Below are 56,030 nucleotides of genomic sequence, written 5' to 3'. Positions count from 1 at the left end.
TGCCGATTTCATGGCGCTCGGCACCAATGACCTGACGATGTACACGCTTGCCGTGGACCGTTCGGATTCCATGGTGGCGGACCGCTACAGCCCGCTTCATCCGGGTGTGCTGCGGCTGATCGAGGCGGCGGCGGATTCGGCCCTGAAAGCGCGCCGTCCGATTTCGGTCTGCGGGGAAATGGCGTCTGATCCGCGCGTGGTGGCGCTGCTGATCGGTCTGGGTCTGCGCTCCTTTTCCATGAACTCCGCCTCCCTGCCGCGTGTGAAGCGCCTGATCCGGACCCTGACGCTCGAAGGCTGCGACCAGCTTCGCCGCCAGGTCATGCTGGAAAGCGATCCGGCGGTGATCCAGGATCTGGTGCGGCAGTTCGCAACCTGACACTGTTTGTGCGTGGGTCTCTCGGCAAAGCGGGGCGGGGATGCCATATTGACGTTTATGCCGGATTCTTCTGCCACTGCTGATACGCTCGTCTTTTCGCCCGAGGTCACACAGCGCCTCGACCTCACGGCCGAGTGGTGCCAGCGCAACGGGCAGCGCCTGACCGAGACGCGTCGTCAGGTGCTGGGGCTGATCCTGTCCAGCGAGAAGCCGTCCGGGGCTTATGATCTTCTGGCCAGACTGCGCCCCGCCCACCCGAAAGCCGCCCCGCCCACCGTGTACCGGGCGCTGGATTTCCTGCTGGAAAACAGCCTGATCCACCGTCTGGAGCGGTTGAGCGCCTTCGTGGGCTGTTCGCATGCCGTGGAGTGTCCGCATGGCTGCAACCACCACGACGAAGGCGGAATGCACCGGGCGCAGTTTCTGATCTGCCGGGGCTGTGACCGGGCGTGGGAGCTGGAGCAGGAATCCATTGCTCCGGTCCTGACCCGTGCGGCGCAAAGCATGGGCTTCAGGGCCGAGGCGGCGACCGTCGAGATTGAAGGCCTGTGCGTGGCCTGCCAGAAAGCCGGTATCCAGCCGGTACGCCGCCCGAAAACCGCTGCAGGCTGAGACGCATGGGCCGCCGTCGTTCCCCGTCGTCGGCGCCACTGTTTGAAACGCTGCCCCAGTCCCGCCGCCCGCGCGCGCAGAACACGCCGCCTCGCGTTTCTTCCACCCCGACCGACCAGCCGGATCTTCTGGGCTGGACGCCACCGCTGACGCATCTGGACGCAAATGAGGTCGAGGCCTGTCTGCTGAACCCTGTCGGGTTCCGTGCTCCGTCGGGGGAGGCGTTTGTGTATCATCTGACGGATATCGTCAGCGCCAGGAGGTTCGCGGAAAATGGCCTGCCTCTGACGGAAAGCCTCATGTTCCGCACGGCCGCGCATCTGGCGCAGGATCTTGCGGATGCTCCGGTTGCGGAAGATCTGGGCATCGTGCGTGTCCGGCGGCGTCTGATCCAGCCCTGGCTGACGGCGGATCGTCAGGACGGCCGTCCGTGCTATGTGCTCGGTCCGGAAACATCATGAGAGGCAGGGAGAGTATCATATGGCAGCACAGTCGGGCCTTCTGGCCGAGGTTACGCGCGGCGGACGCGTCGAATCCCATCATCTGGGCCGGGCGGTCGTCGTGGATGCCGATGGTGGCGTGGTCTGGTCGTGTGGGGATGTGGACGCAGCGGTGTTTCCGCGGTCGACCGTCAAATCCCTGCTGGCGATCGAACTGGTGGAAAGCGGTGCGGCGGACCGTCTTGGTCTGAGCAGCGATGCCCTGGCGCTTGCCTGCGCCTCGCATGGTGGCGAGAAAGCCCATGCCGAAATGGCTGCCACGATGCTGGCGTCGGTCGGCCGCGATGTCGGGTCTCTGGAATGTGGAACGCACTGGCCGACCTATGAACCGGCTGGCCGAGCGCTGGCGGCCGCGCATCAGGAGGTCTGTCCGCTGCATAACAACTGTTCGGGCAAACATGCGGGCATGGTGTGCCTCTCCTGCGATCAGGGCGTCGATCCGACCGGCTATATCGACCCGTCCCACGAGATCCAGCGCCGCGTGACGGATGTGCTGGCCGCCATGATGGACACGCCGCATGATGACGCCAACCGGGGCATGGATGGCTGTTCCATGCCGACCTATGCTGTTCCGCTGAAAGCGCTTGCGAAAGGTTTTGCAAGATTTGGCGCGGGAACCGGATTGTCCGAAGGGCGTTTCCGTGCGGCCACACGTCTTCGTGAGGCCGTGGCGGCCCATCCGTTCATGGTCGCCGGGACGGGGCGTTATGACACGAAAATCATGGACCGGTTCGGCACGCGGGCTTTTGTGAAGATGGGCGCGGAAGGCGTGATGATCGCGTCCCTGCCGGAGCTGGGACTGGGTCTGGCCATCAAGACCGATGATGGCGCCAACCGCGCGGCGGAAGTCGCCCTGTCTGCCCTGCTGCGTCGCTTCGGCGGCGAGACGCTGTGCCGGGACGCCGCAGACCGCGACATTCTGGACGCAACTGCTGTGCAGACCATGCGGAACTGGAACGGGTTCACCGTCGGCGAACTCCGCAGTGCGCTCACGCTGTAAACGGTTTTGTGTTATAGGTTACGGATATGACATCCGCCTGAAAGATTGATGTCATTTTATGACTGAACAAGAGGAACGCACTGCCCTATGAACGATCAGCCCGGAATGACAGAGACCATTTCGCCGCAGGATGACAACAGTACATCCATTTTCGACGCAACGCGCTTCAAGATCATTGCCATCGGTGTGATCGCCGCGCTGGCGGGTCTCATGTCCGGGCTTGATATCGGTGTGGTGGCAGGGGCGCTGGACCTGTTCGGCAAGGAATACAACGCCTCCACCATCGCACTGGAATGGGTTGTCAGTTCCATGATGGCCGGGGCGGCGGCAGGGGCTCTGAGTGCGGGCTGGATGTCCAAGACGCTCGGACGCAAACACTCACTGATTGTGGGCGGCACGATTTTCGTGATCGGCACGATCGGCTGCGCCATGAGCTGGTCGGTCGCGTCCATGATTTCCTTTCGGGTTGTCATGGGCATCGCGGTCGGGATTTCCGCTTTCACCGCCCCGCTGTACCTGTCCGAAATTGCCAGCGAGGATACGCGCGGGGCGATGGTCTCGACCTATCAGCTCATGGTGACGGTCGGCATTTTCATCGCCTTCCTGTCCGACACGTATTTTTCCTATAGCGGCAACTGGCGCTGGATGTTTGGCGTGGCGGGCATTCCGGCCATTCTGTTCCTGATCGGCGTGCTGTTCCTGCCCTACAGCCCGCGCTGGCTGATGGCGCAGGGACGTCACAAGGAAGCGCGGCAGATCCTGCTCGACCTGCGGGATGACCCGCTGACGGCCGCGAAGGAAATCCGCGCCATCCGCGAGCAACTCGAGACGAAGCAGGAGGGTTTCAAGCTCTTCCGCACCAATCCCAACTTCCGCCGCTCCGTAGCGCTGGGCGTGATGCTCCAGATGATGCAGCAGCTCGCGGGCATCAACATCGTCATGTATTACGCGCCTAACATTCTCGCGGCGGCGCATTTCGATCCGCAGTCCCAGATGTGGTGCACGGCCATCATCGGTCTGGTGAACATGCTGGCGACCTTCGTGGCCGTAGGGCTGGTCGATCGCTGGGGTCGCAAGCCGATCCTGTATGCGGGTTTTACCGTCATGGCGTTTGGCATGGGCATTCTGGCGCTCCTGCTCCAGACCGGCATGACCACGCAGTCCTCCCAGATCGCGGCCGTGTTCCTGCTGATGATTTTCTGTGCAGGGTTCGCCATGTCGGCCGGACCGCTGATGTGGGTGCTGTGTTCCGAAATCCAGCCGCTCGGCGGTCGTGACTTCGGGATCGCCATTTCGACCTTCACCAACTGGATGACCAATCTTCTGGTCGGGGTGAGCTTCCTTACCCTCATGCAGACCCTCGGTACGGCCGGCACGTTCTGGCTGTTTGCCGGACTGAATGCCCTGTTCCTGCTGCTGACAATCCTGTTCGTCCCAGAGACGCGGGGGATGTCCCTTGCCGTCATTGAAAAGCGGCTCATGTCGGGCGTGAAACTCCGCAAACTGGGCCGCTGACATCTGCGGGTCATCACCATCGCGTGATCTTGCGCCCGGCCTCTCTGGTCGGGCGTTTTCATTTGAACCTTCCATCAGGAGACGCGCTTGAGCGAATTTTCCAGATCCTCCCAAGGCTCCAGCCCGGTCATCGGCAGAAGTGGCGTCCTGCTCGTCTATGCGCTGTACATCGCCCGTTTCTTCACGGGGATCAGCCTTCTGGCGGGTGTGATTGTGGCCTATCTTTTGCGCAGATCAAGCGTCGGGGTTGAGCGGATGCATCTGAACTGGCTGGTACGCCTGTTCTGGTATGACGTCGCTTTCATCATTGGTTCCGCCGCCCTGTTTCTGGCGTGCTTCCTGACGGAACCGCCCGGAAGTTCCGGTCCCGGCCAGCTTCTGTTCCTGCTGCCGATCGGCATTTTCGCGATCTGGAACATTGTTCTGCTGGTCTCGCTGGTTGTGGGCGTACGGGGGATTCTCGCAGGAAGCGGGCCGCTTCCCGAACGTTTCCGGGGATTGGCGGAATAGGTCTGCCGGGAACTGGCGTAATCCGCCATTTTCCAAAACGGCCAGACGGACTCCATTTGTCAGAATGGCTGGAATCCGGATCTGGCACGGTTCCTGCATCAGGGTTGCTGTCGAGTTTTTCTCAGAGGAATATCTCCCTCATGTACGCATCCTACGCCCCTTACGAACCCGCAGGCCGCTATGGCCGCGGCGATGACGCCCGGAGTGGCCGCGATCTGGTCCTGCTGATCTACGCGCTGTATGTCGCCGGATTTTTCACGGGCGTGACGGCCCTGATTGGCGTGATGATCGCGCATAAAAGCCGTCGTTCCGCCACGGGCCTGACGCGCACGCAGCTCGACTGGCAGGTGCGGATGTTCTGGTACGGTTTGCTCGCCCTGACTGTGATCGGGACCATCCATTTCATGGTCGCGGGTCTGGGCGCCATCACGGGCGGCCTTGGACTGGTGTTCATGGTGGTGCCCTGGGGGCTGACGCTGGCCTGGGGCATTCTGACGGCCTGGGCGATTGCCCGTGGTGTGCACGCCGCCCTGCTGAACCGCTCTGTTGCAGGCTGCTGAAGTCCGAAAGGTCCTGACCATGAACCGCTTTGCGCTTTCCCTCCCTGTCCTCGCGCTTGGCACCGCACTGGCCTTTCCGGTCTGCGCCGCGCCTCTGAGCCAGTCCTCGACTTCGGACGACATTTCCCTGTCTGCCCTGCCAGAGGGCGGAAAAATTTCCAGCATCAGCGGAGATGTCAGCATCGGGACGTCAGATGGCGCACTGTCCGTGAGGACCGTCAGCGGCGACATCCATATCAGGCAGTCCAGAGGGCCGCTCGACGTTCATACGGTCAACGGTACGCTTGATGTGGATCATGCGACGACTGCCGTCGAAATTCGCAGCGCCAGCGGCGATGTCACGCTTGATCACTCTGACGGCGCGACTTCGATCCGCACCATGAACGGTGACAGCACGCTCAACCATGCCACCCGTGATGTCATGCTCCGCAGCGTCAGTGGGGATACGACCCTCACGCTTGATGCCGCGCCGCAGATGCGCACGATTGATATCGGCACGGTCAGCGGCGACATGACGCTCAACCTGCCTCATGGCTTTGGCGGGACCTTTGACATCCACCTGAGACAGCGCCGCTCGGACAAGACGCTGCCGCTTGAGCAGTCGCTCGGTTTGACGGTGCAGACAGGGAACTGGGAAAAGGAATCTGGCAGGTCAGAAGAGGTCCGTACGATCACGGCCACTGGCAAGGTCGGGGATGGCCGCGATCACGTCATTATCCACAGCGTGCTCGGAACCCTCAAGCTCGTTCAGGACTGAGCCGCTCCCTCGCAGCCCATCCGTCGCAGCGTCTCCGCCATGAAATCCGGCGGGGATGCTTCCGCAGCGAGCGTGTCGGACGGCAGGTTCAGTTCCAGACTACGGGCAAGAAGATGCAGCCCCGGTGAAGAAGATCCTGCCCGAGCACCGTAAACCGCATCGCCAAGGATCGGCGTTCCCAGTTCCGCGCAATGGATGCGCGCCTGATGGGTCCGCCCCGTCAGCAGCTCCAGCTCCACCCAGCACAGATTTTTGCCACGTCCCAGCACACGCCAGCGCGTTCGGGCCTCATCGCCCTTCGCGTCCACAACCATGCGCCAGCCCGAGGGACCGGACTTACGCAGAAGCGGCGCGTCGATCTCGCCGCTGTCCTGCGACAGATTTCCTACCACAACCGCCCAGTAGAGCTTGCGAACCTGCCGTTGCTGAAACGCCGCCTGCGCCTCGATCAGCGCTGTCTTGCGTCGTGCAACCAGCAGGCAGCCGGACGTGTCCGTGTCCAGCCGGTGCGCCAGCCACGGTCCTCCACGCGGATGTGGGAGCAGCCGCGTTTCAACAGAATCCTGCGTGGAGGGGCCGGGGTGGACGGCCAGACCGGCGGGTTTGTCCAGGATCAGGAAGCGCGGGGTTTCCAGCAGGATGGGGAGGTCTGCTCCCGGATGAAACGGGGTGCGCGGGCCTTCCGGAGCGTCGGGGGCGGTCTGTTCCGGCAGACGGCGGGGTTTGTGTGAGTTGCGCGCGGCTTTTGCGCGTCGGATCCGGTCTTTCCGGTCAGTCTTCATGGTCTTCCTTGCGGCGGACAAGGATTTCGCGTTTGCCCACATGGTTTGCGGCACCGATGATGCCTTCCTTTTCCATCTGGTCGATCAGCTTGGCCGCGCGGTTATATCCGATGGAGAGGTGGCGCTGGATGAAGCTTGTGGACGCGCGGCCTTCGCGCATGACGATGTCCACGGCCTGGTCGAAGAGGGTGCCTTCACCGTCACCGCCCGAGCCACTTCCTGCCGTCAGGCCGCCCGCGCTGTCGTCGTCCTGTCCGGACACCACGTCGTCGTTGTAGATCGGGTCGCCCTTGGAGCGCAGATCGGCCACGACGGCTTCGACTTCATCATCGGCCACAAACGGGCCGTGGACACGCGTGATGCGGCCACCGCCCTGCATGAACAGCATGTCACCCTGGCCCAGAAGCTGTTCGGCGCCCTGTTCCTGAAGGATTGTGCGGCTGTCGAACTTGCTGATGACCTGAAAGGAAATGCGGGTCGGGAAGTTCGCCTTGATGGTGCCGGTGATGACGTCAACGGACGGGCGCTGCGTGGCCATGATGACGTGGATGCCGGCGGCACGGGCCTTCTGGGCCAGACGCTGCACGGCCGTTTCGATTTCCTTGCCCGCGACCATCATCAGGTCGGCCATTTCGTCGATGACGACGACGATATAGGGCAGGTTTTCTGTGGCGACCTGCTGTTCGTCGAACACCGGGCGGCCCGTTTCAGGGTCAAAGCCGGTCTGGACGCGCTTGGTGACCATCTCGCCCGAAGAGCGGAGCTGGTTCACGCGTTCGTTGTAGCCGTTGATGTTGCGGACCTGAAGCTGCGCCATCAGGCGGTAGCGGCGGTCCATTTCCTGCACGGTCCATTTGAGCGCGCTGACGGCTTTGGTCGGTTCCGTCACGACGGGGGTCAGGAGATGCGGAATTCCGTCATAGATCGACAGTTCGAGGATTTTGGGGTCGATCATGATCAGGCGGCACTCTTCCGGGCTGAGCCGGTAGAGAAGCGACAGGATCATGGCATTCACGCCGACCGACTTACCCGAACCCGTCGTACCTGCGACGAGCAGATGCGGCATTTTCGCAAGGTCGGTATAGACGGGAACGCCGGCGATGTCCTTGCCGAGCGCGATCTGCAGGCGGCCGTTTCCGTTCTGCCATTCCGGCGTGCGGAGCAGTTCGGAGAAATAGACCGTCTCGCGCTTGGCGTTGGGCACCTCGATGCCGATGACGTTGCGTCCCGGCACGGTGGCGATACGCACGCTCAGAACCGAAAGCGAACGTGCCACGTCATCGGCGAGCCCGATCACGCGGGACGAGCGGATGCCTGGTGCGGGTTCGAGTTCATACAGCGTGACGACCGGACCGGCATGGATGTCGCCAATCGTGCCCTGCACGCCGTAATCGGCCAGAACGCTCTCCAGCAGGCGGGCGTTGGATTGCAGCGTTTCCTGCGAAGGGCCCGTCACGGCATGCGGTGGCGGCGGGTTCAGCAGGGCGAGCGGGGGTAGTTCCCAGCCCGTCGCCACGGCATTGCGCGGCGCGGCGGGGCGGGGGGCAACAGGTTCGGGCGGACGTTCCGGACGGCGCATTCCGAACAGGCCGCGCTTCTGCGGTTCGGGTTCGGGCGGCGTGTCGATGCTGCTCTGGGGCAGTTCCTCGTCCATTTCGTCGTCGATCTGACGGCGCACGGCTGGCAGCGGCGTGTCGCGCTGGCGGGCGATCTGGGCCAGACGTTCGGCATAGGGATTGGACGGCGCGTCTTCTTCTTCCGCAGGCGTGATCTGGCGGGCGCGGGCGGCTGCGGCTTCCGTCCGGCTGACCGGGCGCGTCTCCGCGGCGGGCTGGCTATAGGGATCGTCCTGCGTGTCCATGGGGGGCTGCATCCAGCCGGTGTTCTGCGGCACGAATGGCGCCGGACGCGACTGCGGATCGCTTTTGCCGAAGCTGCGGCGCAGGAAGGACAGGGGCGCTGCATCCGCGGCGGGAGCGCCACCGGCGGGGCCTGGCTGGAATTCGTACAGGCGCGGGTCGGGCGCGGGGCGATCGGATGTCTGCGGGCCGTTCATGCGTTTTGCGATTGCAAAAGGCTGGCGGCCCAGAACCATGGCCGTCTTGCCCAGAGCGCGCCATTCGCGGGCTTCGAGACCCATTGCCAGCGGCAGAAGCAGGCCCATCAGCAGCAGGACGAGAAGAACGGCAATCGCATTTCCTGCGGCCCCGGCTTCGGCATGGGCGGCATCAAGCAGGCGATGGGCAAAGGAGACGCCCATTTCCCCGCCCAGACCGCTGGCGGTCGGCCAGCCGACCTGCAGGCCGGGGATGAGAAGCTGGAGCGTGCCGATGAAGGTCGCGGCGGCGGGCAGCAGGGCGAGGGCGGCCACGATCCGCAGGATCGGAAGGCTCATGCCGTGATGGCGGACCATGCGCCAGGCCCAGGCCAGCAGGATGACGATCGGCATGCCGCTGCCGAGGCCGAGCCACTGGATCAGACCATCCGAAATGGTCGCGCCCGTGCGCCCCAGAAGGTTCGTCGGCTGCGTTCCTGTCGAGGTGTTGAAGGACGGATCGTGCGGATTGAAGCTCCACAGCGCGATCCCGACCGCTACGGCGAAGATCAGCAGGACCAGCCCGAGAAGCTCCATGCAGCGGGCGCGCAGGGCGCTACGCAGTTTTGGTGTCATGTGCCGGTCATGCGCGTCGCGGACGATGTTGCGCACTGTACTGGTCGATCGGCTGAACGCGGCCAAGTCTCGTCACCCCGTCGGTTTTCTGGATTGCGGCTTGTAAAATTCACTCTGAACTATAGCCGACAGGGTACTGAATACAGAGGGAAAATTAAGGAAAAGTGGAGGAATGCTTCCAGATCGTCACCTTTGCCGCGCCAAAACGGCGTTCACAGAGGATTTCTGGCGTGAGTGTGGGCATAAAGTGTTCGGAAGGTGGCATGATGGGCGTAAATTCTTCCGTGGCGCCCGTTTCGGCCACGATCAGCGCGCCCTGCGCCAGCCAGCCGTTCCGCGCAAGCGCCCGCAGACCCGATTCGACAAGTCCCTTGCCATAGGGCGGGTCAAGGAAAACCAGCGTGTAGGGTTCCTGCGCCTTGGGCGGATGCGTGACGCTGCAACTCAGCACACGGGAACGGTCCCGGGCTTTGCAGATGTCCAGATTGATCCGCAGGGCCGCGAGTGCGCTGCGGTCGCGTTCGATGAACGCGGCTTTTTCCGCGCCGCGGGAGAGGGCTTCGAGCCCCAGTGCGCCCGTTCCGGCGTAGCAGTCCAGCACGAGGGCCTTTTCCAGCTCCTCCTGCCCGTACCACGGCGCATGGGCGAGCATGTCGAAAATCGCCTGCCGCGTGCGGTCCGATGTGGGGCGTGTGCTGGTTCCAGACGGCGCGGTCAGGGCGCGGCCCTTGTTGTCTCCTCCAACGATCCGCATGAATCAGCGTGTCCGCTGACGCTTCGGGGCGGGGAGGTCCGGCATCTGTTCGCGCAGGGTCTTGCCGGGGACTTCTTCCAGTTCGCGCGCCTTGAGTGAGCCGAGCTGGAACGGGCCGTAGGACAGGCGGATCAGGCGGCTGACATGCAGGTTCAGACCTTCCATGACGCGCCGGATTTCGCGGTTCTTGCCTTCGCGCAGACTGACCGTGAGCCAGGCGTTGTCGCCTTTTTTCGAGTCCAGCGCCGCTTCGATGGAGCCGTAGCGGACGCCCTCATACTCGAAACCGTTGACCAGCGAGGCCAGACGCTTTTCGTCCACGACGCCGAACACGCGCACGCGGTAGCGGCGGACCCAGGCATTGCCCGGAAGTTCGAGGCGGCGGGCCAGTTCGCCGTCATTGGTCAGCAGCAGCAGACCTTCGGAATTGATGTCGAGGCGCCCGACACTGATGACGCGCGGCAGGCCTTCGGGCAGCGTGTCGAACACGGTTTTGCGGCCTTCCGGATCCTTGTGGGTCGTCATCAGGCCGTCGGGCTTGTGATACCGCCACAGGCGCGTGCGCTCGGGGGAGTCCACGGGTTTGCCGTCCACCAGCATGATGTCGCCCGGCTGCACGAAAGTCGCCGGATGCGTGACGATCTGCCCGCCCAGCTTGATGCGTCCGTCTTCGATCATGCGCTCGATATCGCGGCGGCTCGCCACGCCGGCGCGGGCCAGCGCCTTGGCGATGCGTTCGCCTTTCGGGGCGGCCGTTTCCGGTTCGGAGCCGGTGATCTCGTGCATCTCGGTCTCGGGCATCTCGGGGGCGGTGTTTTCGGTGTTGTCGTCGGTCATCGTGCAGTCTCCACAAGCGCCGCATACAGGCGACGGTCGCCGGGGTCGAGGGAGAATTCGGGGTGCCACTGTACGCCAAGGGCGAAACCGGGGCCATCAAGCTCGATCGCCTCGATGGTGCCATCCGGCGCATAAGCGCAGATTTTGGCCCGTCCGGGGTCGCGCACGGCCTGATGATGCGAGGAGTTCACGCTCATGCGGTTCACCCCCACGATCTGCGCGAGTTTCGTGCCAGAGACGATGTCGATCGCATGGCCGGGTTCGTGGCGGGGGTTGGGCTGTTCGTGTTGCAGGCTTTCGGGCAGGTGCTGGATCAGCGTGCCGCCGGCTTCCACGGCCAGAAGCTGCATTCCGCCGCAGATGCCCAGAACCGGCTTGCCCTGTGCCAGTGCGGCCCGCAGCAGGGCCAGTTCGGCGGCGGTGCGGGAGGGGCGCGGGCTGGTCAGCGGATGGGGCGCCTCGCCATACAGCGCGGGATCGACGTCGAATGCGCCGCCCGTGACGATCAGGCCGTCCAGCCGCGCCATCAGGGCTTCGGCGTCGCAGCCGTAACCCAGACAGACCGGAATCCCACCCGCATCGCTGACGGCTGTCAGGTAGTTTTCCCGCAAGGCATGGAAGGGGTAGCGCGAGAACTGCCCTAGGCCGCCGGGTTCATGATCCAGCGTCAGACCGATCAGCGGCGCGCGATGCGAAGGGGATGGACGGGGGAGGGTCATGCGCCGCATCATCGCATCATGATTCAGGATCAGACAAGGATTCAGACGGATATCGGCCCGGCGATGCAGACCGCGTTGCAGGCTGCGCGGGAGGCGTCGTCGTGCGGGGAAGTGCCGGTGGGTGCGGTTGTGCTGGCACCTGACGGACGTGTTCTGGCGGTGGCGCGCAATCATGTGGAGGGCGCGCATGATGCGTCTGCCCATGCCGAGCTTCTGGCGATGCGCGAGGCGGCCGCGTGTCTGCAAAATCCGCGTCTGACGGATTGCACGCTGGTTGTGACGCTGGAGCCGTGTCCGATGTGTGCGGCGGCGATCGTGCATTTCCGGATCGGGCGGGTCGTGTTCGGGGCCTATGATCCCAAAGGCGGGGGCGTGGAGCATGGGCCGCGCATTTTCGAGCGCCCGTCCTGTCTGCACCGCCCCGAGGTCATCGGCGGCGTGTGTGAACGCGAGGCGTCCGGGCTTCTGAAAGACTTTTTCCGCAAACTCCGCAAACCCATCGCAGAATGATGCGGTGGAAGGCTGAATTCACAGTCCGTCACGAACTTACGGATGTTTCACCCTGCGGCCAGCTTGTGGAACGGGAACGGGGTTCATAGTTCAACGCTATAAGCCACGATGTTTTTGCAACAAGTCGGGATTGATATGACCACACGCTTTCGCACGTCCCTGTCCGCTCTCGCTGCAACCACCATGCTGGTCGCGGCCCCGTTCGCTTTCGCGGACACGGCACCCGCAGCCGTCGCACCCAGTGGCGCCATCAAGCCCCAGACGGGCGTTCAGGCGCTCCCCAATTTCGTCACGCTCGTCAAGCAGGTGAAGCCGGCTGTCGTGTCCATCACGTCCCACATCAAGGCGGACGTGGCGGAAGAAGAAGAAAATGGTCCGGGCGGCGGTGGCGGTGGCATGGGCCAGGGTTCGCCGTTCCCGTTTCCCTTCCCGTTCCAGATGATGCCGCAGCAGCAGCAGCCCAACCGCACGGTCGAAGCCCGCGGCTCGGGGTTCATCATCTCGTCTGACGGCTATGTCGTGACGAACAACCACGTCGTGAACGGCGCGACCAAGGTAACGGTCACGCTCGATGACGGCACGACGCTGCCGGCCAAGATCATCGGACGCGACCCGAAGACGGACGTTGCCCTTCTGCGCGTCAAGCCGACCGGCAAGCTGCCGTTCATCGAACTGGGGGATTCCGACGAGGTCCAGCCGGGTGAATGGGTCATTGCCGTGGGCAATCCCTATGGTCTGGGGGGTACGGTGACAGCGGGTATCGTCTCGGCACTGGGGCGTGACCTGCATTCGGGCGCCTATAACGACTTTATCCAGGTCGATGCGCCGATCAATCATGGCAACTCCGGTGGTCCGCTGTTCACGCAGGACGGCAAGGTCGTGGGCATCAATTCCATGATCATCTCGCCCAATGGGGGCGGTTCGATCGGTATTGGTTTCGCCATCCCGTCCGACACCGTCAGATCCGTCGTGAGCCAGCTTGAAAAGACCGGCCATGTCACGCGCGGCTATCTCGGCATCGAGGGGCAGGACATCTCGCCCACGATGGCGCAGGCGCTGAACCTCCAGTCCCCCGAGCCGGGTGCCCCGCCGCGCGGAACTCTGGTGGCGTCCGTCTCCAAGGGCAGCCCCGCCGAGAAGGCCGGCATCAAGAGCGGCGATGTCGTCACCACGCTGAACGGCAAACCGATCAAGAATGGCCATGATCTGGCGGTGAAGGTTGTGTCCATCGCGCCGGGTACCGCCGCGACGCTGGGCCTGCTGCGTGACAGCAAGCCGATGACGGTGAACTTCACGGTCGGTAACCTGTCCGCGCAGGATCATGCTTCCGGCGATGCCGCCGACAGCGCACAGGCGGGTGCGGGCAAGCTGGGCGTGTCGCTGGCCTCCCTGACGCCGCGCGCGCGTCAGGAACTGGGTCTGGATGACAGTGTGCAGGGTGCGGTCGTGGCTGATGTGGTGCAGGGCTCGCCTGCCGATCAGGCCGGGATCCGTCCGGGCGATATTGTCGTGGCGGTTGGCAATCACGTCACGCCGTCGCCCAAGGCTGTCGTGGCGCAGGTGCATGATGCTCTGGGTCGCAAGCAGCCGCCGCTTCTGCGGATCCTGCGCGACGGGCAGCAGCTTTTCGTGGCCGTCTCCCCGACCGGTTCGGATGACGACAGCTCCGACGACGCCCAGTAAGGGGCACGCCAAAACCAGAAAAGGCGGGAAGGGTCAGACCTTCCCGCCTTTTTTATGTTTGTTTTCGTATCGGATCCGAAATACTGTCGGGCTTTCACCCGTTCGGGACCGTGTTGTCGTGCACCTGATTACTGTCATGAAGTTTGTCGGTGGAGCGCTGGCTTTGCTGGCGCTGACTTTTCTCCCAACGATCATTGCCCTCTGTACCCGCAAGGTTCATTGGCGCGAGGCGTTTGTGGTAAATCTGGCGTTTGCCTTCACGTTTGCAGGCTGGTTTGCCGCCATTGCATGGGCCGCGACTGGAGACGATGCGAAGATCAAGACCCGTTTCAGAGGGCTTTCAACTCGCAAAAAGGTCCTGCTCGTTCTGGAGCTGGTCTTTGTGGAAATGGCGGTGACAGGGTATGCCGTGTTCCATCATTCTTCCTACGCCACACATCTTCTGCACTGATGCGGGGTCAGCGCTCCGCCTTGCCGATCCGATCGTAAAAGAACCAGACACCCAGCATCTGCGACAGCAGGATCGTCGCATTGCACGCCGCCGTCGACAGGCAGGCTCCTGCGAGACCAAAATGCCGCGTCAGAACATAGAGCGCCGGGAAATAGATCGCCATGACGGCGGTGCGGTTCTTCATGAGGAACTTCACATGCCCCACGACGATCAGCAGCGGCTCAAGCGGGATGACCAGCAGGCTGAACACCGCCGCCAGCAGCATGATGGAAATATAGAGCGACGTGTGATGCACATGGACATGCAGCAGGAAGCGGAAGATCGTCGATCCGAAGAAGGCGGACAGCAGCAGAAGGACGATTGAAAGGCCGCCCAGAACGCCGAACATTTTCCAGGTCACACGCTTGAGGCCGCGCCAGTCCTGCCGGTCCCGCATCCGGACCAGTTCGGGATAGAGGACGGGGGAGATGAGCTGCGCCGGGGTGACGATCCCGTCCGCGATCTGGCGGCAGACGCGGAAAACGGCCGCTTCCGCCGGTCCGAGGCCCGTTCCGACAACCAGCGTTGCCACATGGCCCGAGATGTTGCCCAGCGTCTGGTTGATGCTGGCCGCGCGTGTGAACTGCCACATGCCCGGGATCTGCCAGCGCCAGTGCCGGAACGCCCGGAAATACCGGAAGCGGAATTTCCGGTGCAGGATGTCCAGCGCATAATAAATGTAAAAGCCGTAGTCGATGACGATCGTCATGGCCCAGACGAACAGGAAATATCCGAGCTTCAGATGCAGGATATAGCCCAGCAGCACGCCGAATGTCTTGGCGATGGCGGCACAGCTGTCGATGATCGGGACGAGATGGAATTTCCCTGCCATCCGCAGGATTCCGTTCGCCCAGCCTGAATACATCAGCGGGCTGACGCAGACATACAGATCGGCCAGAAACCGCACATGCGCGGACCAGTTTGCGGTGTGGCCGTAGATCTGCACGCCCACGAGGCCGAAAGCGATGGCGAAGGCCGCCGAAAGCGTGTCGAGACGGATGCAGAAATGGACGACCCGGTGCAGGAGGTCCGTATCATTGCTGCTGAAGCTGTCGCTGCCGAAGCGGATCAGCGTCTGCCAGGACTGCATCCGCGACAGGACGGAGCCGGTCGAGGCCAGAGAATGGATCAGGATCAGCAGTCCGAAATCGGACAGTCCCAGAGCACGGACGGCCACGGCGATATAGATGAAGCTGCACAGCGCATTGGCGATGCGACCGAGGGTGAGAACACTGACATTTTTGAAAATGGATTTGAAAACGGAGCGTTCGCCGGACATGCGGGCCTTACTGACCACAAAGCCGCCAGAGTGTCTATGCCAGTAACGAATTGTAGCATTTTGAGAAGGTTTCTTGACACGAAAAGGTCAGGGATTATGAAGAAAATGTTACGTATTTCGGTGTCAGGATTTCTGCGGACGGGATCTTGCGGCGACCCGTCTTCTCCTGAAGGCCCCATCCCGAAAAGCGCAGGTTTCCGGCCTGTTTTTCAGGCAGGACGCATCTGATCAGTCATGAAAATCGCCTTCATTTATATTGCCGAGCCCTACCAGTGCTATCATACGGCGTCCGTCGCCAGTGCACTGGCTGCGATCCCCGGTCATGATGTGGTGGAATATTACAGTTTTCCCGAGACGGTGAAGCATCTCGCCCGCATCCGCCGTGCGCTGGACGTGCCTGACCTGCCGCTGAAGGCTTTTCCGAAATCGCTGAAAGCCCGTCTACTGAAGCGCGCAAGACGCCTCGATCAGGAGCGGCTGGTGGTGCTGCGGGAGAACATCGCCGAGCTGAACCAGTATGATGCGGTGGTGGCGACGGAATATACGGCCGGTGTGCTCAGGGAGATGGGGCTTTGCGGCCCGAAACTCATCCTGCTGATGCATGGTGCCGGGGACCGCTACGTCAATGACGAACATCTCGTGCGGGATTTTGATCTGACGCTCGTTCCCGGCCCCAAGGTCGAGAGCTATTTTCAGGACAAGGGCCTTCTGAAACAGGAAACCACGCGGGTTGTGGGGTATCCGAAATTCGATGTGTTCGAGGCCGTACAGCGCGAGAAGACGATCTCGTTTGGCAATGGTCGCCCTTTTGCACTGTATAATCCGCATTACCAGCGCAAGCTGACATCGGCGTCAGGCTGGATGATGCCGCTGATCCGGGGGTTCAAGGCCCAGAGCGAGACCGGGGAGAGCGATTACAATCTGGTTGTGGCGCCGCATATCAAGACCTTCCACAAGGGGTTTGGTATTCGCGAGCGTCAGCTCAAGCGGCAGCGTAGCCCCGAAGTGATGGTCGATACCGGGTCGTCCGCCATGCTGGACATGACCTACACGTCTCAGGCCGCGCTCTATATTGGCGATGTCAGCAGTCAGGTTTACGAGTTCCTCGGCATTCCGCGCCCCTGCGTTTTCCTCAATCCGCGCAAACTGCCCTGGCGGGATGATCCGTATTTTCTGCACTGGACGCTGGGCGAAGTGGTGGAGGATCTGGACGATCTCATGCCTGCCATTGCCCGCGCGCGGGAGCGTCATGCGGCGTATCGTCCGGCGCAGGAAAGTCTGTTTCAGGAAACCTTCGGCACCCCGCTTCTGGGGGGATCGCAACGCGCCGCGGACGCCATTGCGGAGTTCATGGCCGCAGCGTGAGGCTTTTCAGCATTCGGGGAAATTGACGGCCAGACCGCCGAGCGACGTTTCCTTGTAGCGGTGGTTCATGTCGCGTCCCGTCTCGGCCATCGTGCGGATGACCTGATCGAGCGAGACGTGATGCGCACCGTCGCCGTGCATGGCGAGGGAGGCCGCATTGATGGCCTTGATCGCGCCGAACGCATTGCGCTCGATGCACGGGATCTGCACCAGCCCGGCCACCGGGTCGCAGGTCATGCCAAGGTGATGTTCCATGCCGATTTCTGCGGCATTTTCCACCTGAAGTGGCGTGGCGCCCAGAGCCGCCGCCAGCCCGGCCGCCGCCATCGAAGACGCGACGCCGACTTCTCCCTGACAGCCGACTTCCGCGCCTGAAATCGACGCATTGAGCTTGAACAGTCCGCCGATAGCCGCGGCCGTCAGCAGAAACCGGCGCTGTCCGTCGAGCGAGTATTCGGGGCAGAACTCCCGGTAATAGCGCAGCACGGCCGGGATCACGCCCGAGGCGCCATTGGTGGGGGCTGTGACGACGCGCCCTCCGGCAGCATTTTCCTCGTTCACCGCAATGGCGAACAGGCTGATCCAGTCCATGATGCCGTGCGCGGAGGGCTGGTTGCTGCGGCTCTGGTCCTTGAGCCGTTCGTAGAGTGCGGCGGCCCGTCGGCGGACGTTCAGCCGTCCCGGCAGCGTGCCGGAGCGGTGCAGCCCGGCGTCCACGCAGTCCATCATCACGGAGACGATCCGGTCCAGATAGGCTTCGACCTCGGCGCAGGGTCGCAGCACGCTTTCGTTCGCCAGAACGACGCCTGCGATATCGAGCCCTGTGTTTTGCGTGCGCTCCAGAAGCTCCGTGCCGCTGGTGAAGTCATACGGCATGTCGGGCTGGGCGTAGGTCGCGGTTTCGGTGACCTGTTCCGGTACGATGAAGCCGCCGCCGACCGAACAGAAGCGCGCGCAGGCGAGCAGGGTGTCTGTGGAATCGAATGCTTCGAACTGGAGCGTGTTGGGATGGACCGGCGGGACGGTCTTCGTGTCGAGAACGATGTCCGTGTCCGGGTTGAACGGCGTGGGGTGGCCGTTGAGCGGGATCAGATGCGCCTGCGTCACGGACTGCACGATGCCGTCTGCGAGCGCCGGGTCCATCGTGTCGGGCTTTTCTCCCGCCAGTCCGAGAATGACCGCGCGGTCCGTGGCATGGCCCCGGGCTGTCCAGGCGAGCGAGCCATAGAGCGTCACGCGCAGTCGCGCCACGTCCGGCGTGTCGTTCAGGCTCTCGGCAAAGCGGGTGGCCGCGCGCATGGGGCCGACGGTATGGGACGAGGACGGCCCGATGCCGATCTTGAACAGGTCGAACAGGCTGATCATTCAGGCAGAGATTTCGGCCAGCAGCGCATCGACGTCTTCGATGCGTGTGTGAAAACTCGGCACGAGGCGGATGAGCGTGCCCGAGACGCCTTCCGGCGTGGGCCAGCGATAAAATCCGTATCCCGCCGCCTCAAGCTCCTCGACCAGCCGGTCCGGCAGGATGACGAACACTTCGTTGCCCTGCGTCTCGAACGGAAGCTGTGCACCCGCGTGACGGCGCAGACCTTCGACGATGCGCTGGGCCATGGCGTTGGCATGGGCGCTGTTTTTCAGCCACAGCCCGTCTTCCAGCAGCGCCAGAAGCTGCGCGCTCAGGAAGCGGGCCTTGGACCACAGATGCCCGCTGCGTTTGATGCGACGCTCGAAATCCTTCAGGACCGGGCGCGTGCGGTCATTGACGAAGAACACGACCGCTTCCGCTGCCATGGCCCCGCATTTCGTACCGCCGAACGACAGGACATCCACCCCGGCTTTCCATGTCGCCTCTGCTGGCGTGCAGCCCAGATGGGCAATGGCATTGCTCAGTCGCGAGCCGTCCAGATGGACGGGGATGTCGTGGTCATGGGCGATCGCACAGAGATCCGCGAGGTCTTTCAGCGCATAGACCGTGCCCCATTCCGTGGCCTGCGTCAGCGACAGGGCGTGGATGGGGGGTTTGAGAATTCCGCCCTGCGCATTGACCCGCAGGCCCGTGCGCAGGGCTTCGGCGTCCATGCGGCCGTCGGCGGAGGGGAGCGTGACGAGTTTGGCGCCATGCATGAAGAATTCGGGGGCGCCCCCCTCGTCGTTGCTGATATGCGCGCTCTGGTCACACAGAACCGCGCCGTAGGGTGCTACCAGCGAGGACAGCGCCAGACTGTTGGCCGCCGTGCCCGTCACGACCGGGAAGGCCGCGACGTCCGTTTCAAAAACCGCGCCGAACCGGGCATTCAGGGACCGGCTCAGCGCATCGTCGCCATAAGAGCCGACGTTGCCCGCATTGGCGCGCATCATGGCGTCCATAACGGCGGGACATGCGGGAGAAACATTGTCACTGGCGAAGTTCTTGCGTATTTCGTCGGTCACGAGACCATCCTCAGTTCCTGCAGCCGTTACGGCCTGTTTGCCAGCGTAACTGAAACGACCGCCTGTTGTCATCCGGAGAGCCCATGAGCACGTTGTCCCCCGAGAAGCAGTCCGAACTGGCCTCCAGGATCATCGACGGCAAGGCCATCGCCCGTGCCCTGACCGATCAGGTGGGGCGTGAAGTGGCGAAGTTCGTCGAGCAGGGCAATACGATCCCCGGCCTCGCCGTGGTGCTGGTGGGCAACGATCCGGCGTCGGAAGTCTATGTGAAGAACAAGGCGATCCAGACCCATCGCGTGGGGATGCGTTCCTTCATGCACATGCTTCCGCAGAGCACGTCGCAGGACGAACTGCTGGACCTGATTGCGCAGCTCAACACCAATCCGAAAATTCACGGCATTCTGGTGCAGCTTCCCCTGCCGGCACAGATCGACCCGGTTGTGGTGACGAACGCCATTGCGCCGCACAAGGATGTGGACGGTCTGGGCGAAGTCAATGCGGGACGTCTGTCGCTCGGGATCGATGGGATTGTGCCCTGCACGCCGCTGGGCTGTCTGATGCTGCTTCAGTCCGTCCACAAGGACATGACCGGCAAGCATGCTGTGGTGATCGGCGCGTCCAATCTCGTCGGCAAGCCGATGGCGCAGCTTCTGCTCAAGGAGAACTGCACGGTCACGGTGGCGCATATCCATACGCGCAACACGAAGGAGCTGGCGCGCGAGGCGGACATTCTGGTCGTTGCGACCGGTAAGAGTGGTCTGGTTCGCGGGGACTGGATCAAGCCGGGGGCGACCGTGATTGACGTTGGCATCACCCGCGTTGCAGCGGAAAACGGCAAGACGCGCCTGGTTGGGGACGTGGTGTTTGACGAAGCGCTTCCGGTTGCCGGGCACATCACGCCGGTTCCGGGTGGCGTTGGGCCGATGACGATTGCCTGCCTGCTGCACAATACGCTTCAGGCCGCCCGCGCTACATCCTCCGCAACCTCTGCGGATGCCTCCTCATGACGCGCGTTTCTGTTGAACTGGTTCCGCGCACGCCCGAATCCCTGATGGCGGATGTGCAGACCGTGCGGGATATCCTGCCGCAGGTCAGCACGCTGAACGTCCCGGACCTGATACGCTTTGACCTGCGCAGCCATGACGCCGCATCGCTGATTGTGAAACAGGCGCCGTTTGAGGTGATCGCGCATGTCCGTGCGACCGATATCGCCCCGAATGCGCCGCTGCCGGGTGCGGACCGGCCGGAGCTGACCTCCATTCTGGTCGTCGCCGGAGATCCGCCGCCAGCCGGCAGCGACCGGGTGGTCTATCCCAACACGTCTGCGCAGATCATCGAACGTTATCGTCGCGAGGCCCCGCATCTGAAGGTTTATGCGGTGTTCGACCCCTATCGCCGCGCGCCGTATCAGGAGCTCGAGGAGATCGCCCGCAAACGCGATGCCGGGGCCTGTGGCTTTTTTACCCAGCCGCTTTTCGACATTCCGATGCTCGAATACTGCATGGACTGGCTGCGGGACGACACGGTGTTCTGGGGCATCTCCCCGGTTCTGGGCGACAAGTCGCGCCGGTACTGGGAGCGCATGAACCATGTGATCTTCCCGCGCGATTACGACGGGACGCTCGACGGCAACATCGCTTTCGCGCGCCGGATGCTGGCTGTCGTGACAGCAAAAAACGACAATGCCTATCTGATGCCGCTGAAAGTTGAACTGGCATCCTATCTGGGAGCGCTTGGCGACATTATAACGGGGTAACATCGAACTTACCCAACGGAGGGCCTGCCCCGGATGTCTGTGCGCCTTTTTCTGCTTCCCCTGCTGGGAGGCGTACTCGCTCCCGCCGCCCTGTTGCCTGCGACCACTTTTGCGAAAACTCTCGCTGACCCGGCCACCGTCTTCGCACCCCTGACCCTTCCCGACGCTCCGAACGTCTATCGCTCGGGGTCGGGGCTTCCGGGCCCGCAATACTGGCAGAACCGTACGGATTACGTGATCCATTCGCGGATCGACACGCAGGCGCATGTCCTGCACGGCTCCGAAACCGTGACCTACAGCAACAACAGCCCCGAGGCGCTGGACGTTCTGTGGCTCCAGCTCGACCAGAACATCTATCGCGCCGATACACGGGGTGAGGTCGGGGCGATTCCGGGCAGTCACATGATGACGGGCAACCACACCGACGGCATGGTGATCGAGCATGTCTCGGTCGTGCAGGGTGGTCGGGACGTGGATGTGACGCCGCTGATTTCCGATACGCGGATGCAGCTCACGCTTCCCCGTACGATTGACCCGCATGGCGTGGCGTTCGTGAAGATCGACTGGCACTACACGCTGCCGGGCCCCTGGGGCGGTCGCACTGCCGTCACGCCGACCCGCGAAGGCGATATTTATGAAGTGGCGCAGTGGTATCCGCGTCTGAGCGTTTATGATGACCGTCGTGGCTGGAACACGCTGCCTTATCTGGGGCAGGAGTTCTTTCTGGAATATGGCAGTTTCGACTATAGCGTGACGGTGCCGTGGAACTACACGCTGGTAGGCTCCGGCGCGCTTCTCAATCCTGAACAGGTTCTCACCTCCGTTGAGCGGAACCGCCTTGCGCAGGCCGCGCAGAGCGACACGCGCGTGATGATCCGCACGCTCGATGACATCACCGATCCGAAAAGCCATCTGAAGCAGAGCGGCGAAGTCACCTGGCATTATGGGATGCGCAACACGCGCGACGTGGCGTTTGCCGCTTCACCGGCATTCGTTTGGGATGCCGCGCGTATCAATCTGCCGCCGGTTGTGCCCTGGACGAACTATCGTGCCGTGCCGAGGCTTGCGATGTCAGTCTATCCGCGTGAGGGGATCGGGCCGCATGGCTGGGACCGCTCGACGGATTACGTCAAACACGCCATCGAATATTTCTCGTCGAAGTGGTTTGAATACCCCTGGCCGAACGCCATCAATCTGGGTGGTCATGGCGCGGGCATGGAATATCCCGGCATTGTTTTTGACGGCATGAGCGACCGGGACCCGGAACTGTTCTGGATCACGACCCATGAGCTGGGCCATGGCTGGTTTCCGATGATTGTGGGGACGGATGAACGCCGCAATGCCTTCATGGATGAGGGCTTCAACACATTCATTGATGTGTATGCATCCGATCACTTCAATAATGGCGAGTTCGCCCCCAAGCGCGATTCTGAATTTGCGCCCAAAACCGGCAACCCCGCGCAGGATATCGTTCCGGTTCTGACTGATCCGGATGCACCGGTGCTCATGACGGCCGCCGATGGCGTGTCGGAGAAATACCGTCATGGCGTGACGTATTTCAAAGGCGCTTATGGATTGAAACTGCTGCGCGAACAGATCCTCGGACCGGTCCGGTTCGACGCGGCATTCCGGCGCTATATTGCGGAATGGGCTTTTAAACACCCGTCTCCGTCGGATTTCTTCCGGCTGATGAGCAGCGAAGCGGGCGAGGACCTGGGCTGGTTCTGGCGCGGCTGGTATTTCACCAATGCCGCTCCGGACTATGCGCTCGGAGACGTCCATCATGACGCCGGAAAGCCTGCGACCGTGCAGGTCCGCAATTACGGGGGGCTCCCACTGCCGGTGGTTCTGCGCGCCGATTATGCGGACGGGAAATCGGAAGAGCTTCGCATTCCGACGGAAGCCTGGCGCCAGAGCAGCGACATTGTGGTTTCGCTGCCGGTTCATGACGGCCTCAAGGCCGTGACGCTCGATCCCGATCACGTCATTCCGGATATCGACCGTGCGGATAACCGGCTGGCGATTACTCCCTGAGATTGTGACGACATGCGAGGCACGGTACCGCCTCGCATGGTTCTGCTTCGGAGCATGAAAAAGGGCGCCTGGCTGAACCGGCGCCCTTTTTTCAGTTGGGAAATGCTCCGTCGCCGGAAACGCTCAGCCGACGAGTTCCAGAGAGGATTTCGTGGCCGACCCGCCATAGGCCTGAGACGCAGACGGCGTCATGGCATAAGGCGCGGGTTCCGTGGACAGACCTTCGATCATGTCGTTGTTGACATCGACGAGGGGCTGCAGGTCTTTCGGTGCGTTGAAGGCCGCATTGGAATAGCGCATGGACCACGACCCGACCTTGAGAATGTCATCGCGCAGCACGGGCGGAAGGGGGCAATCGACCCGTTCGACGCTCAGGGACAGGATGCTCCACAGCTTCAGATTGGCTGCCAGCGCCGCGACCTTCTTTTCATGATCTTTCGCCTGCGTCAGCAGCGTATTGACGTGCCGGAACGCCATAACCTCGACTTCCCGGGAGGACAGATAGCTTCCGGACTGTTTCTGGTACTGTGAGGCTGCATAGGTCACGGAGGCAAACTCCTTTCGGGAAAGACTGTTTCGAAAGCCTGTGCGGGAAAGGCATCAGGCTTCTGGAGCAGTCCTGCCGTGGCAGGGGGGGATCTGGAGGGGGCCGGATGACCGGCCCCCTCCAGAAACCTGATCAGCCGCGGAAGAGGCTGAGCAGGGTGGACGACTGCGAGTTCGCAATCGACAGCGACTGAACAGCGAGCTGCTGCTTCGTCTGAAGCGAGGTCAGCTTGGCGCTCTCGGCTGCCAGATCGGCATCCGTCAGCGCGCCAACACCCGTTGTCAGGGCGTCGGACAGGCTGGACGTCGTGGTCTGAAGGTTGGAAATCGTCGTGCTGGAATAACCAATCGAAGCCGCAGTGCGCGTCACGCTTGAGATCGCAGACTGCACGACGGCGCTCACAACGGCAGCGCCGGTGACGGCTGTGATAGCCGGCGGTGTTGCATCCTTGTTAAGGGTATTGGCCGTAGTGGCCGCAGTTAAGGCCGCACTCGACGTGTCGAGGTTGTTACCGGCAACCGTCAGGTGGTTGTCAGAATCACGGCTTACGGCAAAGCCCTGATACTGCATGGCCTGTGTGAGCAGGTTGGTCTTGTTGACCATGAGCTGGCTCGGGGAGCCGGTCGTTGTGGCAGTCGCGTTGCCCGTTGCGCCGCTGAGATCAACATCGGAGATTACGGTCTTGGCCGTTGCATTGCCGTTTGCGTCCGTTCCTGTCGTAACGGTGTAGACCGCGTTGCCATTGCCGTCCTTCGAGGCCACGACGCTCTTGCCATTGGCCAGAGAAAACGTCACTGAGCCATCCGAGGCTGTGGTTGATGTGGTTCCAGCTGTGCTGTTTGTCAGCTTGCCGTTGGTATCGAGACTGAAGCCGGTACCGCCCCCTACAGCAGAATTGAGTGCCGTAAGCGCATCGGCCTTCGTGCCGGCTTCATCCATGACGAAGTTGTAGCTCACCAGCGGGTCCGTTGCAGTTCCCATGGCGGCGGTCGCAGCCGTTCCTGTTCCTGTCGATGCAACCGCAGGTACGCTGCTCAGTTGAAGAGACTGGGAGCCGGTGTAATTTGTGCTTCCCAGGGCAATATCCATGCCCGCCGTGTCCATGCTCAGGTTCGTCAGGCCCAGGCCGGCGGAGGTTACGTTGAAGCCGTTCTGCGTGAACGTGGAGCCCTGTGCGTCCATGGCGGTCGACAGGCTCGTATAGGTCGTGCCGTTGCCTGTCTGGCCTGAGAGCAGGTTTACGCCCTGGAACTTCGCGCCCGTAGCGGCGGAGTCGATGGAGGCCAGCGTCTTGGTGATGGCATCGTTCAGGGTCGAGTTGTCGACGCCTGTCGTGTTCGTGCCGATGGTGGTGGCGAGAGACTGAAGGGCGCTCGAAATGCTCGACAGACCCGTCGTTGCTGTGTTCAACACCTGAGCGGAGAACTGGAGGCCCGTGGAGACGCCCGACAGGGTCGAGATCTGGGCGGTCATGTTCTGGGCAATGGAATACAGTGCGGGATTATCGGACGCCGTGTTGACGGACTTGCCGGTAGAGACCGTGTTTTCGGTCTTGTTCAGGTCAGCCGTCGTCTGATTGAGGCTCTGGAGTGCGGCCATTGCCGCAGTGTTCGTATTGATGGACAATGACATTGAATCTGTTCTCCGTCGGTGCAGGTTTGCGACCTCAGGATAGGGGGGAGTGGTTAACGGAAGCTGAATCGGTTCCGTTAAAAAAAGCCCTTCAAAAATAACGGAATACCGGGAAACAAGAGGTTAATTTCACGGTTTCTCTTGCGTTCCGTCATCTGGAACGAAATAAGAACGCAGCATGAAGAAAACACTCTCCCAGAGACTGGCGATTCTCTCTGATGCGGCGAAATACGATGCCTCCTGCGCGTCGAGCGGCTCGACGCGTCGGGATTCCGCAAAGAGCGGGGGGCTTGGCTCCACCACGGGAAACGGGATCTGTCATTCCTATACGCCGGACGGGCGGTGCGTGTCGCTGCTCAAGATCCTGCTGACCAATTTCTGCGTCTATGACTGTGCCTATTGCATCAACCGGTCGTCCTCGAATGTGGAGCGCGCGCGCTTTACACCCGAGGAAGTCGTGTGGCTCACGCTGGAATTCTACCGGCGGAACTGCATCGAGGGGCTGTTCCTGTCTTCGGGCATTATCCGCTCGTCTGACCACACGATGGAGCAGCTTGTGCAGGTGGCGCGGGATCTGCGGCTGAAGCACGGGTTCCGGGGCTATATCCATCTCAAGACCATCCCAGATGCGTCGCCGCGTCTGCTGGAAGAGGCGGGGCGCTATGCGGACCGGTTGTCGATCAATGTGGAAATGCCGACCGTGGCCGGGCTGGAGCAGTATGCGCCGCAGAAAAAGGCGGGGGGTATCCGGCAGGCCATGGGGGAGATGCGGCTGAAGATCGACGCGGGCAAGGACCGCAGCCATACCGGGCGCCGGGCCGAACGGTTTTCGCCGGGGGGGCAGAGCACGCAGATGATCGTGGGGGCTGATGCGGCATCCGATCAGGATGTTCTGGCCAGCAGCGCCAATCTTTACGGCTCTTACGGGCTGCGGCGCGTCTATTATTCCGCTTTCAGTCCTATTCCTGATGCATCCGCCCTCCTGCCGGCGACAAGTCCGCCGCTTCAGCGCGAGCACAGGCTCTATCAGGCGGACTGGCTGTTCCGGTTCTACGGATTTGCTTTCGGGGAACTGACGGCCGGGCGTGCGGACGGGATGCTCGATCTGGAGCTGGACCCCAAGCTGGCCTGGGCGCTGGATAACCGGGCGTTGTTTCCGCTGGATCTGAACCGGGCGCCGAAGGAGATGCTGCTGCGGGTGCCGGGGCTGGGGGTGAAGGCCGTAGCGGCCATTCTCAGGGCGCGGCGGCATCAGGCCGTACGGCTGGAGGATCTGGCGCGGCTGAACGTGTCCATCCGCAAGGTCCGGCCCTTCGTGCAGACGCCGGGCTGGAGTCCCGCCCGTCTGACCGACCGGCACGACCTGCGCAGCCTGTTCAGCCCCGCCCCCCAACAGATGAATCTTTTGTGACGCGCTACGTCCTGACTCTTGAGGACAGCGCCGTATTCGAGCCTTGGCGGGAGATGGCGCGCGCGGCTTTGCAGCGTGCGATTCCGCCCGAGGTCCTCGACTGGCGGATGAGGGGAGGCGAGACGGATCTGTTCGGGCAACAGACCAATGACAGCGACGGCATGGTAGCGCTGACGGAGGGGCCGGTCCTGAAAAGCGTGACATTGCGCGCGTCGTGCATCGCGCTGCTGCGGGACATGCTGTGCCATTCCGATCCTGGCCGGTTCGCGCTCGCTTACCGGATCGCATGGCGCGTTCAGGGCAATCCGCATCTGCTGGATGTGGCGACGGATGCCGATATCGCAAAAGCGCGGATCATGATCCGGCAGAACCGGCAGGACTGTCACAAGATGACGGCCTTCGTCCGCTTTCGCGAACTGCCCGCACAGGTCGGGGGGGAGGGCAGCGGGCGTCGGCGGTTCCTCGCCTGGTTCGAGCCGCAGCACCATATTCTCGAACGCATCGCGCCCTTCTTCTCGAAGCGCTTTACGGACATGGACTGGATGATCCTGACCCCGCGCGGTTCCATCTGCTGGGACGGGAAGGATCTGGCCTACTCCTTTGAACCCTGCGAACAGCCGGAGCTGGATGACGGCTTTGGGGATTTGTGGAACACCTATTATGCCTCCACGTTCAATCCCGCCCGCGTCCGCACGAAAGCCATGCGCCGTGAGATGCCGGGTCGCTACTGGAAAAACCTGCCCGAAACGCGCCTGATCCCGCAGCTTGTGGCCGGGGCCGAGGCGCGCGTCCGGATGATGGCCGAACAGGTGCCTCTGCCGGCTCCGGCCTTTCACGAACGCCTGCGCTCCCGTGACAGTCTTCCACTCCAGCCGCTTTCGCATACGCCTGAAGATCTGGCTGCGAAAATTCGGAGCTGCACCGCGTGTCCGCTGCACTGTGCGGCCACGCAGGCTGTCGTCGGGGAGGGGCCGGTTGAGGCGCGGATCATGGTCGTTGGCGAGCAGCCGGGCGATCAGGAGGATCTGGCGGGGCGGCCCTTCGTTGGCCCGGCGGGACAGGTGTTGCAGGAGGCGCTGGAAAAGGTCGGGGTCGAGCGCAGCACGCTGTATCTGACAAACGCGGTCAAGCATTTCCGTTTTCGTCTTCAGGGGCGGCGCCGCATTCATCAGAGCCCGGATGAGGCGCATGTGGCGGCCTGCCGCCCCTGGCTGGAACAGGAAATTGCGCTGGTCCGGCCCAGACTCATCGTCTCGCTGGGGGCTACGGCGCTGAAGGCGCTGGATGGTCCGGGCAGGGCGATGGCAGAGAGACGCGGAACGCTCTGGACGGCGGGAGAGGGCGAAAATGCCGTCCAGCGTCTGGCGCTTGCCCACCCGTCCTGGCTGCTGCGGCTGGGGGACAGCGCGCAGGGAGAGATCGAACGGGAGCGGTTCGAAGAGGGTCTCGCGCGGCTGCGGGATTTTTGCGGGCGTCCGGACGCGTGAAGAACGGACAATTGGAAACGGATCAGTTTTTTCCAGCTTGAAGCCCGCGAGACGATATGTCATGGATGACCGAACCGATCGGTCAGTACGAGGGTTTCAGGCCCTGCACAGTCAACCCGGTCACGATCTGACAGACCTGTTTTCAAAGCGAGAAAAACATTATGGCGCAAGGCGATCAGGCCGATCACGCGCAGGATGGCACGACATCCGACAAGAACGGAAAGCCGCAGAAAAAGCGCAATCCCCTTGTCCGGATCGCGTTGATCCTGCTGGTGGTTCTGGTTCTCGTGGGTATCGGGGCCTATCTTTTCCTGACCCGCAACAATATCGAGACGGATGACGCCTACACGGCCGGTCGCAAGATCGCCATAGCCCCTCACGTCAACGGGTACGTTACGCAGCTTCTGGTGAACGATAACCAGTTCGTCCACGCCGGTGACCTGCTCGTGAGAATCGATAGCCGGGACTATGCCGCTTCCCTGAACAAGGCCGAAGCCGCCGTGTCCCAGGCGAAGGCCAATATTGACGCCTATCAGCTCATGCTGGCCGTGGCGCACAAGAACTTCCCCGGACAGCTCGTCACGGCGCAGGGCAACCTCGCTGCCGTTCAGGCGGAACTTATCAAGGCCGAAGCCGATTACCGTCGCCAGCGTTCGGTGGCCCGTGCTGCTACGTCGCAGCAGGATATCGACTATGCCCGCGCCGCGCTGGATCAGGCGAAAGCCCGCGTCCTTCAGGCGCAGGGTCAGCTGACGCAGGCCGAGCCGGTCAAGGAAAACGTGGCCAGTGCCGATGCCCGTGTCACGCAGGAACAGGCATCCCTCGCATCCGCCAATGCAGAGCTGACGCAGGCCCGCCTGAACCTCGAATGGACGGAAGTCCGCGCTCCGCATGACGGCTGGATTTCCCAGCGTAACGTCGAGCGTGGTGATTACATGCAGGTCGGGCAGGAGATGTTCTCCATCGTCGAGCCGGAAGTCTGGATCGTGGCGAACTACAAGGAAACGCAGCTCACCCACATGCGTCCCGGGCAGAAGGTGGATATCGACGTCGATGCCTATCCGCAGCTCAAACTGCATGGCCATGTGGATTCCATCCAGCTTGGCTCAGGTGAATCCTTCAGCGCCTTCCCTCCTGAAAACGCGACCGGAAACTTCGTGAAAACGGTGCAGCGCATCCCGGTCAAGATCGTGGTGGACAGCGGGCTTGATCCGAACCTTCCGCTGGCCCTTGGCCTGTCTGTCGAGCCGACGGTTTATGTGAAATGAGCGATACTGCCGGGCATCAGGACTGGAAACCCAGTCACAATCCGTGGCTTGTGGCCGTCACGGTCACGCTGGCGGCTTTCATGGAGGTGCTGGACACCACCATCGTCAACGTGGCGCTGCCGCATATCGCGGGATCGCTCGGCAGTTCGTATGATGACGCCACCTGGGCGCTGACGTCCTATCTGGTGGCGAACGGCATCGTGCTGACGATTTCGGGCTGGCTGTCGCGGTTCTTTGGCCGCAAACGCTACTTCCTGATCTGCATCACGATGTTCACCGTCTCGTCCTTCCTGTGCGGACTGGCGACATCGCTGCCGATGCTGGTGGTGTTCCGGCTCATGCAGGGCTTCTTCGGGGGCGGTCTGCAACCCAGCCAGCAGTCCATCATCCTGGATACGTTCCCGCCTGAAAAACGCGGGGCCGCGTTCGGCCTGACTGCCATTGCCACCATTGTTGGCCCGGTTCTGGGCCCGATGCTGGGGGGATATCTGACCGATAATTTCTCCTGGCGCTGGATTTTCTTCGTCAACGTGCCCTTCGGCATCCTGACGGTCATGGCGGTGACGGCTTTCGTCGAGGACCCGCCGTGGGAGCGCATGAAGCGCGAGAAGGTGGACGTGATCGGCATCAGTCTGATTACGCTGGGCCTCGGCTGTCTCGAAGTCATGTGCGATCGTGGTGAGGATGACGACTGGTTCGGCTCGCCCTTCATCACCACCATGGCCGTGCTGGGTGTGATCGGTGTTGTCGGAGCCATTCTGTGGCTGTGTTATGCGAAGAACCCGCTTGTGCGCCTGTCGGTTTTCAGGGATCGCAACTTCGCGGTCGGCACGCTGCTGATCTCGATGGTGGGGGCGACGCTCTATGCCTCGGCGATTGTCGTGCCGCAGTTTGCCCAGCAGGTTCTCGACTATACCGCGACCACCTCGGGTCTGCTTCTGGCGCCGGGCGGTGTTGCGGTGATCTGTCTGATCCCGATCGTGGGCATCCTGATGAAGTTCATCCAGATGCGATATCTGATCGCGTTCGGGTTTTTCGCGATGGGCATGGCGATGTTCCAGGCTTCGAACCTCTATGCCGCGATTGATTTCAGACATCTGATGCTCTACCGCATCAGCCAGACGGCCTCGCTGGCATTCCTGTTCGTGCCGATTTCGACGATCGCGTACTCGACCTTGCCGCGCGAACTGAATGCCGATGCGTCCGCCCTGTTCTCGATGGCCCGGAACTATGTCGGCTCCCTCGCCATCTCTCTGGCGACGGCGGCGATCATCGAGACCCGGCAGCGTCATCAGACCTATGTCACGGATCACATGACGGCGGCCAATCCGGGCCTCAATTCCTATATCGCCAATGCGCAGAAGGTCGCTGAGGCGCACGGGTTCCCGGCCGCGCAGGCGCATAAATTCGCCCTCTACCAGACCTTCCGGGAGTTCACCTCTCAGGTCGCCATGCTGGCCTATAACGAGGTTTTTGACTGGATCGGCGTGATTGCGCTGTTTGTGGTGCCGCTGTGTTTCCTGCTGTCTCCCAACGGCAAGAAGGCGGCCCAGGCCTCAGGCGGGGGTCACTGATGGCGCGGTTCGTAGATCTTCAGGAAACTGTCGGCGGTAAAGGCGGCGAATTCCGCGATGGCGGCATCGCTGTCATCGACCGGCAGCCCGAAGCGCCGGCGCTGGATGATGCGGGCCTGACACATGAGCAGGAACTGCTCGGCCGACAGGCTCGGGTCGGCGATATCCAGCTCTCCCTGCGTCTCGCTGCGCGCCAGATATTCGGTCAGATTGCTGAGCGTCCGGCCAAAGCCGTAGCGCCAGAACGTATCGGCCAGATGGGGAAACTTGTCGACCTCGCTGACGATGATGCGATACAGCCCCAGCGCCACAGGCGAAATCAGCAGGTGAACCGTCATTTCGGCAAAGCGGGTCAGCGTCACGCGGACGGACTGTTCATTGCTGCGCGCAAGCGTCTCGATGGGGGAAAGACGGCAGCGCACCTGTTCTTCGAAGAACGCGGAAAACAGGGACGCCTTGCCATCGAAATGGTTGTAGAGCGTTCCCTTGGACACCCCGGCCATCTGCGCGATCCGGGACATGGACGCGCCTTCGTAGCCGTCCGCCAGAAAGATCGCCCCGGCTCCTTTCAGGATCTGTTCGCGCTTGGCGCTTCCCGCAGGATCGGTGTTGCCGGATCCGTCGGGAGTGTCCGCGTGGCCGTCGTCCGTGATGCCCGTCATGTGAGCGAAAAATCCTTCTGTCCGTCAGGTCGTCTCTCTAACATGCTGACCGAACCGGTCGGTCACTGCAAGATCATTTCCGCTTCAGGAGTTTCTTTGTGAGCGCAGCCTTCACTTCCCGCGCGCTGCTTTGCGGCTGCGCCCTGTTCACCCTGTCCGGCTGCCTCATGGTGGGGCCTGAATATCATACGCCCAAGCCCTGGTCGCCCGCGCATTACACCGACCATATGGCCGATGCTCATCGGGCTGGGGCGCCTGACAGCATCATCAGCGAGATGAAGGCCGACAGCCGCTGGTGGCAGGTTTTTCACGATCCCGGGCTGACGTCTCTGGAAGCCCGTCTGGTCAACCAGAACCTGTCCTTCCGCCTTGCGACCGCCAATCTGGCGCAGAGCCGCGCACAGCTCATCATGGCGGGGGCCGAGCGCTTCCCGGCCCTGAGCGCCTCGGGCTCGTATCAGCGCAGCCAGTACAGCACCAAGGAAATGCAGGAGATCATCAGCCGGGTGGGCGGCAATATCGCGAAGTCCGCGGGGAACACCGCTGGAGCTTCGGTTGGTCCCCTGCTTCAGGGCGCGGCCGATGGTGCCACGGTTCCGCTGCTGAACCAGTGGCGCAGCGCGATTGATGCGACCTATGAAATCGACCTGTGGGGCCGTGTCGCGCACCAGTACGACGCCGCCAAGGCCGATCTTCAGGCGACGGACGAGGAGCGCCGTTCCATCCTCATCGCCCAGCAGGCCGACATGGCGCGGGGCTATATGGGCCTGCGTGGCGACCAGCAGCGCCTGAAGATCCTGCGCGACAACCTCAGGATTCTCACGCAGATCACCTCCATCGCGCAGGAGCGCTATCATGGCGGTCTGGTGACGGAGCTGGACGTGGACTCCGCTCAGGGCCGTCTGCATGACATGCAGGGTCAGGAAGCGCAGCTCGAACAGGCGGTTGCTCAGGAAGAAAACGCGCTTGCGCTGCTTCTGGGGGCCCCTCCGGGCAGCCTGAATGCCGAGCTGGACAAGAACGCCGGCGTGCCGGTCGTGCCGCCTGTGGTGCCCGTTGGCATTCCTTCCGAACTGGCCCAGCGCCGTCCGGATATCCGCGAGGCCGAGGCCCATCTGCGTGGTGCGGTGGCCGAAGTGGGCGAGGCCACGGCGGATTTCTATCCGAAGGTCACGATCAACGCCGATTTCGGGTTCCAGACCCTGTCGTTCCGCGATCTGGGGTTCTGGAACGCGCGCGCCTGGAATGTTGGTCCGTCCATTTCCCTCCCGATCTTTCAGGGTGGACGCCTGTACGGTCAGCTCGAGTTGAAGAAATACGCCCAGAAGGCGGCGGCTATTTCCTATCAGCAGACGGTCATCAAGGCCTGGCATGACGTGGACAACGCGCTGATCGCATATCGGGATGAACAGCTTCACCGTCAGGGGCTGAAGAATGCCGTTGATGACAACAGCCGTGCGCTCAACCTGGCGCAGAGCCAGTATCGCAGCGGCCTGACGAACTATCTGAACGTTCTGAACGCGCAGTCACAGCTTCAGTCCACCCAGCTTGACCTCGTCAGCAGCGACGCCACGCTGGCGACCAACCTGACGCGGCTTTACAATGCGCTTGGCGGGGGCTGGGAAGACGCTCTTCCCAACAACCCGGACGTTGCGAAAGCGCAACTCGCCTCCGCAACGCCCGGTCCCTGAACGGGAAGTTCTTAGCCGGGAGGTGCAGGCCTCCCGGCAGCCGGTTCCGTCAGGCCCTTTCCATCAGGCTTTGCGCGCGACGGACCGGCCCTTGGAGCCTAGAATCTCGAAGGCTTCGTCCAGTCGGCTGACAATGGATTTCTCTCCCACGCGCAACCATTTGCGCGGATCGTAAAGGGACTTCATCGGCTTGTCGGTGCTGGGGTCGATCTGGTGCTGGAACGCGACCGGATGCTCCAGAACATAGTGGCCCACGCCCTGTGCGAACGCGAACTGGATGTCGGTATCGAGGTTCATCTTGAACACGCCGTAGGAAACGGCGGCGTCGATTTCCGCAATCGTTGAGCCTGAACCGCCATGGAACACCAGCGGCAGCGGCTTGGGGCCGCTCTGCGTAGCCTGTTCGACAGCTTCCTGCGAGTTCTTCAGGATTTCAGGGCGAAGCTGCACATTGCCCGGCTTGTAGACGCCATGCACGTTGCCGAAAGACGCGGCAATCGACACGGTGCCGATCGGGGAGAGCAGGTTCCAGGCCTTCAGAACATCTTCGGGCTGCGTGTAGAGATGGGCGTTGTCCGCACCGTCCTCGAGGTCATGGCCCACGCCATCTTCCTCGCCACCGGTCACGCCCAGTTCGATTTCCAGCCCCATCCCCAGAGGGGCAAGCCGCTTGAGCATCGCGGCTGAAGTCGCAAGGTTGTCCTCGATCGGTTCGGCGGACAGGTCGAGCATGTGGGACGTAAACAGTGGCTTGCCGGTCGTCCGGAACTCGTCCTCGCTCAGCGTGATGAGATCGTCCAGCCAGGGGATCAGCTTGCGGTCGGCATGATCGGTGTGGAGGATGACGGCGATGCCGTATTCCTTCGCCAGAAGATGGACGTGCCGCGCCATCGAGGCCGCGCCGAGCACGCGGGCGCGATGGGCGTCAGGCAGGCCTTCGCCGGCATAAAAACGCGCGCCACCATTCGAGACCTGAATGACGACGTCCGATCCGTTCCGGGCCGCCGCTTCCAGAACGGCATTGACGCTGTCGGTGCCGACGACATTGATGGCGGGAAGGGCATAGCCCCCTTCATGGCAGGCCTTGATAAGGGCCGTATAACTGGCGCCACTGACGACGCCGGGTGAAACTCTTGACATTGGCGGCTCCAACTGAACGCATGAAACAGGCCAGCAAAACGGGTGCGGCCGTGTTGCGTTGTACTGTACGATGCCAATTGCTTTTCGTCATGAGCCTTCAAATCGCTGAAAGATTTATTGTCAGGATTTGTTGCTTGTGATGCCAGCCCTGTGGAGACTATGGAAAAAACATGGTGCCAAATCTTTCCGACCCAGATCTTCCCGCCCGTATCCTCGTCGTCGAAGATGACGCCGGAATGCGGACCCTCATTCTCCGTGCCCTTCAGGGCGGCGGCTTCCGTGCGCGGGGTGTTGCCTGTGGTGAGGAGATGTGGGCCGCGCTCGAAGTGGCACCCGTCGATCTCATCATCATGGACATCATGCTGCCGGGCAAAAGCGGTATCGAACTGTGCCGCGCGCTGCGCAGCGGGCAGGGTGCCCTACATGAAAACGAGACGCCCCCGGCTCAGGTGCCGATCATCATGGTCTCCGCCCGGGGCGAGGAACGCGACCGCGTCACCGGCCTCGAATCGGGTGCTGACGATTATGTGCCCAAACCGTTCGGGCAGCGCGAGCTTCTGGCGCGCGTGCGGGCCGTGCTGCGTCGCGGCATCGCAACGACCGGTGCGCCGCAGGAGCGCGTCCGCCGTGAGACGCTGCGTTTTGCGGGCTGGACGCTCGATCTGCGCCGCCGGGAGCTGACGGACCCGTCGGGCGCGACCGTTGATATTTCCGGTGCGGAACATGATCTGCTGACCAGCTTTCTGGACAACCCGCAGCGGGTCATCGCCCGCGATCGCCTGCTGGAACTGTCGCGGACCCGTCTGGGCGACGTGTCGGACCGCAGTATTGACGTTCTTGTCAGTCGTTTGCGCCGAAAGCTGGGTTCGGACGCCGACCAGCTCATCCGGACCGTGCGCGGTCTCGGATACATCTTCGTCGCAGAGGTTGAACGGGTCTGAACATTCAGAATCGCATTCTGCTGTGGCCACTGGGGCTGGTTGGGCGCGTCTGCGTTGTCCTGACCGTTGCAGTGACACTGGTGTTTCTGACGAACGCCATTTTCTACGGTCAGGCAGAAACCTATATCGTTGATGACGTGCGCATCGCCCAGCTTGGCGAGGCGCTGAGCACGGATCTGCGCGTGTTGGCTGCGGCTCCCGTCAGTCAGAGATCGTTTCTGGCCGTCATGTTGTCGGGCAGCGAGCTCAGCGTGGCCTGGCAGCCGGCCTCCATCACGCCCGTGCTGCCGGGACATCCTCCCGTCGCGCTCACCCAGCTCGTCCGGCGTCTGACGGCGGACGACCCCATTCTCGAACAGGCGCATCTGGACCTCTATACCCTGGGGCCGGGGAGTGCGGATGTGCTGGGGTCACAGCGTCTGCCGGATGGGAGTTACATTCATTTCCGGGTGCCGGGGATGCTTGGCCACCATCGCGTTACGCGTGGTCTGGCCTCGGCTGCCATTGCGGCCGGAGCAGTCGCCATTGCCGCGACCATGCTGATCCGCGGCCTCAGCATGCCGCTTCGTGCGCTGGTTTCGGTCGCCGACCGTATTGGTTCCAGCGAAAAATGGGTGCCGCTGGCCGAGCGCGGGCCGCCCGAAGTGCGGGGCCTCGCCCATGCCATCAACGCGATGCAGGACCGCATCCAGAGCCTCATCAACGACCGGACACAGGCGCTGGCGGCCGTCTCGCACGATCTTCGGACGCCGCTGACGCGGCTGCGGCTGCGCTGCGGCTTCCTCAATGATGGTGAGGCACAGGCCGCCATCGAGGCGGATCTGGACGAGATGGAAGCCATGGTGAACGGCATTCTCGCCTATCTGGCCGGTGCCGATGATCCGGAGGTCCCCCGCACCATCAATATCGTCGCCACGTTGGAAACGCTTGTGGATGACCATGTGGATCGTGGGCATGAAGCCCATTACGAAGGGCCGGACCGTGCGCTGGTGCATGTGCGTCCGCTTGCCATGAAACGCGTCCTGTCGAACCTGATCGAAAACGCCATCAACTATGGCGGCAACGTTCTGGCGACCCTCCGCACCCGCGAGGACGGCGCGCTGGAAATTGCCATCAGCGACAGCGGCCCCGGAATCCCCGAGAGCGAATACGAACGCGTGCTGGCTCCGTTCTATCGGCTGGAGGGGTCGCGCTCGCGGGCCACGGGGGGAATCGGGCTGGGGCTTGCGATCGTGCAACGCGAAATCTCGCGTGAAGGCGGGTCTCTGGTGCTAGGGCGCGGAGATGCCTCGAAAGGCTATGGCGGGCTGTGTGCGACCATCATCCTGCCGAAGGGACTCCCTTCTCCGTCAAGGAAAACCGAGGGGCAGGGCGAGCAGGTCTGAAAAGACGTGCCCTGCCGTTAAAAACACGGGAAGTCGGACCAATGCAGTCCCGACACTTGCACCTTGCGACGAAGTGGCACATGTCAGGGCGGACTGGAACGCAAGGACATGACCACGATGTTCATCGAGACCGAAGACACTCCCAATCCCGCTACCCTGAAATTCCTGCCCGGCCGCAGCGTGACCGGCGATGCCCGTCCCGTCGATTTCGGCGATGCGGATGTTGCCCTCGGACGCTCCGAACTGGCGACCGCGCTGTTCGACCAGCCGAACGTGCGCCGCGTCTTCCTTGGCGGCGATTTCGTCTCCGTCACGAAGTCCGACGACATCAGCTGGGGCGACCTCAAGCCCGTCGTGCTGGGAACGATCACGACGTTCTTCGAAAGCGGCCGTCCGGTTCTTTCGGGAACGCAGTCCGCGCCGGAACATGATGTTGCCCCGGAAGACGTCGAAGTCGTCAGTCGCATCCAGGACCTGCTCGACACGCGCGTGCGTCCTGCCGTGGCTGGTGACGGTGGCGACATCGCATTCCGCGGCTACAAGGACGGCGTGGTTTATCTGGCCATGCAGGGTGCATGCTCCGGCTGCCCGTCTTCCCGCGCGACCCTGAAGCACGGCGTCGAGAACATGCTGCGGCATTATGTTCCCGAAGTCGTTTCGGTCGAACAGGTCGAGGACTGAACCATGGACGGCCAGACATATCCTGATTGCGCACCGGTTCCGGGCGCGGAAGCCCTGTTCACGCAGGCCCGGACGCCGCGCAGCTTCTCGCCGCGCCCGGTCGGGGAAGATGTCCTGCGCCGTCTGTACGATCTGGTGAAGCTGGGGCCGACGTCCGGTAACTGCTCGCCGGGTCGTTTCGTTTTCCTGACGACGCAGGATGCCCGTGAGCGCATCCGCCCCGCGCTGTCGCCGGGAAACGTGGCCCGCGCCATGGCCGCTCCGGTTCTGGCCGTTGTCTGTCATGATCCTCTGTTTTTCGAGGCGCTGCCCCGTTTGAACCCGCAGGAGGGCCTGCGCGACTGGTTTGCTGCCGATGTGGGACTGTCCGATGAGACGGCCTTTCGCAACGGTACGCTCGAAGGCGCCTATCTCATCATGGCCGCCCGGATGCTGGGCCTGTCCGCCATGCCGATGTCCGGCTTTGACTGTTTCATGGTCGAGGACACGCTGCTGAACGCCACCGGCTGGCGCGTGAACTTCCTCGTCGGGCTTGGCTATCTGGCGGAAAACGAACCCGCCCCCGACCATGCCGAGCCGCGTGCGCCCCGTCTGGACTTCGGAGAAGCCTGTCTGTGCCTGTAAGGACGGGGTCTTCAAGGACAGTCGTTTTTAACGGGGCCGGAGCAGGGGCCGGCCTGACCAGTCTGGTGGCGCTGGTCGAGGACGGTCGGGTCGTCGCGGAAAAGCTGATGGCCGGACGCGGCGCTTCCGAGCATTTCGCGCCTGCCATCCGTGACCTCCTGACACAGAACGACTGGACCACGGCTCCGGATCGCGTCGTGGCCGTCCTTGGTCCGGGATCGTTCACCGGACTGCGCTCGTCCCTGTCACTGGCCGCTGGTCTGGCGGCAGGCTGGAACTGTCCCACGATCGGCGTCACGCTGGGTGAGGCGATCCGCGCCACACTTTGCCGTTCGGACGCTGTCTGCGTCAGCATCGCGCGCCGGGGCCGGGTGTTCGTGGACCCGCCGCACGGTCCCGTCACGGCCAGCCAGACCGTCGATCTCGATCCCGCGGACTGGGCCTGTGTGACGGGCGATGCCGTGTCCGAAAAACCAGATTGGCCATGCCCCGTGCTGTCCTGCGACGCCCCGACCGCTCTGGGCATCGTTCGAGCCGCACAGAGCGTTTCTCCCGGCCCCCTGATGCCGCTCTATGTCGATCCGCCCGAAGCCAAGCCGCCCGCAGCCGGTCTGAGACCCTTGCCCCTGTGAGCAGTCCGGGACAGGCGTTTGAGCTGCGGACGATGGGGATCGAATGTGCGCCGCTTCTGGCGGAGCTTCATGAAGCCGCATTTCATGGCGGAGAAGTCTGGAGTGCGGCGTCCTTTATTGATTTACTATCCATGCAGAGAACGGAAGTCGTTATTGCACTGATCGACAATATTCCTGCCGGTTTCATTCTCTCGCGGACAGTTCTGGATGAAACGGAAATCCTGACACTTGCCGTTCATCCATATTTTCGCCGCAGATGTGTCGGAAGGTCTTTGGTGCAGGCCATTCTGCCCAAAGGACAAGTATTTCTAGAAGTAGCAGTCTGTAACAATCCGGCCATTGCGCTGTATGAAGCTTGCGGTTTTGTAAAAGCTGGCCTGCGCCGCGGCTATTACAGGGACGGAAGTGACGCGCATGTCCTTGTTTCTAACGCCTTTTGATACTCAGACAGTAAAGATCCGCTCTGTCTGAAACAGGGGAATCAGCTAGAATTGTATGCCCCAGTGCCTGCACTGATGCCCTGACGTTCTTTCGTGTTTCTGTTCCATAGAGCCACACATCAAGTTCCTGACCGGAAGTCATGGCATCGAGTTTGGCTCGCACATATACAGTCGTCATGGGGCACTTTTTCTCCGTTATATCTATGAAGAATATTTCATTTTCTGTCACGGGCCCGTTTCTTTCTTTTTATGCTTGAACGTAGCAATTCATGACTGCTACATGCTCACTCTCTCAAGGATGAAGGACTTAAATTTATCATGTCGCAAGAGACAAATGCTCCCGAACTGCATCAGCTGACCGCGCAGATTGTTACGGCCTATGTATCAAACAACGATATTCCGGCTGACGCTCTCCCGGCCCTGATCCGGTCCGTCCATGACTCTCTTGCAACGGTGAACGTTCCGGAAGAGGCTCCTGCCGAGAAGCTGGTCCCGGCCGTTTCGCCGCGCAAGTCGGTTTTCCCGGACTACATCATCTGCCTTGAAGACGGAAAGAAGCTGAAGCTCCTGCGCCGTCACCTCAAGACAGCCTACAACATGACGCCGCAGGAATATCGCGAGCGCTGGGGCCTGCCGCCGGAATACCCGATGGTTGCTCCGAACTACGCGAACCACCGTTCCTCGCTGGCCCGCAAGATCGGTCTTGGCCGTCGTCGCGAAGACTGAGAGCCTCTTTTCCCTGTCGCCGGTTTCTTCATCCCGGCGACAGGGAAAATCCCGACAGGCTCCATAAAGTGGACAACACGCCTGTTTTTCGGCTAGGCCGCAGATATGGTCGCAGATACGAAAACCGCTGAGAGACGCAGCAGCCCCGGGAATCGGAAGGCCTCCTCTTCCCCCGTGCCGGATGATTCGCACATTGCCCGCCTGTGTGTGGAAAGCGGTCTGAAAATGACCGGTCAGAGACGTGTCATCGCACATGTCCTGTCCATTGCTGACGATCATCCCGACGTCGAAGAACTCTATCGCCGTGCCTCCGAGATCGACAGCCGCATCTCCGTGGCGACCGTCTATCGCACGGTGCGTCTCCTTGAGGAGAAAGGTATTCTCGAACGTCGCGATTTCGGCGGCGGACGGGCACGCTACGAAGCCAGCGACAGCGGCAACCATTATCACCTGATCGACGTGGACAGCGGGCGGGTCATCGAATTCGAGGACGACGAACCTGTCCGTCTTCTGGCCCAGCTTGCCCAGCGTCTGGGATTTGACCTTGTCTCCCACCGTATCGAGCTGTTCGGCCGTCGTGCCGAGCCCGAGGACAGGACAAAATCTCCTCCAGAAAACAGGAACAAGAGCGGATCATGACCACCAAACTGGATGGCACCCCCATTTCCGCTCCACATACGCTGGTCAGCAGCGAAGAAACCTTGCGTCAGATGGAGACTCTCTCCTCCCTGTCCCTGAACCGCGAAGGCGGCTTTCAGGAACTGCGCGGCGGTACGCTGGGTGTGCGCATCGCCGAGACGGATGAAGAGCGCGACGCTGCCCAGGCCCTGCGGTACCGTGTCTTTTTCGAAGAACTTGGCGCCCATCCGGACGAACGCGCCTTCCGTACCAAGCGGGACGTCGACGAATTCGATGAGGCGGCTGATCACCTTCTGGTCATTGACCACGACAAGGGCCCCGGTGCCGCCGGTGTCGTTGGAACCTATCGTCTGCTGCGTTCTGATGCCGCGGAGAAGGTGGGGCGTTTTTACACGTCCTCCGAATATGACATCTCGACCCTGACGGAATTTCCCGGTCGTCTGCTTGAAGTCGGGCGCTCCTGCGTGGCGAAGGAGTATCGCGGCCGCTCCGCCATGCAGCTTCTGTGGCGTGGCATTGCGTCCTACATCTTCCTGCACCGGATCGACGTGCTGTTTGGCTGTGGCAGTCTTCCGGGCACCAATCCGGATGCCCTGGCCGACCAGCTCACCTACATGCATCATAACCATCTGGCCCCGCCGGCGCTGCGTATCCGCGCGCTGCCGGACCGTTATGTGGAAATGCAGCGGACCGATCCGCATGTGCTGGACTATCGCGCCTGCCTCAACAAGCTTCCGCCGCTGATCAAGGGTTATCTGCGTCTTGGCGGTTATGTCGGTGATGGCGCCGTGGTGGACGAGCAGTTCAACACAACGGATGTGGCTGTTCTGGTGAAGAGCGAACTGCTGGCGGACAAGTATTACCGCCATTACGAACGCCGCCTGCGCGACGCCCTCGACTGACAGCCTGCCTTGCAGCCGGATTTTTCGCAGAACATTGCAGAAAGCCGGCTGTTTTCTGTTTCAGCCCCTTCGTCAGCCGGACGGTTTTCTCATGATTTCGACGCTCCCTATCCGTGGCTGGCGGCTCGCCGGACTGATGCTGCTTGCTGGAGCGCTGGCAGCCCTGTCCCTGCCTCCGGTCCATTTCCTGTTTCTGCTGCCCGTGGGACTGATGGTCCTGTATCGCGTGTCGGAAGATGCGCGGTCGTGGAAGCAGGCGGCATGGTGCGGCTTTCTGTTCGGGATGGGTTTTCACACAGTCGGGCTCTACTGGCTGACAAATGCGATCCTGACGCGCGTTCACGAATTCTGGTGGGTCGTGCCGTTTGCGTCTCCCGGCGTGTCGCTGCTGATCGCCCCGTTCATCTGCGTTCCGGCCGTGCTGTGCCGCGTGGTGCCGTCAGGCTGGCGGCGGGTGCTGATGTTCGCGGGAAGCTGGACCGTCATGGACATGGGGCGCGTCTTCATGTTCTCGGGGTTTCCATGGAATCCGCTGGGGAGCGATCTTGAACTGCCGGGTCTTGCCGGAGATGTTCTGATCCAGCCCGCAGCCGTTCTGGGTGTGGACGGGCTGTCTCTGGCCCTCGTGCTTGGTTCGCTTGCGGTGTTTCGCGGCAGGCGCGCGACGCTGGCGGTACTGGCCGTCTGCGTGCTCTGGATCGGTGCGGGCGCGTGGCGTCTGTCCTCTGCAACGCCTCTGAGCATCACCAATCCCCGTGCCGTTCTGGTGCAGGGCAACGTGCCGGAAGCTGAAGTCATCAGCCATGCGGATGCGGTCGGAAATTTTCGCCGCTATCTGAGTCTGACGGCACAGGGCGTGCAGAAAGCCTATGCGCAGGGTGGCCGATCGCCCGTGGTGATCTGGCCGGAATCCGGCTTTCCCGGCCTTCTGGACGAAGACACGCTCGCCCGGCAGATGATCGCCCGGGCCGCAGACGGTGCGCCATCTCTGGTTGGCTCGGACCGGCAGTCCGGCAAGGACTGGTTCAACAGTCTGATCGCGGTTGCTCCCGATGGCAGTATTGCGGGCATCTATGACAAGAGCCGTCTGGTGCCGTTCGGCGAATACCAGCCCTGGATCCTGCCGTTCAACGTGCTGCCCGGTGTCCTGACGCCGGGGCCGGGTCTGAAGACATGGGATCTGCCGGGTCTGGGCCGCGTGGGGCCGATGGTCTGTTACGAGATCATTTTCTCCGGCTCCGTTACGGCCCGCAACGATCGTCCGGACTGGCTGGTCACGATTTCGAATGATGCCTGGTACGGCAACAGCGCCGGTCCGCGCCAGCATCTCGCCACCGGGCGGATGCGCGCCGTGGAGGAGGGGCTGCCGGTTGTCTTTGCCAACAATACAGGAATTTCCGCCATCTATGACGCGACCGGGCACGAAACCGCCCGTCTGGGCTGGGGGCTGGCCGATGTTCTGGTCAGCGATATTCCGTCGCCGCTTCCCCCGACATTTTTCTCCCGTTTCGGGCGCGCCACACCACTGGCGCTGGCGATCCTGTGTATGATTCTGGCCCTGTTTCCTGCGGTTCGGAGCCGACACAGATAGGACACAAAAAGGTTAACATTGACAAGCTGTTGTAGTTTTATTAACCATCATGGTGTGCCAGAAAAACAGTCCTCTTCCTCGGATCGTGCTCGCTCCGAAACCCGCAGCTCCGCTGCGGCCGGGCCTGTAGACGTCCATGTCGGCAACCGTATCAGGCTGCGCCGTACCCTCATGGGGTTGTCGCAGGAAAAGCTTGGCGAGGCGCTGGGCCTGACCTTCCAGCAGATCCAGAAGTACGAACGTGGCGCCAATCGCGTTGGCGCCAGCCGTCTTTACGATCTGGCGCAGATTCTGGACGTCCCGGTCGGCTTCTTTTTCGATGATATGCGGGAGGCTCAGGAGTCGCGGGAGTTTGCGTCGCGGCCTTTTCCCGAGACCGGTCGGCCGTTCACCCCGGTTTTTGGCCAGCCCAAGCCTTTCAAGGGGCCCGTTACGGGGTTCGCCGAAACACAGGCCGCATTTGGCGCTCTTCCGTCCCGAAGCGCTGCGTCGCCGCGTCTGTTCGATCTGCCGGTGGACGAGGCCGCCTTGTTCAGCCGCCGCGAGACGGTTGATCTGGTCCGGTCCTATTACCGCATCCCGGACCCCGCGGTCCGCAAGCGGATGCTGGACCTGATCCGCTCCCTCGGCGCGGCAGACCCGAAAACGGACTGACCGGCCAGCACCTCACTCCCGGAGCGTTACTCCCGGCGGAGGATGCTGTCATTGACGAAGGAGGCCAGCTTTCCGGCCTTGAAATCGGCGCGGAGCCGGTCTTCATCATACTCGTTCCGTACCCAGTCCATGAACGGCAGACGTCCCTCGGCTTCTTTCTGGTAGCGTAGGAAAAACGCATCCAGAATGCCGGTGCGGGAACGGTTGAAATGCCCGAACCGCCAGTGCAGTTGCCCCAGAGCGTCCTGAGCCGAGCCGCCTTCGAACATCAGCACCAGTCCGGATGCCAGACCCGCGCGGTCCGCGCCGGATTTGCAGTGCATGAGCATGGGAAAAGCCAGCGTCTGGTACATGTCGTAAAACCGCAGGATGCGGTCACGGTGCGGGGCGCCCCGGCTTTCGAATGCCATGTCCAGATGCACCAGTCCCAGCTTCGCACTTGCCCCGCGGGACAGCGCATCGGAGCCGCATTTGCGATGTCCGCGCAGGTTTACGAGCGTTTTCAGATGCAGCCGCCGCTTCAGGCTCCGCAGCCGCGAGGGCGTGGGGTGGTTGCAGCGCCACACCTTGCCCGGCACGACGGGGGCGAGATTGGTCCAGCCGAGCCGGAAGATGGAATGGTCCACGAACAGACTGTCCCACCAGGCGCGCCGCCGTGTAGCGGGGGTCGTGATCCGGCCTTCGAACATGGTAGAGTGCATCCTTGCTGGACAGGCCGCTGGTCGCGGCGGGAACGCGCTGTGTCCCATCCCGCAAAGGGATGCGTCAACCGCTGAAAAGTGCTACGTTACCTGCCATGCGTTTCGTTTCTTCCCTCTTCCTGCTGTCGTTTCTTGCCATGACAGGCTGCGGCTCCATGCTCAGCGGGCCGTCCCCGGACATGGCTCCCCTTCCGCCGCCGGGTGCAGGCCCCGGTCACGGATCGCATTCCCATGCCAGCGCCCGTCACCGTCAGGGAAGCGGCGTGTCCTACGCTGATGATGCCCCGGTCATGCCCATGCCGCCGGGTGCGGAAAGTCCAGCGTCGCCCTCACGGGACACCGGCAGCGGCCCATCCTCCGGTAGCATGTCCTTCGGCGGTCAGAATGGCAGCGTCGATATCGCGCCACACCCCGCAACGCCTGATACCGAAGTTTCTTACGGGAAAAACAATACGCCCAACTGACGGGAAATCCGTCGGGGCTTCTTCATGATTGCGTAACACTTGGCGTGTTAGGGGCTTTGGCTTGAACATGCGCCAAATCCACGCTCTGGAGACTCCGACTATGACTGAGCAGGTCAAGGCAGACATTGCCGAACGACTGCTTTTTCTTGGCATCGGCGCGGCTGAGAAAGCCCATCTGGCCAGAATCCGCCCGCAGGCCCTGAGCGTTCTGGGGGCTGCGCTGGACCATTTCTATGGTCGGATCCTCAAGACCCCGGCCCTGAACAAGTTCTTTTCCAGCGAACAGCACCGCAATGGCGCGCGCAGCCAGCAGGAAAAGCACTGGAAGCAGATTCTTGAAGGCGAGTTCGGCGCCGATTACGTCGCCAGTACCCGTGCGATCGGCAATACGCATGCCCGGATCGGCCTCAAGCCCCAGTGGTATGTCGGCGGTTATGCCCTGCTGATCGAAGGCATGGTGACAGAGCTGCTCCGTCAGCACTGGCCCGAGCCACGCCGCAGCTTTCTGGACCGTCTCCTGCGTCGCCCGGCTCAGGGCACGTCCGCCGAGGAAGCGGCTGCTCAGATCGGGCTTCTGATCCGGTGTGGCCTGCTGGATATGGAGCTCGGGCTGGAAACCTACACCCAGAATCTGGATGTACAGGAACGCTCGCGTGCGGAAAACGAGCGGATCCAGAGCCTCGCCGCTTTGTCGGATGCGCTGGCCGATGCGCTGGATCGCATGGCAGGTGGCGATCTGGTCCAGCAGATCGACCCGTCTCTGGAAAACGGCTCAAGTCGCATGGGCGGTGCGTTTCATCGTGCCTGTGAAGGACTTGGGCGGATCGTCCATGCCGTTCGCGAAACTTCGGGCGCTGTGGAACAGAGAGCCCGCGAAATCAGCGGTTCCACGGAAGACATCACCGGCCGCATCGCCGAACAGGTCGATGCGCTGGCGGCCGTGGCGCGCAATATCGCCGAACTGACGTCTTCGGTGAAGGCCGTGGCCGATGAGGCCCGGCAGGCCGATACGACTGTAGCGGACTGCTGTCAGGAAACCGAACAGGGCCGTGAAATCGTCGGCAAGACCGTCGAGGCGATGGCCAAGATTTCCTCGTCCTCCAACCGGATCGTCCAGATCATCGGCGTCATCGACGAAATCGCGTTCCAGACCAATCTTCTGGCGCTCAATGCCGGTGTGGAAGCCGCGCATGCCGGGGATGCGGGGCGTGGTTTTGCCGTCGTCGCACAGGAAATCCGGGCTCTGGCGCAGCGTTCCGCCACGGCGGCCAAGGAGATCAAGTCGCTGATCGCCAGCAGCATGCAGGATGTGCAGCGCGGCGTGCAGATGGTCGACGAGACCGGTACGGCCCTTGGCAACATCAGTACGTCGGTCGAACGTCTGGGAACGGCGGTAGGGCAGATCGCCTCGGGCGCCGAGGCACAGGCCCAGCGCATCATGGACATCAACGCCAGCACGACGCAGCTGGAGGGCGTGACCAAGAGCAACGCCGCGATTGTCCATCAGACCAGCAGCGCCAGCCAGAAACTGGTGGGCGATGCCGGGGAGCTGACGCGCGTGGTGCGGAATTTCAAGGTCCGCAAAGCCCATTCCCGCCCCTTGCAGCGGGGAACGCAGCCCGCTGCCCCGAAAATGCCGTCCCACAACGGCATCAGGGAAAAAGTCTGACGATCAGGTCCTGAGGTCAGGCCCGGAAGACAGGTCTGGAGAAATCAGGCCTCGATCGGACGGGCTTCGTCAGCCAGCATGACCGGAATCCCGTCCCGGATCGGGAAGGCGAGTTTGGCGCGGGGGCTGATGAGCTCCTGTGTCTCGCGGTCATAGGTCAGCGGTCCCTTGGTGAGAGGGCAGACCAGCAGGGAAAGGAGGCGGGGATCAAGTTCAGTCGTCATGGTTATTCCATGCCCCTCTCCAGCAGATCCAGCAAGAGCCCGGCACGCTCATCCAGCGTCATGGCTTCCAGCAGGGACTGCTTTTCCACTGGGGTGAACGGCACGAGCATCGGCAGGACAACCAGCAGTGTCTCATCGTCCATATCCTCGATCAGCGGCCAGCTTGCTTGAAGGTCGCGGGAATCGAGATAGGTTTTCAGGCCTTCCAGCAGCAGTTCGCGATTGATCGGCATCGGGTCTTCCTCGACCAGATCCGCGGCAAACGGGGTCGCGTCGATGATGCCTTCGCGCCAGCCGCGTTCTGTTGGGGTTTCGCGGATCAGGCGGAAGCGGGAAATGCCGAGAAGGGTGACGGTGAAGGTGCCATCCGTATGTTCGGCAAATTCCGTGATGCGGCCCAGCGTTCCGGTCCGGTAGAGCAGGGGGTGCTCGTCCGTATCAGGGTCCATGAGGGGCTGGATCACGCCGATCATCCGGCGTCCGGCCAGCGCATCTTCCAGCAGCGCCACATAAGGCGCTTCGAAGACCAGCAGCGGCAGATGGCCGCCGGGCAGCAGAAGCGCCCCTGACAGCGGAAACAGGCCGACGCGGGGCGGAATATCCGCAAGCGTCAGCTCTGTCAGGAGAGGAGCGCGCCGGGGGAAGTCCTCAGGAAGCTCTTCCGGTGCGTTGCCGGGCGGGAGATCGGGCGTGTCGGTCATCGGCTCACGAAAAAAGGAGGGAAGAGAGTTTGCGTCTTGCCGCCAGCGTATCAGGATCTGTATGTCCCCACGCCTCGAAAAAGCGCAGAAGCTCTGTTTTTGCCGCACCCTCGTTCCAGTTCCGGTCGGCGCGGAGAATGTCCAGGAGCGTATCGGCGGCTTGTGCCCGCTGACCGGCGCCATTGAGAGCGGCGGCCAGTCTCAGGCGCAGATCGAAATCATCGGGTGCCGCTGCGCTCTGCTGGCGCAGCGCATCGAGTCCCGAGGCAGCTTTGGCGCCTTCCACATAAAGCGCCAGCGCGGCGCGGGCGCCGGTAATTTCCGGATGGGTATCCAGTTTGGTCGGGACCTGCGAGGAGGCATCTTCGGCGGCTTCCGGCTCGTTCAGGGCGAGGAGCGCGCGGACCATGCCGCCCCAGCCTTCCGGGCTTTCCGGCTCTGCTTCCAGAAGCTGCGAGAACAGACCGGCTGCCTGATCCGCGTGTCCGTCTGAGAGCGCCTGACGGGCGGCTGCCAGAATTTCCGTGGCGGGCATGACGTCCCCGGCCAGTTTGAGCAGGGACTCCACGAAGCGGCGAATTTCGCTTTCCGGCTGGGCGCCCTGGAAAAGATCCAGCACCTGTCCTTTCCAGAAAGCCACGACGACGGGAATGGACTGGAGCGGCAGGCCGAGCTGTTCGAGCTGTGCTGCCAAGGCCTTGTTGGCTTCCACGTCCACCTTGACGAGTTTGACCCGCCCTCCGGCTGCGCGGACGATTTTCTCCAGAACGGGCGTTAGTTGTCTGCATGGGCCGCACCAGGGGGCCCAGAAATCGACCAGAACCGGAATCGTGCGGCTGGCTTCCACGACCTCTGCCATGAAGCTGGACTGATCGGCGTCGATAATGGTGGCGGTTGTGCCTGTCGGGGCTGTCCCTGCCGGGGCTGTGTTGGGAGACTGGCCGATCAGGTGTTCGTCGAATGTGCTGCTCATGGGGGCGGGGACCGTTCGCTGGGAAGACAAGTTCCCTGAAAGATCGGATGTGTCTGCCCCTGGTGCAAGTCCACACCCTGTCGGAGGGGGCGGGGAAGCGGATATTGCATCAGAATCGAAAAATCCCTCTTGCGCGGTTTCTCTGATTCGGCCATAAGCCCCTCCACGGAGTGCGGGTGTAGCTCAGGGGTAGAGCACAACCTTGCCAAGGTTGGGGTCGTGGGTTCGAATCCCATCACCCGCTCCAGTGAAAAAAAGGCACCTTCGGGTGCCTTTTTTCGTTTCTGCATCCTGCCGCGACGTGGTCTCGGGAGGGCATCTTCTCTCTTGCGCGCTTTGTCTGATTCGGCCATAAGCCCCTCCACGGAGTGCGGGCGTAGCTCAGGGGTAGAGCACAACCTTGCCAAGGTTGGGGTCGTGGGTTCGAATCCCATCGCCCGCTCCAGAAAAAATCCAGTATATTGAAGTGATCGGCCAGTCTCTTCCGCGTTGCGGGCGGGGGAGTTTCTGCTGCGTTTTCGAACACTGTTCGACGCTCAGGATGGTCTGGAAAAATGCTGCCCTGGCAGGCGGTTCGTCCGGGAAACCGCCTGTGAGGTCGTGCTTCCCGGATGAAGTGTTGTTCAGAAGAACTGGATGTGGCTCTTGAAGCCAAGCATTGCGGCGTCCTTGAGGGCTTTCTGTGCGCCCGGACGGAAGTAATACTGGAAGTCAGGCGCGAAGGTGACGCCGCGCATTACATGGATGCGGTATGTGGCTTCCAGAACCTCACCGAATGTCTGGGGCGTCAGGGAGCCTGCCATGAGCGGCATGCCGTACAGGGCCTGAAGCCGTTCCGTCGCGGTCGCGTTCTTGGCAACGCGGACGTAGGAGAAGTTGATACCGATCGTATCCAGCGGGCGTGAGGCCCAGAATCCGGTATCAATCAGGCCCGCGAAATACTGCTGGCCACGAAGCTGCGTGCGCGGGCTGTTGGCGTACATGCCACCCAGCAGGATCAGGCCGGCATCGGCATTGCCCTTGACGTGATGGCGCAGGACCATCTGGTCAGCCAGAACCCAGGCCGACCATGAATAGTTCACGGTCCGGGCGGGCAGGCCGCTGATGGCATAAGGCTGCCCGTTTACGTCGTAGTAGTTGTCCTTGTGGGGTGCGTTGTCGATGGCGTAGCCGACCTTGTAGTGGCCGGGAAGCTTGTCCTTGCCGAACAGCGGCTCCCAGCCGGCTTCAACGGGGATTGCCTCGCCGTGGATGTCTGCGCCGTTGAACTTGAAGCCCGTGCGGAACTGGGTGTTGCCGTAGATCCCGGCCTGCGCGAAATACACGCCCGTCTGGATGTAGGTGCTGATGGTCGGACGCGTGCGGACGCGGAAGGCCCAGCTTGCATCAGGGTAGGACGAATGGGTCGTGTTGTCGGATGAGGCTTTCGGGTTTCCGCAGAACGCGTTGTTCTGGAAGGTGCAGTACAGCGGGTTGGACGAGAAATCGTTCAGGAACGGAATCCGGCCGCCTGCAAGGTCCACACGTCCCTTGGCGATTGTCTCTTCGGCATAGGCGTAGACGAGATGGACGACCACATTGCCACCTGCGCCGTAGATTTCAGAGCTTGGGTTGAGGTTGTCGCCGAACATGCGGCTGGCGGGGATGCCGTACCGGCCCACGACGAGCGCATGGGTCGAGAAGCCGCGGACATTGGCGAGTTTTTCCCAGTCGATATCGTTCTCAAGGCTGTACTGGCCTGCATTGCTGCTGCCCTGTTTCAGACCATAGCCCGGCGTCGGGCTGGTGATGGCGCCGGAAAACTCGTTGGTGGTGTCCATCGTTAACGCAATGCCACGGTCGCGCAGCCAGGTATTCCAGCCGAACGGGTCGACCAGAAGGGCTTCCGGCCGGGGAAGGGGCGGAACCCATTCATTGCCGAAATAGATCTGGTTCAGGGGCGTATTGACGCGCTCGCTGGGGAGTTCCGAGTTTTCGGAGGGCCAGATGACCGGTGGGATGGGCTGCGATGGGGCCGTGACCTTCATCTGGGTGACTTTTCCGGCCGGATTAAAGGTCGGGAAGGTCGGGCGTACCCGATGTGAAGATGCGGATCCCGTGCTGGACGTTGAGGAGGTCCCTGTGGCGTTCTGGGTCCCAACACTCTGGGCCATGACGCAGGACGGAAGAAAGGTGGCCAGGCAGAAAGCTGCGTGGAGATGGACTCGAGACAAGCCGCTGATTCCTTGGAAAAGCAGGTTAGCGTCTCAGAGGTAACATATATTTACCGGTAAAGATCATAATATAATGTTACATGTATCATGATTTCTCACAAATATATGTGATATCGAACAAAAACCCCCTGCCTTCAGGCGGAAGGCAGGGGGTTTTGAAAGCATATGCATCGGGGTGCCGGTCGGAGGCTCCATAGGGCATTCCTTCGACCGGAGCCGGAGTTTTACTTGGCGGCGGCGACCGAAGCCATGATGACTTCGCCGGCTGCGGCCTTGTCAGCCCAGCCCGTGACCTTGACCCACTTGTTGGGTTCCAGATCCTTGTAGCGCTCGAAGAAATGCGTGATCGCCTTCTTCGTGATTTCCGGCAGGTCGTCCACGGAATGGACGTTGGTGAACTGCGGATGAACCTTGTCGTGCGGGACGCAGATGATCTTCTCATCCTGTCCGCTTTCGTCTTCCATCTTCAGCATGCCGATCGGACGTGCGCGGATGACCGCACCCGGGACGACGGCAGACGGCGTCAGGACAAGGGCGTCGGCCGGATCGCCATCGGCGGCCAGCGTGCCCGGAATGAAGCCGTAGGCAGCCGGATAGGCCATCGGCGTGAAGAGGAAACGGTCGACGACGAGGGCGCCGCTGTCCTTGTCCACTTCGTACTTCACCTGCGATCCCTGCGGGATTTCGATAACGACATTGATGTCGTTGGGCAGGTCCTTGCCGGGCGAGATCTTGGAAACGTCCATGATGTCCATGTCCTGAACTGTTTGGAGAGGCGGGGATATTACCGGTGCCCGGGGCCTCTGCCCAGAGCGGAAAGGCAGAAGTCCGGTCCGGTGCGGGGAAGCGGGCATAAAAAAGCTCCCCGTGCCGTCGGGCAGGGGAGCTTTTTTGAAGATCCGGTCCTGAAAAAGGGACTCAGAGCATCGGCTGCGCGGCCTTGACGGCGGCGTGACAGGCGGCGCGGCGGTCATCTTCGTTCGTGTAGGCCACGAGGTAGAAACGCTTGCCGTTGCTGTCGAAATAGCCGGCGGTGCCGAGCGCGTAGTCGAAATTGCCGACCGTCTGTTCGGTTGCCTTGTACTTCTCGCTCAGCCCGTAAAGAACCGGGTTGCCTTCGTCATAGGAGACGTACTGCTGCTCGACGCAGTAGTTCATGATGCCGGCGAGATTGGCGGGCGAAACGCCCGTGAAGTCCTTGCTTGGCGTGCCCTGAACGGCTGGCGGGGGCGGGGGGGACTGTTCCTGTGCCATGGCGGCCTGGGAAGCCAGACCGAGCCCGAGGGCGAGGCCGAGGACGGGCACGATACGACGAAACATCACGGTATCCTTAGTTCTGAAACCCAGTAGGTCTTAAACCTGTCGTCCGCGGTATCCCGCGGCTGAAAACGAACAATTCCTCCGTTTCCCGGAAAAGGGAAGTGTGTTTCAGAACATTTCTTCGTGATCGGTTCGTGAGGATTGTGTCAGCCCGGATTCAGTCAGGGGGCAGCCAGCGTTCAGCCGGTCGATTCCAGTTCTTCGGAGTGGACGGAGGGGTCGAGATACGGGCTGTTTGCATCGAAGAAAACGCGGTTCGTGTCCAGCTCCGTGGCGATGACGTCCAGACTGGTCAGGGCAGCGATCAGGATGAAACGCTCGCGGGGGCGGGATTCGGTGCGTTCGCAGGTCCGCAGATTCAGGATCGCGAGTTTCGTTGCCCGCAGGGTGCGGCCGTAATGCCCGTGATAGCGGCCGCTGAAATGGCTCATGCGCCCCATGACGAGGGCGAGCGCCTTTGCGGCGTTCCGGTTGAGCCGTTTATCGCGACGGATGGCCTGAAGACGCAGCAGGTTGAGCATGACGCGCATGCCCGACAGGATTCCCGTCAGATAGGCCTGGATGACGGGCGAGGGGGTGGATCCGGAATTGGTCATGAGCCGGACGAAGCGGTCCACATTGCGCGAGACCACGCTGTCCACCGTCTCCCGGGCGCTGCCGTCCGCGATGCGATGCAGGTCACGCAGAATGTGTTCGCGCATGGTCCAGCGCTGGCGGGCCGGGTCGTAAGGCAGGAAGACGCGGTACATCCACGAGGCGTAGAGCAGCCCCAGAACGAGGGGCAGGGCCGTGTTGAAATAGACGATTTCGTCGGTTTTGGCCTGATTGGACGGGCCGATCAGGATAGGCAGGAAGAGATTGTACGACACGGCCGGAAGGGTCAGGGGCGGGTAGGCGAAGGCCAGACCGCCGATCATCATCGCAAGGCCCGACCACATGCCCAGCATTTCAAATGTCGTGGATTTGCCCATCAGCGCGAGATTGAGCACGCCGGCGGCCACGACCGCACAGCATGCGCCGCGCAGGAACGCCTGTGTGGCCAGCGCGGGGCGCTCCAGCGTCGAGAACAGGCTGCAGACGATGCAGACGAACATGATGAAGGTCAGACCGCTGGGCCAGGCGGTGCAGATCCAGATGAGGCCCGCGCCGAAGACCGTGACGGACGAGCGCAGGCTGTTGGTGATGGCCTGCTGCCAGTCGCGGTAGGAGCGGATCGGCGCATGGAAATGGTCATGCGCTTCGGGATGGCGGCTGGCTTCGAACTGGCCCAGCGCCATGCGCAGCGCGTCGATCAGTTCAACGAGGGCCTGCTGGAGCATGCCGTGGCGCAGGACGGCCTCGCGCGCGGCGTCGTCCGGCTGGGCGGTGCTGAAATCGAGGACTACTTTCTGGCGGCACTGACGGCGCAGGGCCAGCAGGTCGGCCAGAATGGCGCTCATGTTCTCCGTCCCTTCCAGTCGGGCGGGGAGTTTGAGAAACACGTCCCGGATGGCCTCGGCTTCCTGATGGAACATGTCGTCCTGACTGAGCGGCAGGCGCATGAGGGTCGCGAGATCGAGGGCGCGGGCGAGGAGGACTGCAATATCCGCCAGTGCCGCGCGGGCATGGTCTCCGGCATGATCGCGGCGGCCAAGCTCGACTTCCGCAAACTCCACCTGATCGCCAAGCGTCGTGATTTGGGTGAAGATGCCCTGCACGTTCTGCATCGCTCCGTCCTTGCCGACCAAGATGTCCGCGATGGCGGTCAGGGCGGGTTTGAGCGTGTTTTCGAAGGTGCTGGCGAGCTGTTGGCGTGTCCGCTTGGTCAGGCCAAGCTGGAACAGTCCGGAAATTGAGGCTTCGAGCACGATCCCCAGCAGAATATAGGTGGCGCGCGCCATTGCGATGGAGAAAATATGGTGCGGGTCCGCGATGCCGTCCAGCGAGACGATGGCGTAGGTAAAGCCTGAGGCCCGCATGCCGTGGATGCGGTAGTTCGTCATGGATGCCGGACCGGGCATGAAGGTGCCGATCATGCAGAACGCACCAATCCCGCCCGCCAGCAGGAGAATGAACATCAGCGGCGCCTGCGGAAAGGAGGCGACCAGTACGATCCCGCTGATGACGCCGACCACCATGCCGAAAAGGTGCCACTTGGCCTTCGCGAGGCTGCGTCCGCGCGTGCCCTGCGCGACCATCCAGACGGTCAGGGCGGCCCATTGCGGGCTGCCGAGCTCCATCCACAACGCGATGCCGAGCGCGAGCAGGGAGGTGCAGGTTGTCCGGAGCGCATACCCGGCCATGACCGGATCGGGGGCGTAGAGCCATCGCAGTTTGCGGATGAGTGCGACCGGCCCGGCCTGTATCATGTCTGATGGGTACTTCTGGGTATTTTCGCGGTATGTGCAGGCATCGGACATCCCTTCGGGCAATACGGACCAGTGAGGCCATCTCGCAACGGCAGCAAAGGTCGCCTGAACGGCCTTTAGGGAACGGGAAGGCGTGACACACTAACTTAAAAAGACACATTCCACCATGTCGGCCCTTGCAAAAAGACCCGAGTTGGGCGATTGCGGACTGCACCCGCGCGCCTGTAGCTCAATTGGTTAGAGCCGGCCGCTCATAACGGCTTGGTTGGGGGTTCGAGTCCCTCCGGGCGCACGGTGTGCCAATCTGATTGCTGCGGAACGCCGTTCCGCTTTTTCCCCGCCCACCCACCGATCGAGGAGACCTCCCATGGCCGCCTACCAGTACGTCTATGTCATGAAGGACCTTACCAAATCCTATCCGGGTGGGCGTGAAGTCTTCAAGGGCATTACCCTGTCCTTCCTGCCGGGTGTGAAGATCGGTGTGCTGGGTGTGAACGGCGCGGGTAAGTCCACGCTGCTTAAGATCATGGCCGGCATCGAGAAGGAATACGGTGGTGAAGCCTGGGCCGCCGAAGGCGCGCGCATCGGCTATCTCGAACAGGAACCCAAGCTCGACGAAAACCTGACGGTCGGCGAGAACGTGGCTCTGGGTTTCGGTGAGCTGAAGAAAGCCGTTGACCGCTTCAACGAGATCTCGATGAAGTTCGCCGAGCCGATGTCCGACGACGAAATGACGGCCCTTCTGGCCGAGCAGGCCGATCTTCAGGAGAAGATCGACGCTGGCGACGGCTGGGAGCTGGATCGCAAGCTCGAAATCGCGCTCGACGCCCTGCGCTGCCCGTCCGCTGACAGCCCGGTGACGAACCTCTCGGGTGGTGAAAAGCGCCGTGTGGCGCTGTGCCGCCTGCTGCTTGAAAAGCCTGAAATCCTGCTGCTCGATGAGCCGACCAACCATCTCGACGCCGAGAGTGTGAGCTGGCTCGAAAAGACGCTGCGTGACTACGCCGGGACTGTCATGGTCATCACCCATGACCGTTACTTCCTCGACAACGTCACCAACTGGATCCTCGAAATCGAGCGTGGCCGTGGTTATCCGTTCGAAGGCAATTACTCGTCCTGGCTGACCCAGAAGCGCAAGCGCTTGGCCCAGGAAGAGAAGGAAGAAAGCTCGCGCCAGCGTGCCCTTGCGGCTGAGCAGGAGTGGATCTCCAGCTCGCCCAAGGCGCGTCAGGCCAAGAGCAAGGCCCGTATCACGAAGTATGAGGAAATGCTGGCCGCCAATGCGGAGCGCGCAGGCGGCACGGCGGATATCGTCATTACGCCGGGACCGCGTCTGGGTGGCACGGTTATTGAAGCCGAGAACCTCAGCAAGGGTTATGGCGATCGCCTGCTGATCGACAACCTGAACTTCAAGCTGCCGCCGGGTGGCATCGTGGGCGTCATCGGGCCGAACGGCGCTGGTAAGTCCACACTGTTCAAGATGATCACGGGTGATGACACACCCGATGGCGGCTCGCTCAAGATCGGCGAGACGGTGAAGCTGGGATATGTGGACCAGTCCCGCAACACGCTCGATGACAACAAGACCGTCTGGGAAGAAATTTCCGGCGGGACGGACGTCATCCAGCTTGGCAAGCGCACGGTTCC

General features: G+C 62.2%; 55 protein-coding genes and 3 tRNA genes (2 of these 58 running past the window's edge). 37 read left to right on the top strand and 21 right to left on the bottom strand.

Annotated elements, in window-relative coordinates; all coding sequences use genetic code 11:
• From ptsP to GAL01_RS05875, 8 genes are all read left to right on the top strand, one after another.
• Nucleotides 1–379, top strand: partial view of a phosphoenolpyruvate--protein phosphotransferase gene (ptsP, locus tag GAL01_RS05910; RefSeq protein ID WP_062031239.1) — the 3' end only. It extends 1,499 nt beyond the left edge of the window; the window shows 379 of its 1,878 coding nt (coding positions 1,500–1,878); its start codon lies beyond the left edge, outside the window; the stop codon is at nt 377–379.
• Nucleotides 380–436: 57 nt separating this feature from the next.
• A complete protein-coding gene (locus GAL01_RS05905; RefSeq protein ID WP_062031242.1) occupies nt 437–991 on the top strand; it encodes a Fur family transcriptional regulator in 555 nt (184 codons plus the stop codon).
• A 5-nt stretch (nt 992–996) separates the two neighbouring features.
• Nucleotides 997–1,452 carry a hypothetical protein gene (locus GAL01_RS05900; protein ID WP_062031247.1) on the top strand — a complete coding sequence of 152 codons (456 nt, stop codon included), beginning with the start codon at nt 997–999 and terminating at the stop codon, nt 1,450–1,452.
• 19 nt (nt 1,453–1,471) lie between these two features.
• Nucleotides 1,472–2,491 carry an asparaginase gene (locus GAL01_RS05895; RefSeq protein WP_062031251.1) on the top strand — a complete coding sequence of 340 codons (1,020 nt, stop codon included), beginning with the start codon at nt 1,472–1,474 and terminating at the stop codon, nt 2,489–2,491.
• 87 nt (nt 2,492–2,578) lie between these two features.
• The gene (locus GAL01_RS05890) at nt 2,579–4,006 is read left to right on the top strand and encodes a sugar porter family MFS transporter (protein WP_099253138.1); all 1,428 of its coding nucleotides are present in this window, start codon (nt 2,579–2,581) and stop codon (nt 4,004–4,006) included.
• Nucleotides 4,007–4,093: 87 nt separating this feature from the next.
• The gene (locus GAL01_RS05885) at nt 4,094–4,516 is read left to right on the top strand and encodes a hypothetical protein (RefSeq protein WP_062029939.1); all 423 of its coding nucleotides are present in this window, start codon (nt 4,094–4,096) and stop codon (nt 4,514–4,516) included.
• A gap of 140 nt (nt 4,517–4,656) precedes the next feature.
• On the top strand, nt 4,657–5,076 hold the full coding sequence (locus GAL01_RS05880) for a hypothetical protein (protein ID WP_062029940.1): 420 nt from the start codon (nt 4,657–4,659) through the stop codon (nt 5,074–5,076).
• Nucleotides 5,063–5,833, top strand: a complete 771-nt coding sequence (locus GAL01_RS05875; RefSeq protein WP_231865321.1) for a DUF4097 family beta strand repeat-containing protein — start codon at nt 5,063–5,065, stop codon at nt 5,831–5,833. Before GAL01_RS05880 ends, GAL01_RS05875 begins: the two co-directional genes overlap by 14 nt.
• Here the strand turns inward: GAL01_RS05875 and GAL01_RS05870 are convergent.
• From GAL01_RS05870 to GAL01_RS05850, 5 genes are all read right to left on the bottom strand, one after another.
• The gene (locus tag GAL01_RS05870) at nt 5,824–6,615 is read right to left on the bottom strand and encodes an RluA family pseudouridine synthase (protein ID WP_062029942.1); all 792 of its coding nucleotides are present in this window, start codon (nt 6,613–6,615) and stop codon (nt 5,824–5,826) included. The genes GAL01_RS05875 and GAL01_RS05870 overlap by 10 nt on opposite strands.
• Nucleotides 6,605–9,322, bottom strand: a complete 2,718-nt coding sequence (locus GAL01_RS05865; RefSeq protein ID WP_062030051.1) for a DNA translocase FtsK — start codon at nt 9,320–9,322, stop codon at nt 6,605–6,607. The genes GAL01_RS05870 and GAL01_RS05865 overlap by 11 nt, the downstream gene beginning before the upstream one ends.
• Nucleotides 9,323–9,440: 118 nt before the next feature.
• A complete protein-coding gene (rsmD, locus tag GAL01_RS05860; protein ID WP_062029944.1) occupies nt 9,441–10,040 on the bottom strand; it encodes a 16S rRNA (guanine(966)-N(2))-methyltransferase RsmD in 600 nt (199 codons plus the stop codon).
• Nucleotides 10,041–10,043: 3 nt separating this feature from the next.
• The gene (locus GAL01_RS05855; RefSeq protein WP_062030055.1) at nt 10,044–10,826 is read right to left on the bottom strand and encodes a pseudouridine synthase; all 783 of its coding nucleotides are present in this window, start codon (nt 10,824–10,826) and stop codon (nt 10,044–10,046) included.
• 47 nt (nt 10,827–10,873) lie between these two features.
• Nucleotides 10,874–11,608 carry a gamma-glutamyl-gamma-aminobutyrate hydrolase family protein gene (locus tag GAL01_RS05850; RefSeq protein ID WP_062029946.1) on the bottom strand — a complete coding sequence of 245 codons (735 nt, stop codon included), beginning with the start codon at nt 11,606–11,608 and terminating at the stop codon, nt 10,874–10,876.
• 6 nt (nt 11,609–11,614) lie between these two features.
• Between GAL01_RS05850 and GAL01_RS05845 the strand changes: the two genes are divergently transcribed.
• The 3 genes from GAL01_RS05845 (at nt 11,615) to GAL01_RS15650 (ending at nt 14,240) form a co-directional block, all read left to right on the top strand.
• On the top strand, nt 11,615–12,106 hold the full coding sequence (locus GAL01_RS05845; protein ID WP_174694451.1) for a nucleoside deaminase: 492 nt from the start codon (nt 11,615–11,617) through the stop codon (nt 12,104–12,106).
• Between the two features lie 135 nt (nt 12,107–12,241).
• Nucleotides 12,242–13,789 (top strand): Do family serine endopeptidase, encoded by a 1,548-nt coding sequence (locus GAL01_RS05840; RefSeq protein WP_062029948.1) that lies wholly within the window; start codon nt 12,242–12,244, stop codon nt 13,787–13,789.
• Between the two features lie 136 nt (nt 13,790–13,925).
• A complete protein-coding gene (locus GAL01_RS15650) occupies nt 13,926–14,240 on the top strand; it encodes a superinfection immunity protein (protein ID WP_062029950.1) in 315 nt (104 codons plus the stop codon).
• Between the two features lie 7 nt (nt 14,241–14,247).
• Here the strand turns inward: GAL01_RS15650 and GAL01_RS05830 are convergent, their stop codons facing one another.
• The gene (locus GAL01_RS05830) at nt 14,248–15,558 is read right to left on the bottom strand and encodes a lipopolysaccharide biosynthesis protein (RefSeq protein WP_062029952.1); all 1,311 of its coding nucleotides are present in this window, start codon (nt 15,556–15,558) and stop codon (nt 14,248–14,250) included.
• Between the two features lie 234 nt (nt 15,559–15,792).
• Between GAL01_RS05830 and GAL01_RS05825 the strand changes: the two genes are divergently transcribed.
• A complete protein-coding gene (locus GAL01_RS05825; protein WP_062029954.1) occupies nt 15,793–16,923 on the top strand; it encodes a CDP-glycerol glycerophosphotransferase family protein in 1,131 nt (376 codons plus the stop codon).
• A gap of 6 nt (nt 16,924–16,929) precedes the next feature.
• Here the strand turns inward: GAL01_RS05825 and GAL01_RS05820 are convergent, their stop codons facing one another.
• Nucleotides 16,930–18,288, bottom strand: a complete 1,359-nt coding sequence (locus GAL01_RS05820; protein ID WP_062029956.1) for an L-serine ammonia-lyase — start codon at nt 18,286–18,288, stop codon at nt 16,930–16,932.
• Nucleotides 18,289–19,353 (bottom strand): threonine aldolase family protein, encoded by a 1,065-nt coding sequence (locus GAL01_RS05815; protein WP_062030059.1) that lies wholly within the window; start codon nt 19,351–19,353, stop codon nt 18,289–18,291.
• A gap of 83 nt (nt 19,354–19,436) precedes the next feature.
• Between GAL01_RS05815 and folD the strand changes: the two genes are divergently transcribed.
• Genes folD through GAL01_RS05800 form a run of 3 tightly spaced genes read left to right on the top strand, consistent with a single transcriptional unit; the run spans nt 19,437 to nt 23,143 of the window.
• Nucleotides 19,437–20,360, top strand: a complete 924-nt coding sequence (gene folD, locus GAL01_RS05810) for a bifunctional methylenetetrahydrofolate dehydrogenase/methenyltetrahydrofolate cyclohydrolase FolD (protein WP_062029959.1) — start codon at nt 19,437–19,439, stop codon at nt 20,358–20,360.
• Nucleotides 20,357–21,109 carry a hypothetical protein gene (locus tag GAL01_RS05805; RefSeq protein ID WP_062029961.1) on the top strand — a complete coding sequence of 251 codons (753 nt, stop codon included), beginning with the start codon at nt 20,357–20,359 and terminating at the stop codon, nt 21,107–21,109. Before folD ends, GAL01_RS05805 begins: the two co-directional genes overlap by 4 nt.
• Nucleotides 21,110–21,142: 33 nt before the next feature.
• Complete coding sequence (locus GAL01_RS05800; RefSeq protein WP_062029966.1) at nt 21,143–23,143, top strand: M1 family metallopeptidase; 2,001 nt, start codon at nt 21,143–21,145, stop codon at nt 23,141–23,143.
• Between the two features lie 123 nt (nt 23,144–23,266).
• Here the strand turns inward: GAL01_RS05800 and GAL01_RS05795 are convergent, their stop codons facing one another.
• Nucleotides 23,267–23,689, bottom strand: a complete 423-nt coding sequence (locus GAL01_RS05795; protein WP_062029968.1) for a flagellar biosynthesis regulator FlaF — start codon at nt 23,687–23,689, stop codon at nt 23,267–23,269.
• A gap of 133 nt (nt 23,690–23,822) precedes the next feature.
• Nucleotides 23,823–25,322 (bottom strand): flagellin, encoded by a 1,500-nt coding sequence (locus GAL01_RS05790; protein ID WP_062029970.1) that lies wholly within the window; start codon nt 25,320–25,322, stop codon nt 23,823–23,825.
• A 178-nt stretch (nt 25,323–25,500) separates the two neighbouring features.
• On the opposite strand from GAL01_RS05790, the gene GAL01_RS05785 reads away from it, so the two are divergent.
• From GAL01_RS05785 to GAL01_RS05770, 4 genes are all read left to right on the top strand, one after another.
• Nucleotides 25,501–26,733 (top strand): putative DNA modification/repair radical SAM protein, encoded by a 1,233-nt coding sequence (locus tag GAL01_RS05785; protein ID WP_062029971.1) that lies wholly within the window; start codon nt 25,501–25,503, stop codon nt 26,731–26,733.
• Nucleotides 26,730–28,220 (top strand): UdgX family uracil-DNA binding protein, encoded by a 1,491-nt coding sequence (locus tag GAL01_RS05780; RefSeq protein WP_082790717.1) that lies wholly within the window; start codon nt 26,730–26,732, stop codon nt 28,218–28,220. The genes GAL01_RS05785 and GAL01_RS05780 overlap by 4 nt, the downstream gene beginning before the upstream one ends.
• A gap of 161 nt (nt 28,221–28,381) precedes the next feature.
• Complete coding sequence (locus GAL01_RS05775; protein ID WP_062029973.1) at nt 28,382–29,488, top strand: HlyD family secretion protein; 1,107 nt, start codon at nt 28,382–28,384, stop codon at nt 29,486–29,488.
• Nucleotides 29,485–31,062, top strand: coding sequence for a DHA2 family efflux MFS transporter permease subunit (locus GAL01_RS05770; protein WP_062029975.1), 1,578 nt, complete (start codon nt 29,485–29,487; stop codon nt 31,060–31,062). The genes GAL01_RS05775 and GAL01_RS05770 overlap by 4 nt, the downstream gene beginning before the upstream one ends.
• Here the strand turns inward: GAL01_RS05770 and GAL01_RS05765 are convergent.
• Nucleotides 31,056–31,724, bottom strand: a complete 669-nt coding sequence (locus GAL01_RS05765; RefSeq protein ID WP_062029977.1) for a TetR/AcrR family transcriptional regulator — start codon at nt 31,722–31,724, stop codon at nt 31,056–31,058. The two genes, GAL01_RS05770 and GAL01_RS05765, sit on opposite strands and share 7 nt — an antisense overlap.
• Nucleotides 31,725–31,822: 98 nt before the next feature.
• On the opposite strand from GAL01_RS05765, the gene GAL01_RS05760 reads away from it, so the two are divergent.
• Entirely contained in the window at nt 31,823–33,415 is a 1,593-nt protein-coding gene (locus GAL01_RS05760; protein ID WP_062029979.1) for an efflux transporter outer membrane subunit, read from the top strand.
• Between the two features lie 63 nt (nt 33,416–33,478).
• Here the strand turns inward: GAL01_RS05760 and fbaA are convergent, their stop codons facing one another.
• Nucleotides 33,479–34,555 (bottom strand): class II fructose-bisphosphate aldolase, encoded by a 1,077-nt coding sequence (fbaA, locus tag GAL01_RS05755; protein WP_062029981.1) that lies wholly within the window; start codon nt 34,553–34,555, stop codon nt 33,479–33,481.
• A gap of 170 nt (nt 34,556–34,725) precedes the next feature.
• On the opposite strand from fbaA, the gene GAL01_RS05750 reads away from it, so the two are divergent.
• The 6 genes from GAL01_RS05750 (at nt 34,726) to GAL01_RS05725 (ending at nt 39,258) form a co-directional block, all read left to right on the top strand.
• On the top strand, nt 34,726–35,496 hold the full coding sequence (locus GAL01_RS05750; RefSeq protein ID WP_062029983.1) for a response regulator: 771 nt from the start codon (nt 34,726–34,728) through the stop codon (nt 35,494–35,496).
• A gap of 20 nt (nt 35,497–35,516) precedes the next feature.
• Entirely contained in the window at nt 35,517–36,881 is a 1,365-nt protein-coding gene (locus GAL01_RS05745; RefSeq protein WP_062029985.1) for an ATP-binding protein, read from the top strand.
• Between the two features lie 117 nt (nt 36,882–36,998).
• Nucleotides 36,999–37,562 (top strand): NifU family protein, encoded by a 564-nt coding sequence (locus GAL01_RS05740; protein ID WP_062030061.1) that lies wholly within the window; start codon nt 36,999–37,001, stop codon nt 37,560–37,562.
• A gap of 3 nt (nt 37,563–37,565) precedes the next feature.
• Nucleotides 37,566–38,186, top strand: coding sequence for a malonic semialdehyde reductase (locus GAL01_RS05735; protein WP_062029987.1), 621 nt, complete (start codon nt 37,566–37,568; stop codon nt 38,184–38,186).
• Nucleotides 38,177–38,818 carry a tRNA (adenosine(37)-N6)-threonylcarbamoyltransferase complex dimerization subunit type 1 TsaB gene (tsaB, locus tag GAL01_RS05730; protein ID WP_373317664.1) on the top strand — a complete coding sequence of 214 codons (642 nt, stop codon included), beginning with the start codon at nt 38,177–38,179 and terminating at the stop codon, nt 38,816–38,818. Before GAL01_RS05735 ends, tsaB begins: the two co-directional genes overlap by 10 nt.
• The gene (locus GAL01_RS05725; RefSeq protein ID WP_231865322.1) at nt 38,815–39,258 is read left to right on the top strand and encodes a GNAT family N-acetyltransferase; all 444 of its coding nucleotides are present in this window, start codon (nt 38,815–38,817) and stop codon (nt 39,256–39,258) included. The genes tsaB and GAL01_RS05725 overlap by 4 nt, the downstream gene beginning before the upstream one ends.
• Here GAL01_RS05725 and GAL01_RS05720 read toward each other — a convergent pair.
• A complete protein-coding gene (locus GAL01_RS05720) occupies nt 39,245–39,487 on the bottom strand; it encodes a sulfurtransferase TusA family protein (protein WP_082790718.1) in 243 nt (80 codons plus the stop codon). The genes GAL01_RS05725 and GAL01_RS05720 overlap by 14 nt on opposite strands.
• A gap of 89 nt (nt 39,488–39,576) precedes the next feature.
• On the opposite strand from GAL01_RS05720, the gene GAL01_RS05715 reads away from it, so the two are divergent.
• The 5 genes from GAL01_RS05715 to GAL01_RS05695 all read left to right on the top strand — a co-directional run bounded on the left by GAL01_RS05715 (nt 39,577) and on the right by GAL01_RS05695 (nt 43,770).
• Nucleotides 39,577–39,984, top strand: coding sequence for a MucR family transcriptional regulator (locus GAL01_RS05715; RefSeq protein ID WP_062029993.1), 408 nt, complete (start codon nt 39,577–39,579; stop codon nt 39,982–39,984).
• A gap of 105 nt (nt 39,985–40,089) precedes the next feature.
• On the top strand, nt 40,090–40,623 hold the full coding sequence (locus GAL01_RS05710; RefSeq protein ID WP_062029995.1) for a Fur family transcriptional regulator: 534 nt from the start codon (nt 40,090–40,092) through the stop codon (nt 40,621–40,623).
• A gap of 71 nt (nt 40,624–40,694) precedes the next feature.
• Nucleotides 40,695–41,525 carry a GNAT family N-acetyltransferase gene (locus GAL01_RS05705; protein WP_174694456.1) on the top strand — a complete coding sequence of 277 codons (831 nt, stop codon included), beginning with the start codon at nt 40,695–40,697 and terminating at the stop codon, nt 41,523–41,525.
• Between the two features lie 91 nt (nt 41,526–41,616).
• Nucleotides 41,617–43,116: an apolipoprotein N-acyltransferase gene (lnt, locus tag GAL01_RS05700; RefSeq protein ID WP_062030063.1), complete on the top strand. Its 1,500-nt coding sequence runs from the start codon at nt 41,617–41,619 to the stop codon at nt 43,114–43,116.
• Between the two features lie 171 nt (nt 43,117–43,287).
• Entirely contained in the window at nt 43,288–43,770 is a 483-nt protein-coding gene (locus GAL01_RS05695) for a helix-turn-helix domain-containing protein (protein WP_369827260.1), read from the top strand.
• Nucleotides 43,771–43,796: 26 nt separating this feature from the next.
• Here the strand turns inward: GAL01_RS05695 and GAL01_RS05690 are convergent, their stop codons facing one another.
• Nucleotides 43,797–44,459, bottom strand: coding sequence for a protein-tyrosine phosphatase family protein (locus GAL01_RS05690; protein WP_062030001.1), 663 nt, complete (start codon nt 44,457–44,459; stop codon nt 43,797–43,799).
• A 107-nt stretch (nt 44,460–44,566) separates the two neighbouring features.
• Here GAL01_RS05690 and GAL01_RS05685 point away from each other — a divergent pair, with 107 nt between their 5' ends.
• Both GAL01_RS05685 and GAL01_RS05680 read left to right on the top strand, forming a co-directional pair.
• A complete protein-coding gene (locus GAL01_RS05685) occupies nt 44,567–44,935 on the top strand; it encodes a hypothetical protein (RefSeq protein WP_062030003.1) in 369 nt (122 codons plus the stop codon).
• A 100-nt stretch (nt 44,936–45,035) separates the two neighbouring features.
• Entirely contained in the window at nt 45,036–46,604 is a 1,569-nt protein-coding gene (locus GAL01_RS05680) for a globin-coupled sensor protein (protein WP_082780092.1), read from the top strand.
• A 44-nt stretch (nt 46,605–46,648) separates the two neighbouring features.
• Here the strand turns inward: GAL01_RS05680 and GAL01_RS05675 are convergent, their stop codons facing one another.
• From GAL01_RS05675 to GAL01_RS05665, 3 genes are read right to left on the bottom strand one after another with little or no spacing between them, the layout of a single operon-like run.
• Complete coding sequence (locus GAL01_RS05675) at nt 46,649–46,828, bottom strand: Trm112 family protein (RefSeq protein WP_249208348.1); 180 nt, start codon at nt 46,826–46,828, stop codon at nt 46,649–46,651.
• Between the two features lie 2 nt (nt 46,829–46,830).
• Entirely contained in the window at nt 46,831–47,529 is a 699-nt protein-coding gene (locus tag GAL01_RS05670) for an LON peptidase substrate-binding domain-containing protein (RefSeq protein ID WP_062030007.1), read from the bottom strand.
• A gap of 4 nt (nt 47,530–47,533) precedes the next feature.
• Nucleotides 47,534–48,502, bottom strand: a complete 969-nt coding sequence (locus GAL01_RS05665; protein ID WP_062030009.1) for a thioredoxin family protein — start codon at nt 48,500–48,502, stop codon at nt 47,534–47,536.
• A gap of 172 nt (nt 48,503–48,674) precedes the next feature.
• Here GAL01_RS05665 and GAL01_RS05660 point away from each other — a divergent pair.
• Nucleotides 48,675–48,749, top strand: a tRNA-Gly gene (locus GAL01_RS05660).
• A gap of 123 nt (nt 48,750–48,872) precedes the next feature.
• A tRNA-Gly gene (locus GAL01_RS05655) sits at nt 48,873–48,947 on the top strand.
• A 178-nt stretch (nt 48,948–49,125) separates the two neighbouring features.
• On the opposite strand, the gene GAL01_RS05650 is transcribed toward GAL01_RS05655, so the two are convergent.
• The 4 genes from GAL01_RS05650 to GAL01_RS05635 form a co-directional block, all read right to left on the bottom strand.
• Nucleotides 49,126–50,529 carry a carbohydrate porin gene (locus GAL01_RS05650; RefSeq protein ID WP_231865325.1) on the bottom strand — a complete coding sequence of 468 codons (1,404 nt, stop codon included), beginning with the start codon at nt 50,527–50,529 and terminating at the stop codon, nt 49,126–49,128.
• Between the two features lie 410 nt (nt 50,530–50,939).
• Complete coding sequence (ppa, locus tag GAL01_RS05645) at nt 50,940–51,461, bottom strand: inorganic diphosphatase (RefSeq protein WP_062030065.1); 522 nt, start codon at nt 51,459–51,461, stop codon at nt 50,940–50,942.
• Nucleotides 51,462–51,633: 172 nt separating this feature from the next.
• On the bottom strand, nt 51,634–52,035 hold the full coding sequence (gene adhS, locus GAL01_RS05640) for an alcohol dehydrogenase subunit III (protein ID WP_062030014.1): 402 nt from the start codon (nt 52,033–52,035) through the stop codon (nt 51,634–51,636).
• 179 nt (nt 52,036–52,214) lie between these two features.
• On the bottom strand, nt 52,215–54,383 hold the full coding sequence (locus GAL01_RS05635) for an FUSC family protein (protein WP_099253134.1): 2,169 nt from the start codon (nt 54,381–54,383) through the stop codon (nt 52,215–52,217).
• Nucleotides 54,384–54,601: 218 nt separating this feature from the next.
• Here GAL01_RS05635 and GAL01_RS05630 point away from each other — a divergent pair.
• Nucleotides 54,602–54,675 (top strand) — tRNA-Ile (locus tag GAL01_RS05630).
• Between the two features lie 75 nt (nt 54,676–54,750).
• Nucleotides 54,751–56,030, top strand: the 5' portion of a protein-coding gene (gene ettA / locus GAL01_RS05625; RefSeq protein ID WP_062030016.1) for an energy-dependent translational throttle protein EttA. The gene runs 400 nt beyond the window's last position; only the first 1,280 of its 1,680 coding nucleotides appear in the window; the start codon lies at nt 54,751–54,753; its stop codon lies off the right edge, out of view.

The sequence above is a fragment of the Gluconobacter albidus genome (genome assembly GCF_002723915.1).
Classification (GTDB): Bacteria; Pseudomonadota; Alphaproteobacteria; order Acetobacterales; family Acetobacteraceae; genus Gluconobacter; species Gluconobacter albidus.
This window is presented reverse-complemented; position numbering and strand designations above follow the sequence as displayed.

Excerpts from the sequence above, each read along its gene's own strand:
- GAL01_RS05905 (WP_062031242.1), top strand. The coding sequence starts at position 437 with ATGCCGGATTCTTCTGCCACTGCTGATACGCTCGTCTTTTCGCCCGAG.
- GAL01_RS05900 (WP_062031247.1), top strand. The coding sequence starts at position 997 with ATGGGCCGCCGTCGTTCCCCGTCGTCGGCGCCACTGTTTGAAACGCTG.
- GAL01_RS05895 (WP_062031251.1), top strand. The coding sequence starts at position 1,472 with ATGGCAGCACAGTCGGGCCTTCTGGCCGAGGTTACGCGCGGCGGACGC.
- GAL01_RS05890 (WP_099253138.1), top strand. The coding sequence starts at position 2,579 with ATGAACGATCAGCCCGGAATGACAGAGACCATTTCGCCGCAGGATGAC.
- GAL01_RS05880 (WP_062029940.1), top strand. The coding sequence starts at position 4,657 with ATGTACGCATCCTACGCCCCTTACGAACCCGCAGGCCGCTATGGCCGC.
- GAL01_RS05870 (WP_062029942.1), bottom strand. The coding sequence starts at position 6,615 with ATGAAGACTGACCGGAAAGACCGGATCCGACGCGCAAAAGCCGCGCGC.
- rsmD (WP_062029944.1), bottom strand. The coding sequence starts at position 10,040 with ATGCGGATCGTTGGAGGAGACAACAAGGGCCGCGCCCTGACCGCGCCG.
- GAL01_RS05855 (WP_062030055.1), bottom strand. The coding sequence starts at position 10,826 with ATGCACGAGATCACCGGCTCCGAACCGGAAACGGCCGCCCCGAAAGGC.
- GAL01_RS05850 (WP_062029946.1), bottom strand. The coding sequence starts at position 11,608 with ATGATGCGGCGCATGACCCTCCCCCGTCCATCCCCTTCGCATCGCGCG.
- GAL01_RS05845 (WP_174694451.1), top strand. The coding sequence starts at position 11,615 with ATGATTCAGGATCAGACAAGGATTCAGACGGATATCGGCCCGGCGATG.
- GAL01_RS05840 (WP_062029948.1), top strand. The coding sequence starts at position 12,242 with ATGACCACACGCTTTCGCACGTCCCTGTCCGCTCTCGCTGCAACCACC.
- GAL01_RS15650 (WP_062029950.1), top strand. The coding sequence starts at position 13,926 with ATGAAGTTTGTCGGTGGAGCGCTGGCTTTGCTGGCGCTGACTTTTCTC.
- GAL01_RS05830 (WP_062029952.1), bottom strand. The coding sequence starts at position 15,558 with ATGTCCGGCGAACGCTCCGTTTTCAAATCCATTTTCAAAAATGTCAGT.
- GAL01_RS05825 (WP_062029954.1), top strand. The coding sequence starts at position 15,793 with ATGAAAATCGCCTTCATTTATATTGCCGAGCCCTACCAGTGCTATCAT.
- GAL01_RS05820 (WP_062029956.1), bottom strand. The coding sequence starts at position 18,288 with ATGATCAGCCTGTTCGACCTGTTCAAGATCGGCATCGGGCCGTCCTCG.
- folD (WP_062029959.1), top strand. The coding sequence starts at position 19,437 with ATGAGCACGTTGTCCCCCGAGAAGCAGTCCGAACTGGCCTCCAGGATC.
- GAL01_RS05805 (WP_062029961.1), top strand. The coding sequence starts at position 20,357 with ATGACGCGCGTTTCTGTTGAACTGGTTCCGCGCACGCCCGAATCCCTG.
- GAL01_RS05800 (WP_062029966.1), top strand. The coding sequence starts at position 21,143 with ATGTCTGTGCGCCTTTTTCTGCTTCCCCTGCTGGGAGGCGTACTCGCT.
- GAL01_RS05790 (WP_062029970.1), bottom strand. The coding sequence starts at position 25,322 with ATGTCATTGTCCATCAATACGAACACTGCGGCAATGGCCGCACTCCAG.
- GAL01_RS05785 (WP_062029971.1), top strand. The coding sequence starts at position 25,501 with ATGAAGAAAACACTCTCCCAGAGACTGGCGATTCTCTCTGATGCGGCG.
- GAL01_RS05775 (WP_062029973.1), top strand. The coding sequence starts at position 28,382 with ATGGCGCAAGGCGATCAGGCCGATCACGCGCAGGATGGCACGACATCC.
- GAL01_RS05770 (WP_062029975.1), top strand. The coding sequence starts at position 29,485 with ATGAGCGATACTGCCGGGCATCAGGACTGGAAACCCAGTCACAATCCG.
- GAL01_RS05765 (WP_062029977.1), bottom strand. The coding sequence starts at position 31,724 with ATGACGGGCATCACGGACGACGGCCACGCGGACACTCCCGACGGATCC.
- fbaA (WP_062029981.1), bottom strand. The coding sequence starts at position 34,555 with ATGTCAAGAGTTTCACCCGGCGTCGTCAGTGGCGCCAGTTATACGGCC.
- GAL01_RS05750 (WP_062029983.1), top strand. The coding sequence starts at position 34,726 with ATGGTGCCAAATCTTTCCGACCCAGATCTTCCCGCCCGTATCCTCGTC.
- GAL01_RS05740 (WP_062030061.1), top strand. The coding sequence starts at position 36,999 with ATGTTCATCGAGACCGAAGACACTCCCAATCCCGCTACCCTGAAATTC.
- GAL01_RS05735 (WP_062029987.1), top strand. The coding sequence starts at position 37,566 with ATGGACGGCCAGACATATCCTGATTGCGCACCGGTTCCGGGCGCGGAA.
- GAL01_RS05715 (WP_062029993.1), top strand. The coding sequence starts at position 39,577 with ATGTCGCAAGAGACAAATGCTCCCGAACTGCATCAGCTGACCGCGCAG.
- GAL01_RS05710 (WP_062029995.1), top strand. The coding sequence starts at position 40,090 with ATGGTCGCAGATACGAAAACCGCTGAGAGACGCAGCAGCCCCGGGAAT.
- GAL01_RS05705 (WP_174694456.1), top strand. The coding sequence starts at position 40,695 with ATGGAGACTCTCTCCTCCCTGTCCCTGAACCGCGAAGGCGGCTTTCAG.
- lnt (WP_062030063.1), top strand. The coding sequence starts at position 41,617 with ATGATTTCGACGCTCCCTATCCGTGGCTGGCGGCTCGCCGGACTGATG.
- GAL01_RS05695 (WP_369827260.1), top strand. The coding sequence starts at position 43,288 with ATGGGGTTGTCGCAGGAAAAGCTTGGCGAGGCGCTGGGCCTGACCTTC.
- GAL01_RS05690 (WP_062030001.1), bottom strand. The coding sequence starts at position 44,459 with ATGTTCGAAGGCCGGATCACGACCCCCGCTACACGGCGGCGCGCCTGG.
- GAL01_RS05685 (WP_062030003.1), top strand. The coding sequence starts at position 44,567 with ATGCGTTTCGTTTCTTCCCTCTTCCTGCTGTCGTTTCTTGCCATGACA.
- GAL01_RS05680 (WP_082780092.1), top strand. The coding sequence starts at position 45,036 with ATGACTGAGCAGGTCAAGGCAGACATTGCCGAACGACTGCTTTTTCTT.
- GAL01_RS05675 (WP_249208348.1), bottom strand. The coding sequence starts at position 46,828 with ATGACGACTGAACTTGATCCCCGCCTCCTTTCCCTGCTGGTCTGCCCT.
- GAL01_RS05670 (WP_062030007.1), bottom strand. The coding sequence starts at position 47,529 with ATGACCGACACGCCCGATCTCCCGCCCGGCAACGCACCGGAAGAGCTT.
- GAL01_RS05665 (WP_062030009.1), bottom strand. The coding sequence starts at position 48,502 with ATGAGCAGCACATTCGACGAACACCTGATCGGCCAGTCTCCCAACACA.
- GAL01_RS05650 (WP_231865325.1), bottom strand. The coding sequence starts at position 50,529 with ATGAAGGTCACGGCCCCATCGCAGCCCATCCCACCGGTCATCTGGCCC.
- ppa (WP_062030065.1), bottom strand. The coding sequence starts at position 51,461 with ATGGACGTTTCCAAGATCTCGCCCGGCAAGGACCTGCCCAACGACATC.
- adhS (WP_062030014.1), bottom strand. The coding sequence starts at position 52,035 with ATGTTTCGTCGTATCGTGCCCGTCCTCGGCCTCGCCCTCGGGCTCGGT.
- GAL01_RS05635 (WP_099253134.1), bottom strand. The coding sequence starts at position 54,383 with ATGATACAGGCCGGGCCGGTCGCACTCATCCGCAAACTGCGATGGCTC.